This is a genomic window from Phyllobacterium trifolii, from assembly GCF_014192095.1.
GTDB lineage: Bacteria > Pseudomonadota > Alphaproteobacteria > Rhizobiales > Rhizobiaceae > Phyllobacterium > Phyllobacterium trifolii.
Genome location: NZ_JACHXN010000009.1, coordinates 170341 through 228011, shown reverse-complemented (window position 1 = coordinate 228011; position 57671 = coordinate 170341). Strand labels below are relative to the sequence as shown.

Annotated in this window: 53 protein-coding genes and 2 pseudogenes (2 of these 55 only partly in view); 36 read left to right on the top strand and 19 right to left on the bottom strand. The window is 56.4% G+C overall.

Annotation, left to right across the window (positions count from 1 at the left end):
* Together FHS21_RS30720 and FHS21_RS15770 are read right to left on the bottom strand one after the other, a co-directional pair.
* Positions 1–192, bottom strand: partial view of a four-helix bundle copper-binding protein gene (locus FHS21_RS30720; protein ID WP_246411063.1) — the 5' portion only. It extends 141 nt beyond the left edge of the window; 192 of the gene's 333 nt are visible here — the first part of the coding sequence; the start codon lies at positions 190–192; the stop codon falls past the left edge of the window.
* Positions 193–516: 324 nt separating this feature from the next.
* A complete protein-coding gene (locus tag FHS21_RS15770; protein WP_183662701.1) occupies positions 517–2019 on the bottom strand; it encodes a hypothetical protein in 1503 nt (500 codons plus the stop codon).
* Between the two features lie 1523 nt (positions 2020–3542).
* Here FHS21_RS15770 and FHS21_RS15765 point away from each other — a divergent pair.
* Complete coding sequence (locus tag FHS21_RS15765) at positions 3543–4073, top strand: Hsp20/alpha crystallin family protein (protein ID WP_183662700.1); 531 nt, start codon at positions 3543–3545, stop codon at positions 4071–4073.
* 315 nt (positions 4074–4388) lie between these two features.
* Here FHS21_RS15765 and FHS21_RS15760 read toward each other — a convergent pair whose 3' ends face one another.
* From FHS21_RS15760 to FHS21_RS15750, 3 genes are all read right to left on the bottom strand, one after another.
* Positions 4389–5372: a zinc-dependent alcohol dehydrogenase family protein gene (locus FHS21_RS15760; protein WP_183662787.1), complete on the bottom strand. Its 984-nt coding sequence runs from the start codon at positions 5370–5372 to the stop codon at positions 4389–4391.
* 66 nt (positions 5373–5438) lie between these two features.
* Positions 5439–6089, bottom strand: a complete 651-nt coding sequence (locus FHS21_RS15755; protein WP_183662698.1) for a BON domain-containing protein — start codon at positions 6087–6089, stop codon at positions 5439–5441.
* A 98-nt stretch (positions 6090–6187) separates the two neighbouring features.
* A complete protein-coding gene (locus tag FHS21_RS15750; protein ID WP_183662696.1) occupies positions 6188–7024 on the bottom strand; it encodes a universal stress protein in 837 nt (278 codons plus the stop codon).
* A gap of 194 nt (positions 7025–7218) precedes the next feature.
* Here FHS21_RS15750 and FHS21_RS15745 point away from each other — a divergent pair, with 194 nt between their 5' ends.
* Positions 7219–8784: a bifunctional aminoglycoside phosphotransferase/ATP-binding protein gene (locus FHS21_RS15745; RefSeq protein ID WP_183662693.1), complete on the top strand. Its 1566-nt coding sequence runs from the start codon at positions 7219–7221 to the stop codon at positions 8782–8784.
* Positions 8785–8787: 3 nt separating this feature from the next.
* Positions 8788–9180 carry a c-type cytochrome gene (locus FHS21_RS15740; protein WP_183662691.1) on the top strand — a complete coding sequence of 131 codons (393 nt, stop codon included), beginning with the start codon at positions 8788–8790 and terminating at the stop codon, positions 9178–9180.
* 41 nt (positions 9181–9221) lie between these two features.
* Here the strand turns inward: FHS21_RS15740 and FHS21_RS15735 are convergent, their stop codons facing one another.
* The 4 genes from FHS21_RS15735 to FHS21_RS15720 form a co-directional block, all read right to left on the bottom strand.
* Entirely contained in the window at positions 9222–10463 is a 1242-nt protein-coding gene (locus FHS21_RS15735) for an MgtC/SapB family protein (protein ID WP_183662690.1), read from the bottom strand.
* Positions 10464–10524: 61 nt separating this feature from the next.
* Positions 10525–11643 (bottom strand): ABC transporter permease, encoded by a 1119-nt coding sequence (locus FHS21_RS15730; RefSeq protein ID WP_183662689.1) that lies wholly within the window; start codon positions 11641–11643, stop codon positions 10525–10527.
* Positions 11644–11645: 2 nt separating this feature from the next.
* Positions 11646–14357, bottom strand: a complete 2712-nt coding sequence (gene rbbA / locus FHS21_RS15725) for a ribosome-associated ATPase/putative transporter RbbA (RefSeq protein ID WP_246411062.1) — start codon at positions 14355–14357, stop codon at positions 11646–11648.
* On the bottom strand, positions 14357–15391 hold the full coding sequence (locus FHS21_RS15720) for an HlyD family secretion protein (RefSeq protein WP_376772118.1): 1035 nt from the start codon (positions 15389–15391) through the stop codon (positions 14357–14359). The genes rbbA and FHS21_RS15720 overlap by 1 nt, the downstream gene beginning before the upstream one ends.
* A 248-nt stretch (positions 15392–15639) precedes the next feature.
* Between FHS21_RS15720 and arcD the strand changes: the two genes are divergently transcribed.
* From arcD to FHS21_RS15695, 5 genes are all read left to right on the top strand, one after another.
* Positions 15640–17106: an arginine-ornithine antiporter gene (gene arcD, locus FHS21_RS15715; RefSeq protein WP_183662688.1), complete on the top strand. Its 1467-nt coding sequence runs from the start codon at positions 15640–15642 to the stop codon at positions 17104–17106.
* 11 nt (positions 17107–17117) lie between these two features.
* Positions 17118–18335, top strand: coding sequence for an arginine deiminase (locus tag FHS21_RS15710; RefSeq protein WP_183662687.1), 1218 nt, complete (start codon positions 17118–17120; stop codon positions 18333–18335).
* 13 nt (positions 18336–18348) lie between these two features.
* Complete coding sequence (argF, locus tag FHS21_RS15705) at positions 18349–19350, top strand: ornithine carbamoyltransferase (RefSeq protein ID WP_183662686.1); 1002 nt, start codon at positions 18349–18351, stop codon at positions 19348–19350.
* A gap of 2 nt (positions 19351–19352) precedes the next feature.
* On the top strand, positions 19353–20276 hold the full coding sequence (gene arcC, locus FHS21_RS15700; RefSeq protein WP_183662684.1) for a carbamate kinase: 924 nt from the start codon (positions 19353–19355) through the stop codon (positions 20274–20276).
* Positions 20277–20579: 303 nt separating this feature from the next.
* Positions 20580–21416: a universal stress protein gene (locus FHS21_RS15695; RefSeq protein ID WP_246411055.1), complete on the top strand. Its 837-nt coding sequence runs from the start codon at positions 20580–20582 to the stop codon at positions 21414–21416.
* Positions 21417–21566: 150 nt separating this feature from the next.
* Here the strand turns inward: FHS21_RS15695 and FHS21_RS15690 are convergent, their stop codons facing one another.
* The 3 genes from FHS21_RS15690 to FHS21_RS15680 form a co-directional block, all read right to left on the bottom strand.
* Positions 21567–22808 carry an acetate/propionate family kinase gene (locus FHS21_RS15690; RefSeq protein WP_312879886.1) on the bottom strand — a complete coding sequence of 414 codons (1242 nt, stop codon included), beginning with the start codon at positions 22806–22808 and terminating at the stop codon, positions 21567–21569.
* A gap of 18 nt (positions 22809–22826) precedes the next feature.
* Entirely contained in the window at positions 22827–25259 is a 2433-nt protein-coding gene (locus FHS21_RS15685) for a phosphoketolase family protein (RefSeq protein ID WP_183662682.1), read from the bottom strand.
* Between the two features lie 68 nt (positions 25260–25327).
* Positions 25328–25639, bottom strand: coding sequence for a phasin family protein (locus tag FHS21_RS15680; RefSeq protein WP_112531995.1), 312 nt, complete (start codon positions 25637–25639; stop codon positions 25328–25330).
* A 369-nt stretch (positions 25640–26008) separates the two neighbouring features.
* Here FHS21_RS15680 and FHS21_RS15675 point away from each other — a divergent pair, with 369 nt between their 5' ends.
* From FHS21_RS15675 to FHS21_RS15665, 3 genes are read left to right on the top strand one after another with little or no spacing between them, the layout of a single operon-like run.
* Positions 26009–26242, top strand: coding sequence for a hypothetical protein (locus FHS21_RS15675; RefSeq protein ID WP_112531994.1), 234 nt, complete (start codon positions 26009–26011; stop codon positions 26240–26242).
* Positions 26243–26282: 40 nt separating this feature from the next.
* Positions 26283–26747 carry a YeeE/YedE family protein gene (locus FHS21_RS15670; RefSeq protein ID WP_376772123.1) on the top strand — a complete coding sequence of 155 codons (465 nt, stop codon included), beginning with the start codon at positions 26283–26285 and terminating at the stop codon, positions 26745–26747.
* Positions 26744–27193: a YeeE/YedE family protein gene (locus FHS21_RS15665; RefSeq protein WP_183662680.1), complete on the top strand. Its 450-nt coding sequence runs from the start codon at positions 26744–26746 to the stop codon at positions 27191–27193. The genes FHS21_RS15670 and FHS21_RS15665 overlap by 4 nt, the downstream gene beginning before the upstream one ends.
* A 41-nt stretch (positions 27194–27234) precedes the next feature.
* Here FHS21_RS15665 and FHS21_RS15660 read toward each other — a convergent pair whose 3' ends face one another.
* Together FHS21_RS15660 and FHS21_RS15655 are read right to left on the bottom strand one after the other, a co-directional pair.
* Positions 27235–27681: a pyridoxamine 5'-phosphate oxidase family protein gene (locus FHS21_RS15660; RefSeq protein ID WP_183662678.1), complete on the bottom strand. Its 447-nt coding sequence runs from the start codon at positions 27679–27681 to the stop codon at positions 27235–27237.
* Positions 27682–27721: 40 nt separating this feature from the next.
* Entirely contained in the window at positions 27722–28558 is an 837-nt protein-coding gene (locus tag FHS21_RS15655) for a universal stress protein (protein WP_183662677.1), read from the bottom strand.
* Between the two features lie 169 nt (positions 28559–28727).
* On the opposite strand from FHS21_RS15655, the gene FHS21_RS15650 reads away from it, so the two are divergent.
* The gene (locus FHS21_RS15650; RefSeq protein ID WP_112531990.1) at positions 28728–29015 is read left to right on the top strand and encodes a hypothetical protein; all 288 of its coding nucleotides are present in this window, start codon (positions 28728–28730) and stop codon (positions 29013–29015) included.
* Here FHS21_RS15650 and FHS21_RS30715 read toward each other — a convergent pair.
* Positions 28906–29791 (bottom strand): annotated as a pseudogene (locus tag FHS21_RS30715) (HlyD family secretion protein); the annotation flags it as partial. The gene FHS21_RS15650 and the pseudogene FHS21_RS30715 sit on opposite strands and share 110 nt — an antisense overlap.
* Before the next feature lie 178 nt (positions 29792–29969).
* On the opposite strand from FHS21_RS30715, the gene FHS21_RS15640 reads away from it, so the two are divergent.
* Both FHS21_RS15640 and FHS21_RS15635 read left to right on the top strand, forming a co-directional pair.
* Entirely contained in the window at positions 29970–30551 is a 582-nt protein-coding gene (locus FHS21_RS15640) for a flavodoxin domain-containing protein (RefSeq protein ID WP_183662673.1), read from the top strand.
* Positions 30552–30556: 5 nt separating this feature from the next.
* The gene (locus FHS21_RS15635) at positions 30557–30742 is read left to right on the top strand and encodes a hypothetical protein (RefSeq protein WP_106717882.1); all 186 of its coding nucleotides are present in this window, start codon (positions 30557–30559) and stop codon (positions 30740–30742) included.
* A gap of 52 nt (positions 30743–30794) precedes the next feature.
* Here the strand turns inward: FHS21_RS15635 and FHS21_RS15630 are convergent, their stop codons facing one another.
* Together FHS21_RS15630 and FHS21_RS15625 are read right to left on the bottom strand one after the other, a co-directional pair.
* A complete protein-coding gene (locus FHS21_RS15630) occupies positions 30795–33353 on the bottom strand; it encodes a cation-translocating P-type ATPase (protein ID WP_246411054.1) in 2559 nt (852 codons plus the stop codon).
* Positions 33354–33381: 28 nt separating this feature from the next.
* The gene (locus FHS21_RS15625) at positions 33382–34212 is read right to left on the bottom strand and encodes a universal stress protein (protein WP_183662671.1); all 831 of its coding nucleotides are present in this window, start codon (positions 34210–34212) and stop codon (positions 33382–33384) included.
* Positions 34213–34342: 130 nt separating this feature from the next.
* On the opposite strand from FHS21_RS15625, the gene FHS21_RS15620 reads away from it, so the two are divergent.
* Together FHS21_RS15620 and FHS21_RS15615 are read left to right on the top strand one after the other, a co-directional pair.
* Positions 34343–34732: a hypothetical protein gene (locus FHS21_RS15620; RefSeq protein WP_312879885.1), complete on the top strand. Its 390-nt coding sequence runs from the start codon at positions 34343–34345 to the stop codon at positions 34730–34732.
* Between the two features lie 45 nt (positions 34733–34777).
* Complete coding sequence (locus tag FHS21_RS15615) at positions 34778–35596, top strand: universal stress protein (protein WP_183662670.1); 819 nt, start codon at positions 34778–34780, stop codon at positions 35594–35596.
* Positions 35597–35611: 15 nt separating this feature from the next.
* On the opposite strand, the gene FHS21_RS15610 is transcribed toward FHS21_RS15615, so the two are convergent.
* Positions 35612–38299, bottom strand: coding sequence for a bifunctional acetate--CoA ligase family protein/GNAT family N-acetyltransferase (locus FHS21_RS15610; RefSeq protein WP_183662668.1), 2688 nt, complete (start codon positions 38297–38299; stop codon positions 35612–35614).
* A 187-nt stretch (positions 38300–38486) separates the two neighbouring features.
* Between FHS21_RS15610 and mgtA the strand changes: the two genes are divergently transcribed.
* The 16 genes and pseudogenes from mgtA (at position 38487) to FHS21_RS15530 (ending at position 54926) form a co-directional block, all read left to right on the top strand.
* Complete coding sequence (gene mgtA, locus FHS21_RS15605) at positions 38487–41141, top strand: magnesium-translocating P-type ATPase (protein WP_183662666.1); 2655 nt, start codon at positions 38487–38489, stop codon at positions 41139–41141.
* Between the two features lie 170 nt (positions 41142–41311).
* On the top strand, positions 41312–42970 hold the full coding sequence (gene ccoN / locus FHS21_RS15600; protein WP_183662665.1) for a cytochrome-c oxidase, cbb3-type subunit I: 1659 nt from the start codon (positions 41312–41314) through the stop codon (positions 42968–42970).
* Positions 42971–42973: 3 nt separating this feature from the next.
* Positions 42974–43705 (top strand): cytochrome-c oxidase, cbb3-type subunit II, encoded by a 732-nt coding sequence (gene ccoO, locus FHS21_RS15595; protein WP_183662664.1) that lies wholly within the window; start codon positions 42974–42976, stop codon positions 43703–43705.
* A gap of 1 nt (position 43706) precedes the next feature.
* The gene (locus FHS21_RS15590) at positions 43707–43880 is read left to right on the top strand and encodes a cbb3-type cytochrome c oxidase subunit 3 (RefSeq protein WP_112531981.1); all 174 of its coding nucleotides are present in this window, start codon (positions 43707–43709) and stop codon (positions 43878–43880) included.
* Positions 43871–44776, top strand: a complete 906-nt coding sequence (ccoP, locus tag FHS21_RS15585; RefSeq protein ID WP_183662663.1) for a cytochrome-c oxidase, cbb3-type subunit III — start codon at positions 43871–43873, stop codon at positions 44774–44776. Before FHS21_RS15590 ends, ccoP begins: the two co-directional genes overlap by 10 nt.
* Entirely contained in the window at positions 44773–44961 is a 189-nt protein-coding gene (locus tag FHS21_RS15580; protein WP_183662662.1) for a hypothetical protein, read from the top strand. Before ccoP ends, FHS21_RS15580 begins: the two co-directional genes overlap by 4 nt.
* 41 nt (positions 44962–45002) lie before the next feature.
* A complete protein-coding gene (locus tag FHS21_RS15575; RefSeq protein WP_183662659.1) occupies positions 45003–45791 on the top strand; it encodes a DUF2189 domain-containing protein in 789 nt (262 codons plus the stop codon).
* A gap of 4 nt (positions 45792–45795) precedes the next feature.
* Positions 45796–48069, top strand: a complete 2274-nt coding sequence (locus FHS21_RS15570) for a cation-translocating P-type ATPase (RefSeq protein ID WP_183662657.1) — start codon at positions 45796–45798, stop codon at positions 48067–48069.
* Complete coding sequence (gene ccoS / locus FHS21_RS15565) at positions 48066–48218, top strand: cbb3-type cytochrome oxidase assembly protein CcoS (protein ID WP_112531976.1); 153 nt, start codon at positions 48066–48068, stop codon at positions 48216–48218. Before FHS21_RS15570 ends, ccoS begins: the two co-directional genes overlap by 4 nt.
* A 238-nt stretch (positions 48219–48456) precedes the next feature.
* Positions 48457–48840 (top strand): SPW repeat protein, encoded by a 384-nt coding sequence (locus FHS21_RS15560; RefSeq protein WP_183662655.1) that lies wholly within the window; start codon positions 48457–48459, stop codon positions 48838–48840.
* Between the two features lie 224 nt (positions 48841–49064).
* Positions 49065–50582, top strand: a complete 1518-nt coding sequence (locus FHS21_RS15555) for a PAS domain-containing sensor histidine kinase (protein WP_183662765.1) — start codon at positions 49065–49067, stop codon at positions 50580–50582.
* On the top strand, positions 50578–51192 hold the full coding sequence (fixJ, locus tag FHS21_RS15550; protein ID WP_183662768.1) for a response regulator FixJ: 615 nt from the start codon (positions 50578–50580) through the stop codon (positions 51190–51192). The genes FHS21_RS15555 and fixJ overlap by 5 nt, the downstream gene beginning before the upstream one ends.
* Before the next feature lie 124 nt (positions 51193–51316).
* Entirely contained in the window at positions 51317–51655 is a 339-nt protein-coding gene (locus tag FHS21_RS15545) for a response regulator (RefSeq protein WP_183662653.1), read from the top strand.
* 107 nt (positions 51656–51762) lie between these two features.
* The gene (locus FHS21_RS15540; RefSeq protein WP_183662651.1) at positions 51763–52416 is read left to right on the top strand and encodes a helix-turn-helix domain-containing protein; all 654 of its coding nucleotides are present in this window, start codon (positions 51763–51765) and stop codon (positions 52414–52416) included.
* 24 nt (positions 52417–52440) lie between these two features.
* Positions 52441–53175: pseudogene (locus FHS21_RS15535) on the top strand (YoaK family protein); the annotation flags it as partial.
* A 128-nt stretch (positions 53176–53303) separates the two neighbouring features.
* Positions 53304–54926: an MBL fold metallo-hydrolase RNA specificity domain-containing protein gene (locus FHS21_RS15530; protein ID WP_183662649.1), complete on the top strand. Its 1623-nt coding sequence runs from the start codon at positions 53304–53306 to the stop codon at positions 54924–54926.
* A gap of 33 nt (positions 54927–54959) precedes the next feature.
* Here the strand turns inward: FHS21_RS15530 and FHS21_RS15525 are convergent, their stop codons facing one another.
* Positions 54960–55610: a BON domain-containing protein gene (locus FHS21_RS15525; RefSeq protein ID WP_183662647.1), complete on the bottom strand. Its 651-nt coding sequence runs from the start codon at positions 55608–55610 to the stop codon at positions 54960–54962.
* 246 nt (positions 55611–55856) lie between these two features.
* On the opposite strand from FHS21_RS15525, the gene FHS21_RS15520 reads away from it, so the two are divergent.
* The 4 genes in view from FHS21_RS15520 to FHS21_RS15505 are tightly spaced (at most 6 nt apart) and all read left to right on the top strand, a layout consistent with a single transcriptional unit that may run on beyond the window.
* Positions 55857–56129 (top strand): PepSY domain-containing protein, encoded by a 273-nt coding sequence (locus FHS21_RS15520; protein WP_183662645.1) that lies wholly within the window; start codon positions 55857–55859, stop codon positions 56127–56129.
* A gap of 6 nt (positions 56130–56135) precedes the next feature.
* Positions 56136–56696: a cytochrome b/b6 domain-containing protein gene (locus FHS21_RS15515; RefSeq protein ID WP_183662643.1), complete on the top strand. Its 561-nt coding sequence runs from the start codon at positions 56136–56138 to the stop codon at positions 56694–56696.
* A 6-nt stretch (positions 56697–56702) separates the two neighbouring features.
* Positions 56703–57380 (top strand): response regulator transcription factor, encoded by a 678-nt coding sequence (locus tag FHS21_RS15510; protein ID WP_183662641.1) that lies wholly within the window; start codon positions 56703–56705, stop codon positions 57378–57380.
* Positions 57380–57671 carry the beginning of a sensor histidine kinase gene (locus tag FHS21_RS15505; protein WP_183662638.1) on the top strand. 1049 nt of this gene lie beyond the right edge of the window, so the window shows 292 of its 1341 coding nt (coding positions 1–292); its start codon is at positions 57380–57382; the stop codon falls past the right edge of the window. Before FHS21_RS15510 ends, FHS21_RS15505 begins: the two co-directional genes overlap by 1 nt.

Genomic DNA, 57671 nt, shown 5'->3' with positions numbered 1-57671 from the left:
TGTACCGAGCAGCATGAAATGCGCCGAAGTGCGGCAGATCTCGGCGCAGGCGAGCATCAACGTAAAATGCTTCTTCTCTGTGTGCTTGCCTCCCAATTCGAGGCAATGACCCGTCGCCATCGAAAGGCAAGTTGCGTAGCATGCCAGGCATTCATCGATACAGGCTTTCATTTCGGCATCAGTGTGGTGCATCATGAGTTTCTCCTTCATTCAACGTCACTTGGCTTGCTTGTCCAACCAGGCGGTCATGTCGGCGATTTCCTTGGTCTGAGCGTCGATGACATTCTGGGTCATGTTTTCGCCCATTTGTCGTTACCGTTCTTGAGTTCGGCATTGGCCATGTCGATCGCCTATTGATGGTGGACGATCATGCCGCATACGAATGCGACGTCAGGGTCTTTTGTCATCGCGGAACTAGTTTATAAGCGCATTGTCTAATTTAGTACTTTCCGATGTCGATCGGCGAACGTTGGTGGGCAAGGTGGGACGGCTGCTAACCGTCCTTTGAAAGTGAGCCTATGCTACGCGATTGATCCGATACGTGATGTCGTAGCGCGTGTCCTCATCATGATCAACGTAATCATGCCGCACCCTATATTGGAGCGGTATCTTGTCGACAAATTGCGGATTGACAGTGATCTTGCCTGCGGTGACGTAGCTTGAAGTGGATGGGGCGGGATAATTCTCGCTCGTTAAAGCCGTCAGATCGCCTGTCGAGTACCCCAAGCTGTCCTCGATGATCAGATCGGCGGGAGCCCACAGCGCAATGATCAGATCGATGCCCGCTGTGACCAATGCTCCTATTCCGATGGCGATCCATGCATACGGTCCGAGCTTGGCAATAGCCGCAATTCCCCCCGCGGCTGAAAGACCGGCGGTGATGTACTTCCATTGATCCTTGACCAGATCGACGAAGATGTCCTTCCAGTCGGTGATCATGTTGTCATAAGCATCTTGGCCGTCGACCTCATGTCCGAGCGCCGTGACGACGATCGCGGCGATCGGTTGTTGCTGTTCGAAGAGCACGCGGTTCAATGTGCGGTTTTCCGCGGAATCGACATCTCCAAATATCGGAAACTTGTTGGTAACGGCTTCGCTCATGGTAAGATCAGGGAAAAGCGCGATCGTCAGGAACGTCAGTCCGACCTCGTCAGAACCGGCCCATGTGGGCGACGATTCCTTCCGGCATCCAAGGCGTTCTGCGGTTATCTCAAACCTCGCCGTCGATGCTGGCAATACGTTGATGAACTCGGTATTGGAAATCATCGACGGTCCCAACGAAGCGATGCCAGTGATATTCGGGACAACGACCTGTATCTCGTAAATCGCTGGCGGCAAGTCGTCAGGGAGCCGGAATGTAATTCTGTCATCGACGCGGCAATCATTGATCAGCACTGAGTCGCCGTTTGCATTGGTTTCCCTGACTGGCGTTGTGATGTCTCCAAAAACATGCGCATCTACTTCGCGGACGACTGTCGCCGGGGGGCGTGAGGTCAATCTGACCTTCGCCTCGGTGCTGAAGTAGTTCACACCCCGCAGAACTACTGAGTTGCCCGCCTCGATATCGAGAACGCGCAAACAGACTTCCTCATTGAAACGGTGACCGGGACAATCGTCAGTTCGAACCTGACAAACGACTTGTACCGCGCCGTCGACAATTTGGGACGAACAATCGTGTTGCACTTCGTCGGGAAGAAGGTCTCCCGGAGTAAGCGTAGGAATGTAACTTGCGGTACGCAGGTCATTGATCCGGCAGATTCGGACCTGGGTGAAGAAATCTTCTCCGACAGGTTCGTAGACGCGGATTTGTCCCGGCCGTTCCTGTTCGGACCCTTCTGGATCATTAAAAATCACCAGGCTCGTGCGCCTGCTAAGCTCCTGCAGCACTGCAGTCGACAGCGTGTCGGCATCTATCGGCTGATCCTCACCCAAAGCCAACGATGTGTCGAAAAGCTTCTTCCGTTCCTCTTTCGGCAGTCTGTCGTAGGAGGACACCGCACAGGACATCACTTCACGCATCTGAGGCGTCATTCTGGACAAGATAGAAAACGACGAACTCTCCAAAGCATTCGCTGGCGGTTTGTTGAGAAGGTATCGCCGAATGGTGTGAAGCGTGCTTGCCGCCAACGCACTTGGCACAGGTGTCCCCTGGCTCCACTTGCTCAGCCTTTGCTCGCGGCTGAGCTTGTGTTTTCGTCCGGCTGGTACGGCAAGACAAGAACCGGCAGGTTTAGCAGGTCCGCAGTCTTTTGGGCCGCCGCCTTTGGGTTCGCAGGGCGTGGAGCAATTGTAGATGTTTATGGTGCCGGTGCTTTTGATATGGATGTTTATGTTGCAGCTGGCGGCGGCATTCGGCGAGCACGGTTCCCTGTCCGGTTTCATATCGGGCTCATTGCAGGTCCCGCCCGTTGCTCGAGGCTCCTCGACGTCTTTCTTCGATCCGTCTGTTTTCACGTCGGATTTACTCATGGTCCCCTTCCCTTCACGACTTCAATATGTCGAGCATTCACCGCATGTCGTCGTTGATACCGAGGGTGATTTCCAACGTCCCAGCGAAAATCGACCCCCTGACCACTCTGGACTTCCCGCAAAGCGGCTGATGCGCATTGCCACTCCTGTAACGGTGTGGCCCAATTCATTTCTGATCAATCGACCATTGCACCCGAAGTCGCGAAGCGGATGCAAAGCAATTCGGAAAATCCGTGCTGCTTGATGCCTGATGAAACACTCGATCAGGTGCTGTGCCCGGACGACACACTGAAGGCTGATGCGATGATATAACCGGAGCTGGGTAATTCTAAGTACGTAACAGTTACAAACGAGGCCGCAAGCCGGCTCTATGATGGAATCCGCACCTGGCTACAGTTGCTTGCGCTGTCGTCCGAGCCGAGTATGTCTGCCACCGAGAAACTCGATCTATCTCTTTGAAAGTGAATTCCCTGTCCCAATGCCTCTTGCGTGATACGCCGCGCCATTTGCGGCCTCGCACGCGACGTCATGTTCAGTACTACTGCGCTGCCTCGCAGGACGGCGCAGGGTATTGATCATTAATGTCACTAGAGCACGATTCGTAATGGCTGCGTCTCCCCAAGAGTGCCAGCAAACCTTCCTTTGAAAAGTCCGATAATGGGCGCTTCCACCTCAAATCCCCCGTGACATTGGCTGGCGCCATGCCGCTCCACAGATCAGGTTCTGGAAGCGACGGGGTGACCGTTTCGCCATCTCCTGCCCTTTGCTGCAATTGCTGGTGGGATCTCCTTTCCTTGTTCGATCGCTTCGCTTCAGCCCGCTTTCACTGACAGCTCGGGCTCGTAAGCTGTGCCGACCGAGAGCATGGCCCACACGATCCGCGCATTGATCCGAATCAATGCTGCGGGATCGAGATCTTGGTTTGATGCATTCATTGTCTGCGTGGCGCTGAGCTTTCTGGCGAGTACCGCGAGTTCCGCACATCGGCGAGTTGTCTGTGTTTGGAGCATCGTGTCCAAACGTGGGCAGCAACAATCTTCCTGCAATAGTAGAGAAGAAACAGGAGAAAGAATATGACCGATACAACGACCAAACTTCCCATCAAATCCGACAAGAAAACGAGCGTCACTTCAAGTTCGCCTCGATCAACATTCGAGAACTTGCGGCATGAAATCGACCGGATTTTCGATGACTTCAGTCCTTCCGCGTGGCGCTTGCCGTTCGGCCGCTCCATCTTCGGGTTTGAGGTTCCTCATCCAGCTGCGTGGCAGATAGCGCCAGCGACCGATATGGTCGAGAAGGACAAGGAATACGAGATTTCGGCAGAACTTCCAGGAATGGATGAAAAGAATATCGAGATCAAACTTTCAAACCATACCTTGTCCATCAAGGGCGAAAAAAGCGAGGAGAAGGAAGAGCGCGAAAAGGATTATTATCTTTCTGAACGACGCTATGGATCCTTTCACCGCGTCTTCCAGCTGCCTGAAGGGGTGGATGCGGACAAGATCGAGGCAAGTTTTTCCAAAGGCGTGCTCAAGCTAAAGCTGCCCAAAACCGCTCAGGCGCAGAAAACCAACAAGAAGATTGCCATCAAGGCAGCATGAACTGCGCTTGCGCACCAAGTGTGCCCTGACGTCGAGTGATTCAATAAGGGAAGGCCATGAATGAATCTTCGAATGTAGAAATGCGCCGTTGTCGTGCGGAACGCTGTCTGAAGCCTTGGCCTCAGACAGCGCTTGCAACATTGGTCGATTTGGGCATGAGCGACGATAAGATCGCAAGATATCTCGCCGTCGATGAGACTTCCGTCAGTCGATTGCGCGAACGATACGGAATCCGAATGTTGGAAGGATGACTGTCGTGAACTGCACGCGTGTCCGCCCTCGCAGGTTGGGCCATTATGATACCTGCCGACTTCCTCAAGGGATAATTACTGCCGCTCCGCTCAAGTGTCCGGATCGTAGATCCTCTAACGCGGTATTCGCGTCTTCCAACTTATAGCCGACTGTAGTTGTCAACACTCCGGCTTTTTCAGCGACAGGAAAGAAATCTTTGGCATCCTGGCGGGTCAGGTTCGCGACTGAGACGAGTTTGCGTTCACCCCAGATTGTCGCATATGGCATGCTCGGAATGTCGGTCATATGAATACCGCCGCAGACAACACAGCCACCCTTGCGCACAGCCCGTAAGGCCGATGGTACAAGATCGCCTATCGGCGCGAAAATGATCGCCGCATCAAGTTCCTCTGGCGGTTTTTCGTCCGAAGCGCCCGACCATGTGGCACCCAATTGCTTAGCAAAGCTCTGTGCTTGCAAGTCTCCTTTACGGGTAAACGCATAGACCTCCCGCCCTTGCCACTTGCACATTTGCGCGATGATGTGCGCCGCGGCACCGAAACCGTAAAGTCCGATTTTCCTGGCGTCGCCGGCCTTCTTGAGTGAACGCCAACCGATCAAGCCGGCACATAACAGCGGTGCTAGAGAAACGGCGTTCGCGTCCGGATCAAGCTCAATGGAGAAATTGTCGTCGGCAATTGCGTGCGTAGCGAACCCGCCGTCACGGGTGTAACCAGTGAATATGGGCTCGTCGCAAAGGTTCTCAGCCCCTCTCCTGCAATAATCGCATCGCCCGCACGTGTGTCCCAGCCACGGGACGCCGACACGTTGCCCGAGACGCGTTGCAACAACACCCTCTCCAACTGCAATGACCTTCCCGACGATTTCATGTCCGGGTATGAGCGGCAGCCGTGCATCTTTGAGATCGCCGTCGACCACATGAAGGTCTGTACGGCACACGGCGCAGGCCTCGACTTCGATCAGCAGTTCGCCCTTGCCCGGCTGCGGAATTTCGCGTTTTTCAAGGACCAGTGGTTCTCCAGTTTTATGGAGAACCATTGCATGCATTTCCATTCTCATGGCCGTTTCCAACATGAGTGAAACGCGTGTCCGAATTCCGCGTCCCACGGACCATCATACAACGACGATGCGGTCGTCCACAATTTTCACGCCGGGCGCTGACCAGGCTGCACGCTCGACAGCCTTGCGTTCCGACCACGCTTTCACGCTTCCCTCGAGTTTCACCTTCCCAAAGCCGTCAACATCCACAATGATGCTCTTCGCTTCGACTTCCGCTGCCCTTTTCAGCGCATCCTCAATCCGCTGCTTGACATCATAGGCAGTGGCCCGTGGTTGCACCTCGATGTGGTTGAATACGTCGATTACACCACTCAGGCCGCGAACGGCTTCGGCAGCGGCAATCTTCTGATAGTTCCACTCTACCTTGCCCGTCAGCGTCACCAGGCCATTTTGCACTTTGACCAGAACAGCTCCTTCAGGAATAACTGTGTTCCAGCGGATCACGCTCAATGCCCGCTTGGCGATTTCATCGTCGGCGGTACGATGTTCCCCACGTGGACGAACCTCGATTTCCTGGGCGATTCCGCGAACGCCTTTTACCCTGCAAACCACGTCGGCAACCTTGTTCTTCTCAGCATACGTTTTGACGTGACCTGAAAGTGTGACCACACCATTTTCGGCAGTGACGCCGATATGTGCACCATCTATGCTCGGTTCGAATTCAAGTTCATCAATGACGTTCTGTCTTAAAATAATATCGCTCATGGTGGGTGTCCTTTCTTTTCGAAGCAGACGGAACCGCCGCTCCTTCCAACGATCGATTATGGTTTTGTGACGGTGTTTCGGCATTGACGCGGATCAACTCAGCGCGCCATGAGGATGGGAAATTTCGGAGCGTCAATCATTGATTTGGTCACACCGCCGAACACGCGTTCACGCAGACGCGAATGCCCATAACCGCCCATCACCATCAAGTCGGCGGCAATGTCGACGGCGTGCTGATTAAGAACATCCGCTACCGGGTTGCCGCCGCTCGGCAGCCTGTCCACAAACACCTTCACCCCATGGCGGGCCAAGTAAGCGCCAACATCGGCTCCGGGTTCCGGTCCATTCATCGCCGAGCTCGCGTCGGGATCGACAAGTGTCAGGTGAACGTCGTCGGCCTTGATGAGCATATCCAGCGCCTCCCGGGCCGCGCGGGCAGCTTCCACACGCGAATCCCATGCCAGGAGCACATGCTTTGGAGTTAGCGTCGGTGTTGTTCCGGAAGGCGCAATCAGAGCGGGCTTGCCGGATTCGAACAAGGCACCCTCCACCACCTTGGATTTGAGTACCTCGGATTTCAGGACTTCGGGGCCAACAAAAGTCAGATCCGAATAACGGGCATGGCGCCCGATCTCCCCGGCTACGGAGACGAACTCGGCATATTCACTGCTGACCGAGGCGGAAATGCCGGCTTCATTCAGAAACATCTTGATTTTCTTGGTTCTTTTTTCCAGCTGCTGAAGATCTTGTTGCCGCTCCTCCAGCCAGGCATCCGAAATTGTGGATGCGTAGTCTCCGATCGGAGGCGGCGAAGCCAATGAGATGACCAGAACCGAAAGGTGGGCATTGTTCTCAGCACAGAGGTCAACGGCCGATTTGAGATCGGTATCGCCCACCTTCATGCCGACGATGCACAGTATCGTTTTGAAAGACATTGGCTTTCCCCTGAATGCTGCTGCGCCCAAGTTTGGACGTTTGAAGTCACAGGATATGCAGTCCTGCGCACGAATGCCTTGATCCAGATCAACTCACACAAGCGTCGCCATGGTAGAGTTGCGCGAAATTCGGAATATTGAATGCGTTCGCGTGGTGGTGGGTGCACGAGAGCAACTGCTGGAAAGCCGACACAATGTGTCATGATCAAAACGAGACGATCGAGTTCTTAAAACGTCCTGAAAGCTACGGCCTGGATGGCACGGTCGAGCTGATTGAAACGCACATATCGCTGGTTTTCCTCATAGCAAACAGAGCGTTCAAACTTAAGCGCGCTGTCAAATTTCCATATGCCGATTTCTCGACGCCGGCACTGCGGCTTGCCTGTTGTGTGAAGGAGGTCGAGCTCAACAGCAAGACAGCACCGGAACTCTATCTGGGCGTTCGTCGGATTACGCGCGGTGCTAATGGCAAGCTGTGTTTTGATGGCACAAATGAAACGATCGATGCTGTCGTTGAAATGCGGCGGTTTTCCCAAGAACATTTGTTCGACAAGATGGCTGGAGCGGGCCAACTTACGCCTACGCTGATGGACACTACCGCGCTGGAGATCGCGAAATTCCATCGGACAATTGCTGCTGTCCACGCCAATAGCGGTTCGTCCAATATCGAAGCGGTGCTCGACATCAACGAGCGCGGTTTTGCAACAAGTCACGTGTTTTCCGAGTCCGAAGTTGAGGCGGTGAGCGGAGCATTCCGGACAGCAGTCGAAGCGCATCGCAAACAGCTCGACCGCCGCGAAATTGCGGGGATGATCAGGCGCTGCCACGGAGATCTTCATCTGCGAAATATCTATCTGACCGAGGATGGACCCAGACTTTTCGATTGCATCGAATTCAACGACCAGATTGCGACTGTCGATGTCCTCTATGATCTTGCATTTCTCTTGATGGACCTTTGGCATCGTGACCTGCGCGAACACGCAAATCTGGTCATGAACCATTATCTCGACTTAGCGGGTGACGACGAGGGCATTGCAATCCTTCCTTTCTTCATGGCTTTGCGTGCTGCGGTTCGAGCCCACGTCACCGCGACCCAGGTGGAATTGGGCACGGAAAAGTCCCCCAGGCTCCGACAGGAGGCTCGATCATACTTCAATCTTGCGATTGCTCTGCTGGTTCCGCCCTCACCGCTTCTGATCGCGATCGGCGGGTTGAGCGGATCCGGCAAGTCAACCATCGCAGAGGCACTGGCCCCGTATATCGGATGCGCGCCAGGCGCGCGAATTTTTGAAAGCGACCGCATACGCAAGGCTATGTTCGGAGTGAGAGCGACCGAAAGACTTCCCGCTGAGGCTTATCGACCGGAGATTTCAGAACGCGTCTACAAAACCCTGTGCGATAAAGCAGGAGCCGCACTGACCTGCCGGGGTTCTGTCATTGTCGATGCCGTTTTTGACAAGTCCTGCAATCGGATTTTGATCGAACGTGTTGGGAAGGCACTTGGAGCCCCGTTCGTGGGAATTTGGCTCAAGGCGGATCATTCAACATTAACCTCACGGATAGAAGCGCGGAGGAACAGTGCGTCAGATGCAACCGTAGAGGTACTGGAGATGCAGGAGGCCAATGATGCCGGTACCGTCCGTTGGCGGCACATTGACGCCAGCCAATCGGTTGATACCATTGTCCAGCTGGTCCTCGAGGAGATTGAGACGGCATGCAGTCAGGTTACTTTGCCTGCACGAACATGCGTGGGGTGTTAGGCCATGTGCGCTATCAAGCGGCTGCTGCTGACAAGGCATGGCGAGAGGCGGATTGCCTCGAATGGTACCTATGTCGTACTCATCTCGTTGCTCGTTTTCCTGGTGTCGAGCCTAACGCCAGCAAACGCGACCAACCAACGATCGGCAGTGGCCGGCGGCAAATCTTTGGTGGAGAGATACTGTTCCGGCTGCCATGCAGTCGGGCGGAGCGGCAAAAGCAGGCATCCCGACGCTCCTGCATTTCGCACCCTTTCAAAACGCTATCCGCTGATCAATCTTGAGGAGTCATTGGCCGAAGGCATATCCACTGGTCATCCTGATATGCCGGAGTTTCAGGTTGGACCGAAAGAGATCTCAAGCATCATCCGCTACCTCGATACGATCCAAGAAAAATGATCGAGAGGCGAACCCAAAGGCGTCCGTGATACCCGGGCTCGTCAACAATAGATCAAGAGCGATGCCGCGCCGAATCCAAGTGCCAGCAAGGTGATCCCCATCAGCGGCAATGCATAGTTCGGACCACCTGTAGCTGCGGCCAAGATTACGCGCGCGCCGCCGTTGGTGGCCAGTGCAATCAAAATAGCATTGCCAAGGACCCTTTGATTACTCGGATCTGTATTTAGCCGCAGCGCGCTCAGGACAGCGATGTCCACATCGGCAATAGCTGCCAAGGTCGACGTCAACAGAATACTCTCAATACCGAAGTGCTGCACGAGTCCTGCGCTCAAAGTCGAGATCACCGCGAAAGCCGCCGCAAAAATCAAAAGTGATACAAGGTCGAAAGGGTTTCGAGGTTGATGCTCTGGAACAGCAGCTTGCGCGCGAAACGACAAGACCCCACCGCTCATACCAAAAACCATCGCAGCCACGAACAATGGTAAAAGGATGATGGTGATAAGTGCAGGCTTGATCAATATTGTCAGCAGACCAACCCGAATGATGGAAATCATACCGGCAAAACTCGCACCGGCCGCCAGCAGGGAAACGGGTTCTCCAGATCCGGCCCGCCGTCCGAGAGCGGCGGTGACCGCCATTGACGAGACAACCGCACCAAGTAAACTCGCCAGAATTATCCCCTTAGGACCAAGGATCCGGACCGCGATGTAGCCGACGTAGGAAATCGCACCGCTCAGCACGGTCAAGAGCCATATATCGAATGGGTTGAACCCTCCCCACGGATCGATAGAATGGTTAGGGAGTAGCGGTAATCCAATTGCGGTCATGGCTGCAAGAGTCAGCGTTGACCTGAGCTCGTTCCACGACAATCGCTTAAGTAGACCGTGCAGGACTTCCCGGCCAGCCAGAATACATGCAATGGCTGCCCCTCCTGCAGCTGCTGCCCGAAAATCGCCGGCGACCGCCAATCCTCCTAGAGCAGCGGCTGACATTGCCGCGATGGTGCTCGTCACCGAAAAGACATTGTCTCTTTGTGTCTCGCGATACTCGAACACGGCAAAGATTGCCGAAAAACCAACAAAGCCTCCGATAAAAACGGAAGGAGCCGCGAAGGCCGAGGCTACAGCAGCCAGTATTCCACCAAAAAGTCCCGCCAGGCCAAAGGTTCGAATACCTGCAGTCCTGCTTCCACCAGGTGCATCCCGTTCGCGCCAGCCTCGTTCGAGGCCGATCAACGTGCCGATTGCCAGTGCAAGGCCCATTCGTAGGATCAGCTCATCCATCGTCGGGTCGTCCTGCGGAGTGATCGCCATTCGTAGTGAAATGCCATTTGCGCCTCCAAGGCTATCGGTCGTTCAATAGTGACTTGCGGAAGCGCAGAGCGGCTATCAAAAAGAACAGACTGGCAATTCCGGACAGCATGACCATCTCTGGCCAGACAATCCGGATATCAGCACCGCGGTAGAGTATTGCCTGCGACAACGCAACAAAATGGGTGGACGGGGACATCTGCATCATGTTCTGCAGCCAACCTGGCATGCTTTCCATGGGGGTTGTGCTTCCCGAAAGCAGGTTCATCATGACGAGCATCGGCATGACCAGCAAACCGAATTGCGCCATCGACGTGGAGAAGGTCGCCACAAGGATACCGAGAGCCGTCACCGAAAACTGGTAGAGTACCGTCGCGGCGACAAACAACGCAAGCGATCCCGCGACTGGGACCCCGAGGAGACGCTCGACGACCACGATGAGCGAAAGGGTGGCCGCCGCGACGATAACCAGGCCGTTCGCCCAGATTTTTGCCAGCATGATTTCGATCGGGGTCACCGGCATGACGAGCAAATGTTCGATGGTACCGTGTTCGCGTTCCCGGATAAGCGCCGCACCACTCAAAATGACCGCCAGCATGGTGACGTTGTTGATCACCTGCATCACCGCAGTGAACCAAGCGGAGCGCAAATTGGGATTGAACTTGGCCCGAACCACAAGGCTCAATGGCTGTGCGCTGGAGGAGTCCGGAAACGCGATGGCAACCTCTTGCGTGATGATGTTCTGAATGTACGAAGCTCCGTTTCCTGCCTGTGACATGGCCGTCGCGTCGACGTCGATCTGCACCGTTGGGCGACGTCCGGCGATCAGGTCTCGCTCGAATTTCGGTGGGATCTCGATGACGAAGACGAACCGGCCAGCATCCATCACCTCGTCGATTTCATTCGCATTGACCAAGACCGGCCTTTTGAAGAAGGGCTCGATCAAAGCGTCACGCAACCGCGCAGAGATCATCGAACGATCCTCGTCGACGACCGCCACCGCTGCGTTCTCAACTTCGAAGTTCGCCCCCGTCGCGACGGCATAGATGGCGAAGGTGAAGGTGTAGACGATGAGTACGATCAGTACGGGGTCCGCCCAGAGGCTACGTAGCTCCTTGACCCCGAGCAGAAAGATTTTAAAGAGGCGGTCCAACGTCACGCCCCCTGCTTGCGCAGGGTGACTGCGGCCGCGGCAATGAACGCCACGCCGAAGGCTCCGAGAACAGCAAGGTTGAACCAAAGTTCGGCAAAGCCAAGCCCCTTGGCAAACACCCCCACACTGATCGGCTGATACCATGCCGCGGGGAACGACAGCCCCATCAATCGCCCGCCGCCCGACAAAGAGGACACGGGGACGAGGAGGCCGGAAAAGTTCACCGCGGGAATCATCGCTATGATTGCCGTGGCAAAGATTGCCGCGACCTGGCTGCGGACAAAACTCGACACGAGCAGTCCGAAGCCGGTCGTGGCCACGACATAGACAAGCGAAGCTGCGGCAAGCATCGCAAACGAACCTTTGAGAGGAACGTCAAAGACGACACGCGCCAGCATCACAAGCGTCAGAAAGCTTGCGAACGCAATGCCGACATAGGGCAACTGCTTGCCAAGGAGAAACTCCAGTTTCCGGACTGGTGTTGATTGGAAGTTGGAGATCGAGCCCGTCTCTTTTTCTTTGACGATGCCGATCGCCGTCATGATGGCAGGGATCAAAACAAGCATCAGCACGATCACGCTGGGCACGATGGCGTTTACGCTCCTGAATGCCTGATTGTACCGGAAACGCTCTTCGATGCCGAAGGGGTATGCTGGACTGTCGCGGCCGCTCTTTCGCATGGCCGCGTCGTTGAGATATCCCAGGGCAAGTCCGGAGATGTACCCTCGAGCCGTCTCAGCTCGAAAGGGCATCGCGCCGTCAAGCCACACTGCAACTTCCGGCTTCATCCCCCGCAGCAAGTCTTTGCCGAAACCCGACGGCACCTCGATCGCGATTTTCAATTCACCCTCCTTGAGCCGTCTTTCCATTTCATCTGCAGAAGCGATGGCCGATTGTTCGGTGAAGTATCGCGAGCCCTGGAAGCTTTCGATGAGTTGCCTGCTCTGGGCTGACTGGTCCTGATCGAATACGGCAAAGGGGAGATGCTCGACGTCGAACGAGATTCCATAACCGAAGGTCAGGAGCAGTAGAACTGGCCCCAGAAACGCGAAAGCCAGTCTTGCTGGATCGCGGATGATTTCGAGCGTTTCGCGCCATGAGTAGGCCCACATCCGACGTGCATCGACGGAACGTGAGGCGGATCGCGCCGAAGCGGGAACGGACATCGGTTCGGCATCGGCTTGACGGCGCGCTCCCGCCCCCTCGAGCACATCGATGAAAACTTCCTCCAAAGTGCTCTTCCCGCGTTTGGTCTTGAGTTCTGCGGGACTGCCTATTGCCAGCACCCTGCCGTCATGCATGAGGGAAACGCGATCACACCGTTCCGCTTCGTTCATGAAATGTGTTGAAAGAAAAATCGTGACGCCATCGGCACGCGACAGTTCAATCAGAAGCCGCCAGAAGCGGTCGCGCGCGATCGGATCGACGCCGGAGGTCGGTTCGTCAAGGATGAGAATGTCCGGCCGATGGAGAACCGCCACCGCCAACTGGAGCCGTTGACGTATTCCGAGAGGTAAGCTTTCCGGCAACTCGTCCGCGACAGCGGCCAGATCAAACCTGTCGATCGTTTCCCTGATGCGTGCCTCAAGTCTTTCGCTGGGTATTGCGAACAATTGCCCGTGCAGCAAGAGGTTCTGCCGTACCGTGAGTTCACCATATAAGGAAAAGGACTGGGACATGTATCCGACGCGTTTGCGTGTCTCGATGTCCCGCGCATCCAGCGGCCGCCCGAACAGCTGCACCTCACCGTCGCTGGCCGGCAGCAAGCCAGTCAGCATTTTCATGGTCGTGGTCTTGCCGCTGCCGTTGGACCCAAGAAAACCGAATATCTCACCCTTGGCGATACTGAAACTGACATGATCAACAGCTGTAAATGAGCCGAAACGGCGGGTCAGGCCGTGAGCTTCTATCGCGGGTTTGCTTTCGGAAACCACGCGTTGCGGGGGCGGCACAACCTGGCCACGTTCGGATTCTGCGCTCGGCATCAAGGCGGTGAACGCGCCTTCAAGACTCTGTTGTCCGGAGCTGCGTATCAACTCGGCCGGAGACCCCGTGGCGATCACCCGGCCCCCATGCATTGCCGCGATCCAATCAAATTGCTCGGCTTCCTCCATGTATGCCGTGGCGACGACGACACTCATCGCCGGTCGCCGGCGGCGCATACGGGCGATCAGCTCCCAAAATTGCCGCCGCGACAGCGGGTCGATGCCGGTGGTCGGCTCATCGAGAATGAGGAGGTCCGGATCGTGAATCAGAGCCGCACAAATCCCGAGCTTCTGTTTCATCCCGCCCGACAGCTTGCCGACTGGCCGGCCGGAGAAATCTGAGAGCCCTGTCGCTTCCAGAAGTTCGTCGATCCTCGCCTTTCGTTCCGCACTGCTCTGGCCGAAAAGCATCCCAAAAAAATGGAGGTTCTCGGCAACGCTTAAGGTCGGATAGAGGTTCCGGCCAAGCCCCTGGGGCATGTACGCCACCAGCGCGCAGACCGTTCGACGTACCGATGGGTCGGCTATGTCGCCAGCTAGGGCTGTGACCTCACCCTGCTGGATAGCTGTCACTCCTGCCGCAAGCCCAAGCAGTGTAGACTTGCCAACGCCGTCCGGACCAATCAATCCCGCCATGCAGCCTGGCGGAATAGCAAGATCAATCCCATCCAGGGCAGCGGTTCTGCCGTATCTGTGTACGACGCCCTCAAAACGGATTGCGGCATCCATCAGTTTGGCAGCTTTACTGTAAGATTGTTTGGCCACTTGGCCTTTTGGCTGGTCCGGACATAGCCGACGCCACGCACCCCGGCCTTCACCCTGGTCTCGTATTGTCTGAGCAGACTGGGCGCGATCCGCAGCTTCACCCTGAACATCAGCTTTTCGCGTTCGTCCGTTGTTTCTACAGTCTTTGGTGTGAACTGCGCCTCCGTTGCGATGAAGGATATAGTCGCAGGAACAACATAATCGGGCGCGGGATCGAGTATGATCCGGGCGTCATCGCCCAATGCAACGCGTCCTGCCGCGTGGGCGGGCAAGAAGATTGTCATATAGACGTCTGAAAGATCCAAAAGCGTAACCACTGGAGCACCAGCTGCGACAACCTCTCCCGATTGCACGAGCTTGTACTCCACTCTGCCACGTCGGGGAGCCTTCAGCACAGAGTCCTCAAGCAGTGAACGAATACGGGCGACGTCGGCACTAGCGGCATCCGTTGATGCATATGCGGCGTCGAGATTGGCGACTGCCGCCGCACGCGACGCCTGGGCCACATTGAGCTGGCTGCGCCTCAAATCCAGGGCCTGCGTCGTGCCAAACCCTCCCTCACGCAGAGCTGAAGCCCGTTCAAGCTCCTGTCGGGCGAGAACAAGCTCACTCTCGCGCTGCTCTATTGCCGCTTTGGCTTCGGTCGCTGCTTTATCGGCACGCCGCACTTGCGCTTGCGCACCGGCAAGCTGTGCCTCGAGATCAGAGACATCCATCCTCGCTATGACCGTTCCCGCGTCGACGGTTTGCCCTTCGTCTACGAGAACTTCGCTGACCCGACCAGCAAATTTCGCCGATATAAGAACCTGCTCGGCTTCCACACGCCCGTTCGATGAGCTGATGCCGGTCGGAATTGTTTTTCCCGTGACATCGTTCCAAAAGGTCTGGATGCGATTGCCCAGAGCCGAGGCACCGCTTTCGGCGATTGCGTTGTTTGCCAATATTGTCGAAAGCGCCAAAACCGCGGGCAGCAACGATAAGGTATGAAGACGGCGCACGAGTTTGCTCCAGGGAAAGATTTCAGTGCCGCGGCAAGCGATGAATCATCTCCGCGCAAACCTCATAACGTTTCAGCGCCGCAAGCTCCTTGATCTAGATCATTTCCAGAATGGGCAAGGTCATTCGCCGCCGCAGACATGCGGCGCATTCCTGACAATGAACGATCACCTTTGACCAGGATCAAAGCCGGTCGGCGTGATTTCGGCTCTATTGCCGCAACTCAGATTTCAAACCCGGGGAGGAAGCAATGGCTTCGACCGAAATCCGACTTGCCACCGCAATTGCGCCCGACGCAGCGAGCGGCAAACTTCGCATTGGAGCCCTGACGGCCCTGGTCATCGGCTCGATGGTTGGTTCGGGCGTATTCAGCCTGCCGCAGAACATGGCTGCTGGCGCAGGTCCGCTGGCTATCATGATCGGCTGGGGAATCACGGCCATCGGCATGCTGGCGCTGGTCTTCGTCTACCAATCGCTTGCCGTGCGCAAACCAGACCTCGAAGCCGGACCCTACGCCTATGCGAAGGCCGGGTTTGGACCATTCGTCGGGTTCAACAGCGCCTGGGGATACTGGATAAGCGCATGGGTCGGCAATGTCTCCTATGCGGTGATCGTGTTCAGCGCTTTATCCTACTTCTTTCCATCATTCGGCGACGGCAATACCTGGCAAGCCGTTCTGGGGGCGTCGATACTCTTGTGGCTGCTTCACGCTCTGATCCTCGGCGGTATCCGCCAGGCGGCCATCGTCAACCTCATCGTCACTGTGGCGAAGATCGCCCCGATAATCCTCTTCATCGGCGTCGCGGTTGTCGCGTTCAAAATCGATGTGTTCTCGCTTGATTTTACCTCTCTGGGAAATGCCGGCCTTGGTTCCATTACCGCCCAGGTGAAGAGCACCATGCTGGTGACGCTCTGGGTGTTTATCGGCATCGAGGGAGCAAGCGTCTTCTCCGCGCGGGCGGAACGCCGCCGCGACATCGCCATGGCGACAGTGCTCGGCTTCTTCACCTGTCTTGCGCTTTACGCACTCGTTTCCCTTCTTTCCCTCGGAATTCTCAGTCAACCTGAGCTTGCGGCCCTGAAAAATCCCTCCATGGCAGGCGTGCTTGAAGCGGTGGTTGGACCATGGGGAGCCATCCTTATCAACGTTGCCCTGATCGTTTCAGTGGTCGGCGCATTTCTCAGCTGGACGTTGTTGGCGGCGGAAATTCCGTTCGCTGCGGCCAAGGACGGGACAATGCCGAAGTTTCTTGCGCGTGAAAGCAGCCGGGGGGTGCCATCGGCGTCGCTTTTGCTCACCAATCTGCTGGTGCAGGCTTTTCTTTTGATCACGCTCTTCGCACACAGCACCTACCAGGCGCTCTTCTCAATCGCCTCCGCGGCCATCCTGGTGCCCTACATCTTCTCGGGTGCCTACGCCGCAAAGCTGGCAATAACCGGCGAAAGCTATCGGGTCGGCGAACAGCGAACCGGCCCGCTTTTCGCCGGCCTGCTGGCGACAGTCTACGGACTGTGGCTGGTTTACGCCGCCGGCCCATCCTACCTGTTCATGTGCGCCATCCTCTACGCACCGGGAATTCTGTTCTACGCCTTGGCCCGCCGCGAAACTGGCCAAAAGGCCTTTCATCCCATCGAGGCTTTTCTTGCCATCGCCCTCGTCCTGGTCGGCATCATCGCCGCCTACGAGATGTGGACCGGTACCATAAGCCCCCTGTGAAAGGATCAATCATGAATGTTCTCGGAGTCCATTCCGAAACCGGCCGCCTGCGCGAAGTGATGGTGCATCGTCCCGATCTCAGCCTGCGCCGGCTGACACCGGAAAATTGTAGAGGCCTGCTTTTCGACGACGTTCTATGGGTCAAGCGTGCCCGCCAGGAACACGACGTTTTTGTCGATGCCCTGCGCGAACGCAACGTCATCGTCCGCTCGTTCGGCGAACTCCTCGCCGAGACGATGGAATTGCCGGAAGCCCGGCGCTGGCTTCTCGATCGCCGCGTGGTTCCCTCCACGGTCGGCCTCGACATGGTCGGCGAACTGCGTGGATGGCTCGATGAAATGCCATCCGAACAATTGTCATCGCTTCTGGTAGGAGGCATAGCCCGTGCCGAACTGCCGTTTCAACCATTGGGGCTGACTGGGCGAACCCTTCTTCCCGAGGACTTCGTTCTTCCTCCGCTCCCCAACCAGCTTTTCACACGGGACAGTTCATGCTGGATCTACGGGGCCGTCTCCGTCAACTCGATGTACTGGCCGGCCCGGCGGCCCGAGGCGGCAAATGTTGAATCGGTGTATCGTTTTCATCCCCGTTTCCGGGACGCCGATTTCACATTTGTTTCGCCAGAAGAACCAAATTCAGGAACCAGCCTGGAGGGGGGAGATGTCATGCCGATCGGTGACGGCGTGGTCCTGATCGGCATGGGGGAACGCTCAACACCGCAAGCGGTTGGTGCCCTTGCCCGCCGCCTATTTGCCAACGGGATCGCGACGCTTGTGATCGCCGCACTAATGCCGCGCGACCGCAGCTTCATGCATCTCGACACCGTTTTCACGTTTTGCGATCGAGATCTCGTGACGCTCTATCCGCCGGTGGTCGACCGTCTGCGGACGTTTTCGCTACGCCCCGGCGGTACAGGCGACGATATTCTCGTCGCAGAAGAGGCCAACCCGTTCGTTGATGTGGTTGCTGAAGCCATGGGGCTAAAGTCCCTGCGCGTCGTGGCCACGGGAGGAGACCGATATGAAGCCGAACGCGAACAGTGGGACGATGGCAACAACGTCATCGCCGTCGAGCCCGGCGTTGTCATCGGTTATGACCGCAACGTCTACACCAACACGCTGCTGCGGCGCGCCGGTGTGGAAGTCATCACGATCGACGGGGCTGAACTCAGCCGCGGCCGCGGTGGTGGTCATTGCATGACCTGCCCCCTCGTCCGTGATGCAGGTTGAAAAGGAAATCACCATGCCAAACAATCTTCATCGCCGTAGCGTACTGACACTCGACGACTTCACGCCGGATGAAATCCGCTTTCTGCTGAAGTTCGCTGCGGATCTTAAATCGGCCAAGCTGGCCGGAACGGAAGTACAGCGGCTTGCGCGCAAGAACATCGCTTTGATCTTCGAGAAGGATTCGACGCGCACCCGGTCCGGTTTCGAGGTGGCGGCCTACGATCAGGGTGCCCATGTCACCTATCTCGGCCCCTCGGGAAGCCACATAGGACACAAGGAGTCGATGAAAGACACGGCGCGGGTGCTCGGACGGATGTACGACGCCATTGAGTACCGTGGTTTTTCCCAGAAATCTGCGGAGGAACTGGCCAGGTACGCCGGGGTCCCGGTCTACAACGGCCTCACCGACGAAGCGCACCCAACGCAAATTCTGGCAGATTTCATGACGATGCGGGAGTTCACCCACAAGCATCTCTCGGACATGTCAGTGGCGTTTGTCGGTGACGGACGCGACAACGTCGCCCTGTCGCTCGCGATCGGAGCGGCCAAGGTCGGAATGGATTTCCGTATCGTCTCGCCGAGGGAACTCTGGCCGGACTCGTCGTTCGTCGAGCACGTGAAGTCCCTTGCCATATCCAACGGAGGTCAGTTGACGCTGCACGAAGACGTAAGTTCCGGCGTGTCAGCGGCTGATTTCATCTATACCGACGTCTGGCTTTCCATGGGAGAGGACGAAATGGCTTGGGCAGAGCGCATAACGCTTCTTGAAGCTTATCGCGTAACAACAGCAGTAATGGAGGCGACCAACAACCCCTACGCAAAATTCATGCACTGCCTTCCCGCGTTCCACGACACCAACACGGAGGTCGGTGCGCGCATTTCGAAGGAATACGGAATCGACTGCATGGAAGTCACTGATGAGGTTTTTGAGTCGAAGGCTTCAATCGTCTTCGATCAAGCCGAGAACCGCATGCACTCGATCAAGGCGATTCTCGTCGCCACAATTGGTACCTGACTATGTTGATCGTGGTTGCGCTCGGCGGGAACGCGCTGATGAAACGTGGAGAACCGATGACGGCCGCAAACCAGCGTGCCAACATTCGGGGTGCCGCGCTTGCCTTGGCAGACATCATTGCCGAAGGACATATGCTTGTGATCACGCATGGTAATGGTCCGCAAGTCGGACTGCTCGCCCTGCAGGCAGCCGCTGCGCCGGAGGAAGGTCAATTTCCCCTCGACGTGCTGGACGCCGAGAGTGCAGGGATGATCGGCTATGTAATTGAGCAGGAACTCGGCAATATTCTGAAAGACAGACAGTTTGCTACCCTGCTTACCCAGGTGACGGTCGATTGCAACGATCCGGCGTTCTTTACGCCGACCAAACCCATCGGACCAATGTACGATGAAGCGGCTGCGAGGGCGCTGGTTGCAACCCGCCATTGGAGGATCGCGGCGGACGGTTCAGGCTGGCGGCGCGTGGTTCCGTCCCCAAAACCTCTGATCATCCTGGGAACCGACGTGATCAGGATCCTCGTCGAACATAACGTCATTGTCATCTGCACAGGTGGAGGCGGTATTCCTGTGGTTAAAAAGCCCGATGGCAGTCTGGTGGGCGTGGACGCGGTAATTGATAAGGACCTGGCCAGTGCTTTGTTGGCCCGGCAACTTCACGCAGACGCTTTGCTGATGTTGACGGATGTCGATGCGGTTTACGCCGACTATGGAACAGCCCATGCTCGCAAGCTTGAAACCATTCATCCCATGTCAGTGAGAGCCGCAGATTTCGCGTCCGGATCAATGGGTCCCAAAATCGCCGCCGCCGCCGAATTCGCCCATACCACCGGAAAATCCGCATACATTGGTTCTCTTGAAGACGCCGTCGCCATCCTGCAAGGTGTGGAAGGCACGCGCATCGGCGTGGGAGCAAACAGCAAACCTTGAGATAAGCGGCCGGCCTCAACAGAATGCGTATTGGAAATAGGTAAACGTTCAAGGGCGGTGCAATGACCAACTGGACGCTTTCCCCTGCAACTGATTTGCCTGAGATTCTGTTTTGCTATTTGGCCATGAGCGTGGGCTAAAGAGATCTCTCTTCGCACATCCACAAATGAGCTTGTTAGCTCTCGGCTTGCGATGGATCAAAGCACAGGCCAACGGCATGTCATAAGCTCACACCCATAAGTAAACGACTGATACTGTGCAGGAGCATTGCGGCATTCAGTCGTCCAAACGAATCGGAGAAAGATGATGCGTACTTTGGGATTCTTGCCGTTATTGACTTACCCCGACGCGAGTTCAGAGAAACTCGTCATCAACGCCATCGCAGTCGCGAAACACCTCGATCTGGACATACGCGCTGAATGTATTTACGTGGACATCCCTGACGTCTCCACTGCGCTCTCCGGAATTTTATTGAACGTTCCGCAGATGATCCGGGAAGCCGAATACAAGAGCCGGGCTGCGGGGAAAAAATTGTTGGACGCGTTGAGGATCGCGGCTGTCGAAGCAGGTGTGTCGGTAACGACAGATGAAACAAATGCGCCTCCTTCTGGCATCGGCGAAATTGCTGCCTCACAGGCAAGATACGGTGATCTTTCGCTGATGGAATGGGATGCCGCTGACTCCTCAACAAGGTTAGTAGCTGAGGAAGTCCTCTTCGGCTCCGGCCGTCCTGTCGTCCTCCTTCCTTCTTCCATGACTGTTGGTGTTATCGACCATGTAATGATCGCTTGGGACGGGAGCCGGGTCGCCGCGCGGGCGCTCGCCGACGCAGCGCCATTCTTGATGCGCGCGAAGCGAATCTCGATCGCGACGGTGCTGGATGAAAAGCCCGTCGACAAGAAGGTCGGCCAACGACTAGAGCTTGCATTGCAGCGGCGCGGTCTTACTGCTGAGGTTCTCGCTCTCCGCGTCGAGGGCCGCGCGATTGGAGAAGCCCTTCAAGCTCATGCACTGGAATTTGGAGCGCAACTTTTAGTCATGGGCGGGTTTGGTCATTCGCGTATCAGAGATTTCGTCCTGGGTGGCGCGACAGCGGACGTTTTGAATGATGTTCGCCTGCCAATCCTGCTTTCGCACTGAATGGCGGCGGGCGAAATCAGGCACACTGCGCCTGATAGCCAGCTTAACCGCGCCGAAGGCGGATCCGCAATCCGCGTCAGTGATCAACGCCGAGCTCGCGCGTCGCCCAGAGTGACCGATGCGGATGGTGGCCCGCCGTACAGACCTTGGTCACACATTCGCGCGGGAGGCGCTGAGTGTGTCAGACGGCAATTTCGTCAGTTCAACGGCCACGGCCTTTTCTTCATCGGTTGGGATGACGAGCACCTCGACGGCGGAGCGTGCGGCGCTGATCCGTTCATCGCCGCGCCAGTTGCGCTGCGCATCGATCTCCACGCCAAGCCATCGAGCAGCCTCGCCGATCCTTTGGCGGATAAGCGGTGAGTTCTCGCCTATGCCCGCGCAGAAAACCAATGTGTCTAATCCGGACAAAGCGGCGGCCATGGATCCGATCTCCCTGCCTGCTCGATAGACAAAAAGATCGACTGCTTCTTTGGCAGATGGTTCATCGGAATCAATCAGCGCCTGCATGTCTCCCGAGACACCGGACACGCCAAGCATGCCGGCCTCATTGTAAAGCATCTGAACGACCTCTTCGACCGACATGCCGCGCTGCTGCAACAAATGCAAGACAACCCCAGGATCAATAGATCCGCAACGCGTACTCATTATAAGACCATCCAAGGTCGAAAAACCCATCGTCGTTGCAACACTCTTGCCGCCTTTCATGGCGCACAAGCTCGAACCACTGCCGAGATGGGCAACAATGAGCCTTCCTCCCGCCTTCGCGCCGTGTCTCGATTTCAGCTGCGATGCGATATAGGCATAGGAAATCCCGTGGAACCCGTAGGACTTCAAGCCCTCCTGTTCCAATGCGCGTGGAAGCCCGTAGAGTGTGGCCAACCTTGGACGGCCGAAGTGAAACGACGTATCAAAGCATCCGAATTGGATGGCTTTCGGGAAAGCTCTTGCTGCGCCATCGATAATCTCGAGGTTTCGCGGCTGGTGCATAGGTGCCAGCGGCACAAGGCCAAGCAATCTATCGATTACCGAAGCATCCAGCACCGTGGGCCGGGTAAATTCCGAACCTCCGTGGACGATCCGATGTCCGACCGCCTTGATGGCGGGAGCGAGGCTGCGGTTGGAAATTTCGTCAACGGCAAGCTCCATCGCACCCTTGATGTCGCTCGATTCCATATCCAGGGGAACGTGCTTCGCTTGCGTGCTGTCACCGACCATGATTTTCATCTGCGGGTTCTTGTCCAAGGACGAAATGTTGCCGCGCAGAAGCGGCGGCAACCCATTCTTGTGTTGGAACACCGCGAATTTCAGACTTGAGGACCCGGCATTGAGAACGAGGATCGCATTGGCCATGATCTCAGCAGTATCGGAAATATTGCGGTTTGTCCTCAAAGCACCAGCCCGACGCTTTCAATGCGCATTGGAGGACGGTGGTCCAGGCACCGCTTGGTCGACTTGTGTGTTCCATTTCCAGTTCAGGATTTCCGGCATGTCCTGACCGTGCTCGCGGATATAGTCATGATGGGCCAACAATTTTGCTTGCATGAGCTGTTTCAGTTCCGCCGCTTGAGGGTCCAATGAAGCAACCTGTTCGATAACGCTCAGAACAAGGCTGAACCTGTCGAGGCCGTTCAATACCGTCATGTCGAACGGCGTCGTCGTCGTGCCCTCTTCGTTGTAACCGCGCACATGAAAGTTGTCGTGGTTGGTCCTGCGGTAGGTCAGACGATGGATCGTCCATGGATAGCCGTGATAGGAGAAAATGACGGGCCTGTCCTTTGTGAACATCGCATCGAACTCTGCATCGGCGAGCCCATGCGGATGGCGTTCCTTTGGTTGCAGCGCCATCAGGTCAACCACATTGACCACCCGAATACGAAGCTCGGGCATGAACTCCCGCAAGATGCTGACGGCCGCAAGCGTTTCAAGCGTCGGCACATCGCCAGCGCATGCCAAGACAACGTCCGGCTCAAGGCCACCCTCGGTCGACGCCCAATGCCAGATCCCCAGGCCTGCCGTGCAGTGGACCCGCGCCTCCTCCAGCGACAGCCACTGCCACAGAGGCGGTTTTCCGGCGACGATGATGTTAATCCTGTCCCACGTGCGTAAGACGTGATCAGTCATGCACAGCAACGTGTTGGCATCCGGGGGAAGATAGACGCGCACAACATCGGCCTTCTTGTTGAGCGCGACGTCGATGAAACCCGGGTCCTGGTGACTGAAGCCATTATGCTCCTGGTGCCAGACATGGCTTGTGAGGAGATAGTTGAGGGAGGAGATCGGTTGACGCCAGGGAATGTCCCGGGCCGCGTCCAACCATTTGGCGTGCTGGTTGAACATTGAGTCGACGATGTGGATGAAGGCTTCGTAACACGAGAAGAAACCGTGCCTGCCCGTGAGAAGATAACCCTCAAGCCATCCCTGGCAGGTGTGCTCAGACAGGATTTCCATCACCCTCCCATTGGGACCAAGGTTGGTGTCCTCCGGCAATACGCTAGCCATCCAGGTGCGGTCTGTGACTTCGAAGACGTTCTGAAGGCGGTTCGACGCAGTTTCGTCGGGCCCCACAATCCGAAAGTTTCTTGATGTGACGTTCGCCTGCATCACGTCGCGCAAAAACGCGCCCATCACTTTGGTGCCTTCCGCCTTCACAGCGCCTGGCTCCGATAAGGACACCGCATGGATTTCGAGGTCGGGCATTTCAAGCGACTTGCGCAACATTCCGCCGTTGGCATGTGCGTTGCAGCCCATCCTGCGGCTACCGCTAGGGGTCGTTTCAATAATCTCGGCAATTGGCGCTCCCCTGGCATCAAAGAGTTCTTCCGGCCGATAGCTAAGGAGCCATTCCTCGAGAAGTTTGAGGTGTTCGGGGTTGTCGGCGAGACCGGAAAGCGGGACCTGGTGGGAACGCCAGAATCCTTCGGTTTTCAAGCCGTCGACCTCCTTTGGTCCCGTCCACCCCTTCGGGCTGCGCAGGACGATCATCGGCCAACGCGGACGGTTCGCATGCGCATCGTAGTCCTGCCTGGAAGCCGTCTGGATGGACTGAATTCTCGTCATGGCCTCGTCTAATGCCGCCGCCATCATTTGATGCATCGACGCGGGATCGTCTCCCTCGACGAAAATCGGATCATAGCCATATCCGACAAAAAGCGAGCGTAGTTCTTCGTGCGGAATTCTGGCCAGTACCGTCGGGTTTGCGATTTTGTAGCCATTGAGATGCAAAATAGGCAGAACGGCACCGTCCCGCTGCGGATTGAGAAATTTGTTGGAGTGCCACGCTGCGGCGAGCGCCCCGGTTTCAGCTTCGCCGTCCCCGACGACGCACGCGACAACAAGGTCCGGATTGTCGAAAGCTGCGCCGAAGGCGTGAGACAGTGAATATCCCAGCTCGCCGCCTTCATTAATGGATCCCGGAACGTCCGGTGCAGCGTGGCTTGGAATGCCCCCCGGAAATGAAAACTGCCGGAAGAGCTTGCCCATGCCTTTTTCATTGCGGGTGACGTCCGGATAACGGGCGGTGTAGCTTCCTTCCAGATAGGTGTTCGCAACCATTGCGGGGCCGCCGTGCCCCGGCCCGCATATGTAAATTATGTTCGCGTCCTGTTCTCGGATGATCCGGTTCAGGTGAGCGTATATGAAACTCAATCCCGGGGACGTTCCCCAATGACCGAGCAGCCGCGGCCTTACATGCTCAAGTTTCAGCGGCTTCCGGAGCAAAGGGTTGTCGAGAAGGTAGATTTGCCCCACCGTCAGATAGTTGGCGGCCCGCCAATACAGATCGATCTGTTCCACCTCCTGGCCGGAGAGACGCTTTGCGGTACCTGCTGCATCGTCGGACATATCGGTCTCCTGTGGGTGCTATAATAATGCCAGTGCGAAGAAAGGGTTCAGTCAGACGCCGAATTAGCTCAAGGTACGATGGTTCGCGCGGTCACGTCTTCGAAAACGCTGTCGACTTCGCCATTCGCAAATTTGGCCGAATCGGCGACGATCCGGGAGCCGACGGACATCAGCTTGCGGGTTTCGTTGGCGTAAGCCGAAGCCGCGTCGCGGCAAAATTCTCCGTAGACTCCAAACGTGTTGTGATACTTCTCGGACGTGATCAGATCGTCGATTAGCTTCACGTCCTGCTGGCAACGGCTTTGCACGAACGCCAGCGACTCGATTTGTAGACGGATCAAGGCTTTTAACGCGTGAGCCTGTATATGCACAGCTGCCATAGCCAGTGTCCGGCTGGTCTGGGCAAAGGGAACCGAGTTAAACAGGGATGCGGATGGCTGAGATGCAAACGTGTACGACATTTGGGATCCTTCGAATCGAAGCCTGAAAACGAAATGCAATCAGATTACTGACCGTCGCACGCAGATCGCGGCACTTCATTGACATAGGTCAAACTCAACACCCACAAACAGATGGACTTGCCAGAGCCTGTATCGGGCTAGGCTGGATTTGGTTCAAAGCGCGGACTCCGGCTTCTTTGACCGAGATCAAAGTGCAACTTTTCGACCAGGCTAACATAGACCATCACCTTCTCCTTGATCCGGCAACATGAGAAGCCGCAAGGACTGTACGGCGTGAAAGGATATCTGATGATCGCGAGACCGCAACGCTGCCTGAACGATCCCAAGCGCGCGGAGGAGTGCGAACTGGCCATCCAATTGCGGTTGATGGAACTGCTCAGTGACGCTTTCGCGGCGGGATGGGGAAAGCTGGAGGTGCTAGCCGCCATGAACAGAATTGCTGACCAGGCAGCTCTCAAACTAGACGCCAAAGTTCAGGTCGACGTCGCGAGTTACTTGGGAAAATTCAGCAGGAAGAGTTGATACCGTTTTCGCAGGAGTGCTGCCAAACCGCCGCCGCGCATTGCAGCGTGACACACGCCAGAATACGGGCCTCGGCCAAGGATCGAGAATGGAAATGTACCGTTATTTGCCGGCCCTGATCGGCGGTATGCTGATTGGATTGTCCGCAACGATGTTCCTCCTGTTCAACGGCCGTGTTGCCGGCATCAGCGGAATTGTCGGGCGGTTGGCGCAGGGCGTGAACACAGGTCTCAACGCTGCGTTTGTCGCGGGACTGATGTTGGGCCCTATCCTGTTCCATGGTTTGGCCGGTCGTTGGCCGGTCGTTGCGGTCACTTCATCTTGGCCGCTGATGATTTGCGCGGGATTTCTGGTTGGATTCGGGACACGGATGGGATCCGGCTGCACCAGCGGCCATGGTGTGCTCGGCCTCGCCCGATTTTCGCGCCGCTCCATGGCAGCAGTCGTCACTTTCCTGTCCACAGGCGTCGCCGCTGTGACGATCCTGAGGATTGCCGGGCTATGAAACATCCATACGCACAACTAGCCGTAGCCCTGGTTTCGGGATCGGTGTTCGGCTTTGGACTATCCCTTTCCGGAATGCTGAATCCGCAACGTGTGCAAGGTTTCTTGGATATCTTTGGCGCATGGGACCCCAGCCTCGTTTTCGTTCTCGGCGGAGCGGTCGCCGTGGCGATGCTCGGAATCCAGATCATGCGGATATCCAGTCACCCGATCCTGGAACCGGTATATCACGTTCCGACGAACAAGAAGGTCGACTCGACGCTCATCCTTGGGTCAGCTATCTTTGGGATCGGGTGGGGCCTTGGAGGATTGTGCCCAGGCCCAGCAGTGGCATTGTTGTCCATGGGGTTGGTTAAGCCGACGGTTTTCGTCGTCTGCATGGTTGTCGGTATGCAGGTACACGACCGTTTGCTTAGGACGCGGCGAGGCACGGCAACGGCCAATTGACTTCGACTGCGCCGCTAGGAAGTGATGTTACGATGAAGCTGTCACATCATCGCCTTATGCCCTGTCTTTTCGGTGATCAGGATGCGGAAATAGACGGGCTGCAGCGGGCGCACATGATCGCGGATCACTGTTTTCACATAGGCTGGTTCCCACCATTCAGCTCGTTTGCTCAGAAGTCCATAGGCTTCGCTGCGTGCTTCGTTGGTGTCCTGACCATGCGTCAGTTCTTCATATTGCCCCATGACGATGACGCTCTGCCAATCGTTGGTTGCAGAGACGTTGTCGAATTCCACGCAAACATTCGGATTGCTCCGCATCCATTCGACCTTGCGCCCGAATGTTGTGAATGCGTAGAGCGCGCCAAAATGATGGGCAAAATTCAGCGGGACAATGTAGGGCTGGCCGTCACGTGCACAGCCCAGCCGTCCCACGGTCGCGTTCTCGATTACTTGCATGATTTCGAATTGGTTCATCTCGGTAATTTGCATGGTGAACTACTCCCTGTTCGCGCTGTCACGATTTCCTTCTTCAACGTGCCATGAGGATGGGCAGGCCGGGATCCTCGATCATGGATCTGGTCACACCACCAAAGATCCACTCCCGCGTGCGCGAATGTCCGTATCCGCCCATGACGATGAGATCTGCAGAGATATCCGTTGCATGTTGTTTGAGAACATCGGCGATCGGTTCGCCTCCGCTCGGAAGACGGTCCACGTCAACCTTGATTCCGTGATGGGCGAGATAGGCGGCGATGTCAGCACCCGGTTCTGGACCATTGGCGATCGAACTGGTGTCGGGATCAACTATGGTCACGTGCACCGCTTCAGCAGATGCCATGATGTCAAGGGCTTCGCGAGCTGCCCTTGCGCATTCTATGCCAGAATCCCAGGCAAGTAAGACACGTTTCGGACGCAGCGTCGGCTTGGTGTCATGCGGAACTAGAAAGATCGGTCGACCGGACTCAAACAAGGCTCCGTCGACAACTTTACCTTTCAATGTTTCATGGGCTAATAGATCGGGACCAAGAACCGTCGCATCTGCATAGCGAGCGTGTCTACCAGCGATGTGCCCAAGTCGTGCGGGTTCGGGATATTCGTCTGTTATGGTAGCGGAAATGCCGGCATCCCTGACAAGCATTTCCATGTCCTCGACCCTGCCTTTCAGAGCCGCGAGATCACGATGACGTTCCTTCACCCATAAATCGGCGGTCCCAATGGGGTAGTCACCAATTGGCGGCAAAGACGCGACAGCGAAAACCATCACCGATAGTTGGGCGTTAGTTTCCGAACAGAGATCAATTGCAATCTTTAAGTCGTTGTCGGTTTGATTGACCTCAACGATGCTCAGCAGGCTCTTGAAGCGCATTTTAAACCCTCCGAATGAAACAGCGATTTCGTGACCAAGCAATAGAGGCAAACCCGCAAGTCTGCATTGCGCTAGATCAATGTGTGAGACAGGTTTGGCGCTATATTCTGGGCTGGGATTGACCGAAACATTATCCGGGAATTCAACGCACTATGATATGGAGGAGAAAATGGATTTGCACGATTTGAGAGGTCGACTCGCCAAGGTAAATGAAGACGCCGAAGCGCTTGTTAAAGATATTCAAGAAATGCTTGCTTTGCGTAAAATGCCGGATAGTCGAGCATGGACGGCGATGTGCAACGGGATGATGATGCGCTATCAGGATACCATCGAAGCCAACGAAGAAGTCATGTCCAAGATCGATAAACATTTGATATCGGCCGGAGACTGCCGCCCAGTACGAGGGTCTGGACAGGCAGCATTATCGCCTGCATCCGAAGGACCATCGCGTGGATGATCGCGATCGTGTCCACGACGTGCAGGAACACCCATCTCCCCGTGCCGATATCCTTCGCTGCAAGCGCATCGTGGTTGTGGTATAGGTGGCGGCGATGCAGCTGCTGCCTGGCGGAAGTCCTTTCAGCTGGCCCGGGAAAGCGGTTCGAGGAAGATCGTAAGCGAGCCTCCTTGCGCGATCTGTCCCACATCGAGAAGCTGGTCCGATGCTCGCAGTTGCCCGACCGCAATGCGTAAAAGGCTTTCCGACACACGTGGCCTCGGCAATCATGCCTGCTTTCATCACCTGCGCCTCGATCTGACCGAAGCCTGCAACCAGCCTTGCCCGTCCGGCTCCTTCGGGGACAAGGATTGCCGCCGGTCGTACCATCGTGTTGACCACGTCGCCGCGCCGAAGCGTGGGCTATTGGACCTTTCCCGCGACTCCGGCGCGAACCAGTGTCTTGTCGAGCTCGACCTTTGCTTGCGCAAGCGCGGCTTCCGCACTGGTTTTCTGGGCGGGCAGAAGGGAGGAAAGCTTTGTCTCGATGGTCTGCTTGTTGGCGACAGCGGCATTGAGCGTGCCCTTCCGGCGTCGGCGGTGATTTGCAATCGCTCCACCGCTTGAATCGAGACGTCTGCTTTGCGCCGCAAGACCTCTGGTCTGGTTGCAAGTTCGTCGAGAGCCTGTTGGTACGCGCCTTGTGCCTGCTGATTGGGCCCGTCCAGTGGGGCCATGGCGGCGGTAGCAGCACAGTCCTTCGCGGTGGAACGTTCACTCCAGCGTTTTGTTGGCTCCGAGCCTGAAACATTCAAGGAACCGGGCGAGACGGTCGACTGGGCATTGCGACAAACCTCTTTCACGCCGCGCAACGACAGCGCTATGTTCCGACCACGTTTCACTCGAGTTTGATGCGTATCAATGCGGGCGGCTCGTATATCACCGAGGCTTGCAATACCCGGAAAACAAATCCGGATGATCAACGTCGGAGGACTCGGCATGAATTTCCTGGTGCTTTATTCCACGATTGAGGGGCAGACCCGCAAGATCGCCGAAGCGGTTGCCAGCCACCTGGAGACGCAAGGCCACATGGTCATGCTGACCGATGCAAACCAGGTCGGATTTGCGGACCCGGGCACAAGCGATGGCGCGATCCTGTGCGCGCCTGTTCATATTGGTCGCTATCCGTCTCCATTTGTCCACTATGTCCATGATTGGGGTACGGTTCTCAACGACATGCCGTCAGCCTTCATTTCCGTGTCGCTCTCTATTGCAAGTGCTGATGAGGAGGAAAAGACTGAGGCGAGAGATTACCCGGTCAGGCTTGCGGATGAGACGGGATGGAAACCTCGATTTGTCCTGCACTGTGCCGGCGCGCTTAAGTATACGGAGTACGACTTTTTCAAGCGCTGGATGCTCAAGCGCATCGCATCGGCCGAGGGCGGACCGATTGACACAAAACACGATCACGAGCTGACCAATTGGACCGAGATCAAGCGCTTTGTCGATGACATCTTGCGAGCTCTCGTCAAAGAACGCAATTTGGCGGGCGAGTAACACAGATGTTTGGCTGGTTCGTTCGCGTGCTGTTGATTGTCGCCGGGGTGATCACCGGATGGTTCGTGGCGCGCGATGCTACAAACTTTGGGGTCCTGCAGATGTTTGTGATGCTGGCCCTGATCACGATCTGCGTCGCAGCATTGGCCTTCTGGCCCACGCTCTTGTCGTGGTTCAGAGGCCAACGGTAAAGTTTCGAACAAGAAAGTTTCCCATCATCGGCTGCAACAGCCAATGTTCCGCCTAGCCGATAATTTGTCGGACACCAGGTAGAAACTTCACCACGTCGAACGGCAACACCGCAACCAGTCCGGCACCTGCTGCGAGCGCGGCCTGTCCGATTTCGGGCCTGGTGAATCCGAATAGTCCGGCCAGATTGGGTTGGACAATGCAAATTGAAACAACCGACACTGCGATCGCCGCGGCGATCCAGAATGTCATTCGACCGCGTTCAAACATGTGCACAATGACCGCCTCGCGGCTGCTGTTTACCAAGGCCAGCGACAAGTTCCCGACCGTTACGGCAATGAAAGCCGCAGTTCGGGCCGTTTCGACCGTTGCTTCCTGCAACAACAGTCCATGGTAAAGCGCAAGGCAAACGATGAGGAGCACGCTGCCCTGGAGAAGGCCAAAGATAATCTGAGGAATGCCTGCAAGCGGATCTTCGACTGACCGCGGCGGCCGCATCATAATATCTCGCTCAGCCGGCGTGCGTTCAAAGACAATCGAGCACATCGGGTCGATGATCATCTCGATCACCACCACATGCGCCGGAAAGAAAAGCGGCGGCATGCCTGCAATCAGCGGTACAAGCGCCAACCCGGCGATCGGGACATGGATCGCGGAAATGTAAATCATCACCTTTCGCAGATTGTCGAAGATGCGTCTTCCCATCTTGACTGCACTGACGATGCTTCCAAAATCTTCGTCGAGCAGCACTATCCCCGCCGCTTCGCGGGCGACGTCTGTGCCACGCTTTCCCATTGCAATGCCGATATGTGCCGCCTTGAGTGCTGGCGCATCGTTAACGCCATCGCCAGTCATGGCAACGATCTCACCCTGGCGTTTGAGAGCTTCGACAATTCGCAGCTTTTGCTCGGGCATGATGCGGGCAAAGACATTTGCGCAGGAAACCAGCCGCTTCATCTCTGCATCGTCCGCACGTTCGAGTTCGTCGCCAGTGACAGCGCCATCTTTAGTGTCAATGCCGGCAGCAAAGGCGATCGCCAATGCCGTTGCAGGATAATCACCTGTGATCATTTTGACCGAGATTCCCGCGCGGAATGCTTCTCTCACCGCCACAGGCACAGTTGGCCGCAAAGGATCCTCAAAGCCAACCAGCCCGGCAAAGGTAAAATCGAAGTCGTGTTGTGAATCAGGCAAATCATCCCGCGTGGTCGTCCCGATGCCGACGCAGAGGACACGCAAGCCCTTTTCGGCCATGGCCTCGACATGTTCCATGATCCTCGCTGCTTTTTCATCTGTGAGATGACATAGATCGATGATGGCCTCCGGTGCGCCCTTGCAGGCGACCGCAAAATGCCCGGCGGGATCCTTCCAAGCGATAGACATTGCCAACAGTTCCGGCTTGAGGCCGTACTCGCGAACCATGGGCCAATCCATCGTTTGATATTCTCCGGCCCGCGATGCCAGTCCTGCAACCGCCCTGTCCATGGGATCGATCGATGCGTGCCGAGTCGCAAGCCAAGCGGCATTTACGAGCGGTCGGAAGGCGTGCGGCACGTCACGTAAGTCTGGCTCAACTTCGAGTTGGTCAGTCAAGGTGTCGAGGTGCCGGATACGCATGCGGTTTTCGGTGAGCGTCCCGGTCTTGTCCACGCAAAGAACGGTCGCGGCTCCAAGGGTTTCGATGACGGCGGGCCGGCGGGCCAATACCTTGATACGTGCCAGCCGCCATGCGCCGATGGCCAGAAAGATTGTCAGAACGACCGGGAATTCTTCCGGCAGCATGCCCATGGCAAGCGCGATGCCTGAGAGGACGCCCTGCAGCCAGTCCTCGCGATAGACACCGTAGAAGACGACCAAAGCGCAGCACACGATCGCGGCCAGTCCTGCGAAAAGCCGAACGATACGGTTCACCGAGATCTGGAGCCGGGTCCTTTCCACGACGATCGAAGCCAACGAGACGCCGATCCGTCCCGCACGGGTTCGTGGTCCGGTATCCAACACAGTCGCCGCTCCATGGCCCTTTACCACAAGGGTTCCGGAATAGACGAACGGCTGGTCGTCGCCTCCAGGCACAGCAGCCAACTGGCCGCCATCGCCTGCACGCTTGCGAACGGGAACACTCTCTCCCGTCAAGAGTGATTCATCGACAACCAACCCTGAGTTGCTTATCAACATGCCGTCGGCTGGAACACGTTCCCCTTCATCGAGCAGCATCAGGTCTCCGGCCACGACTTCGTTCGCTCCAATGGTGCATGCCTTGCCGTCGCGGATGACCCGCGCCGTGGGTGCGCCCAGCATCCGTAGCGCGGCAAGCGCGTTTTCGCTTCGCTGCTGCTGATAAAAGATGAGCCCGATGGTGAGGACAGCAAAGCCAGCCAGCAGGAGACCTTCCGCAAGATCGCCAATCAAGAGATAAAGCGTTGCCGCCACAACGAGGAGCAACAACATCGGTTCGGTCAAAATTTCTCTCGCGATAGCCAATACCGACCTGCTGGCGTCTTCCGGGATAATGTTGGGGCCATATTTTTCAAGTTGACGCTTCGCCTCGGCACTGGTCAGCCCCGCATGCATTGGGCTCGAAGCTATCGCTGAGCGGGCAATCGGTTGCGGCATGTTCATCTCGTCACCTCGGTGGGAACTGTCAGCGCATCATGAAAACGGGGATTGGCGATGTTTCGATCATCGTCCTGGTTACGCCCCCAAAGAGCCGCTCGCGCAGGCGCGAGTGTCCGTATGCCCCCATGACGATCATGTCGGCGGAGATTTCGCTCGCATGCTGTTTCAAAAGGTCCGCGACTGACATGCCGCATGTGTGCAACCGATCAACCTTCACCTTTATGCCATGTCTGGCCAGGTAGGCGGCAATGTTTGCTCGTGGACTGCCATCTGACACGTCGTTTGAATCGCTATCGACTATCGCGACGTGGACATCCACGGCGGTTGCCATGACATTGACGGCTTCACGCGCCGCGCGCACAGCCTCGATCCGCCCGTCCCAGGCAAGCATGACGTTGTGCGGACGCAAGGTGGCACGCGCGCCTGTCGGCACTACCAAGATCGGCCTTCCGGAATGGAACAGAGCTCCGGTTAATGCAGGCGTTTTCAGCGCAGGCTGGTGCAGAAGATCTGGACCGATAATGGTGACGTCCGAAAATCGCGCACGCTGCCCGATGATTTCCTCCGCCCATTCCCTTTCGCAATAGTAACTGTCAACGTCAGCCTTGAGACCAGCAGTCTGGACAAGCGATATGATTTGCTTTTCGCGCTTCTTCATCGCAGCAATATCTGCCTCGCGCTCCAGCAACCATGCTCCGGAAACCACAACCCCATAACCACCGATCGGAGTAGGTGCAAGCGACACAATGAGGACGCTCAGATGTGCGTCCTGCTCCTTGCAAAGGTGGATGGCATTCAAAATATCGCGGTCACACTGATCTATCCCGATGACACTAAACACGCTCCTGCACGACATGGCAGCTATCCTTGTTTGAGAACCATAGGTCCAAGTCTTGAGCGTAGGCCGGAGCATTGCAGGGCTCCTTGCGCTGGATCAAAGCGCGCCGAAAATTTGTTCGATAGATTCCACACCAACAAGGAGATTTATGATGGTCAAATTGACAGAACTGACTTCCAAATTCCGTCATGTGCGGCTGGTGCTCGCACGCGGGAAAGGTCATCCCGAGGGCGATTCCCACGAAGGCTATGATTTGCTGGTGCCTCTTGACGAGCACGGACAGCTTGACGCTGTGGAATGGAAAGAAAACCAGAGCCTGTGCCGCGTCCGCCGCTTTCGCCCCAAGGGCGAGGACTTGATTGGCAGGCTGCGAAGGAAACCAGGCGGCCAATGGTATTTCGACTACGCACAAGGCGTCTCCGACGACGAACTTGCCTTTCATCTGAGTGACGAACGCTTTGTCCAAGGGGAATACATCTCGATCGGCAATGGCAGCGCCATGCGTCCCTACCGGATCACCTTGGTGGAAAAGCCATAGGTCATCCGGCGCTGCAAGAACCCGTATTTTTGAAAGGTGACAGCGATGTCCTACAGAACCATACTCGTCAATCTCAACATCGACGGCCCGGTTGCGCCGCTCATGGATTTTTCCATCGACTTGGCAACACGCTTCAACTCGCACCTGGTTGGCTTTTCGGCAGCCGATATTGTCCTTCCGATAACGGAGCCCGAAGCAATGATAGGTGGTGAGGCAATGCGTCTTCAACGGGAGGAAATTGAACAGCGCATTAAGAAAATGCGTCACGAGTTCGAGAGCCATGCGGGGACCAACGTCTCGCGCGAATGGCGCGATGGTGTTGCCAATCCAACCCGGCTTATTATTGAAATGTCGAGGCTGGCTGACCTGGTCGTCACGGGGTGCGAAGACGATTTCACCCTTGGTAACCCCGAGCGCTGCATCAATTTGGGCAATCTCATATTGCAGGCTGGTCGGCCCGTCCTCGTGGCCGCAAAGGGCGCGAGGCGCATCTTCACCAACACCGCCGTGATCGCTTGGAAGGATACCCGCGAAGCGCGCCGCGCTGTTGTCGATGCCCTTCCGTTGTTGTGCCAAGCCAGCGAGGTGATGGTCGTGACGGTCGACCGGGGCGCGGACATCCTCACTCAAGAGAGCATCGACGACGTTTGCGCATTCCTTCGCCGTCATGGGGTGACCGCACAAAGCGAGATCATCAAGGACAGACACGAAGGTGAAAGCCTTCTTCGTTTCGCCAAGCAAATGGGTGCGGAACTTGTCGTCTCAGGCGCGTACGGCCACAGCAGGGTACGGGAATTGGTTTTTGGCGGCGTCACCCGTTCCCTCCTCGCAGAAGACAGTTTCAGTCGATTCTTGTCGAGCTGAACGTCGACGGTGTCGTCATCCTGGCTTCAGATTGAGCGTTGCCAGCATGAGACCTGGATCTGACGGATAGTGTGCAATTGAAAATCCGAATTCTCGGCACAATGTCAGCATCTTCTTGTTCTCACTGAGTATGAGCCCTTCAATCTGTTTCACTCCGTCCGCTCTTGCAAAATTGATCAATTGACGGAGCAATTCCCAACCAAGGCCCTGCCCCTGCAAGTCGGTTCTGACAAGGACTGCGTATTCTGCGATTTCGTGATCCGGATCGGAGTTGAGTCGAGCTATCCCTGCCAGTTCCCCACTAGGTTTGTTCAAGGCCACGAAAGCCATGTCGCGGTCATAATCAAGCTGCGTGAGACGACAAAGACTATCATCGGAAAACGTCCGGCGCGGAGCAAGAAAGCGCAAGCGAAGGTCGTGCGCCGATACCTTCGACAGGAAAGGCGGATACAAAGCCACATCATCCGGTCGAATTGGCCTCAAGTGGTACGTTGTTCCCTCGAGCGTCACGTCTCGCGCCCAATTCGACGGATAAGGCCGGATGGCGAGACCGGGATTGGGACCGGATCGCTTCAATCCACCCGGATCAATTTCAATCCGGGCATCAAGTGCAACGACCCCGTCAGCGTCGGCGAGAAGCGGATTGATATCCATGGAAATGAGGCATGGAAAATCGACGATCATCTGTGAGACGGCACCGATCGCATCGACTATGCTCGCCCTGTCCGCGGCCGGGCGGTCGCGAAATCCTGCCAGCAGACGGCCGATGCGTGTTTTGTCGATCAGATCGCCTGCGAGGACGTCATCGAGCGGCGGTAGGCTGACGGCTGTATCATCAACAAGTTCCACCCCTGTGCCGCCGGCTCCGAATAAGATCACCGGGCCGAAAACAGGATCGTGGCTCATACCGAGGATCAATTCCTGCGCGTTTTTGCGCATGACCATCGGTTGTACTGCAAAACCGTCGCCGTCTGCATCGGGCCTGAGGGCCTTGACGCGCGCGCCGACTGCGACCGCCGCCTCACGCGCCGCTGTCGGCGTTGCAATGTCCAGCACCACGCCGCCGACATCTGATTTGTGGGTGAGCGACTTGGAGAGCAGTTTCACGACAACTTTGCCGCCTGCTGACAGCAATTCGCCGGCAGCATGCTCCACCTCATCAACCGTCCGCGCCGCAAGAGTCCGGGGAACTGCAATTCCGTACGCTGCAATTGCCGCCTTGGCTTCCGGTTCGCTCAGCATGCGGCGGCCTTCAGCCGCTGCCCGGTGAAAGAGACGGTAGACCGCCTCCCGATCAAAGCGCTTATCATCATGCCGACTGTCGGGAACCCGCATCAACGCCTGTTGTGCATGTGACCAGTCGGAAAGATAGGATATCGCATTGGCAGCTGCCGCCGGCGTTTCGTAGCTTGCGATCCCGGCGTCGACGAGCACACGGCGACCTTCACGGGCCACACGCTCACCGAGCCAGCAGGCAAAAACGGGTTTGCCGGCAATCATTCCGGAACTTGCCAACGAAGCAACAGCGGTGGCGGCGGCAATGGGCGACGCCAGTCCGGTCGGACAATTGAGCACCAAAATGGCATCGGTCCCGGAATCGGCAGCAACAGCCTCTACCGCAGCCTTGAACCGTTCGGGCGGCGCGTCTCCGACGATGTCCACCGGATTGGCATGTGACCAATTTTGCGGCAGACACTGATCAAGGCGCTCCAGTGTGATCGCCGAAAGCTCTGCCAGCTCGCCCTTGTTGTCCATTAACTGGTCGACCGCGAGAACGCCCGCGCCGCCACCATTGGTGACGATACCCACCCGCACCCGCTCCAGCACCGCAAATCTTGACAGGGTTTCCGTGGCGTCGAACAGTTCTGCTAGACCGCCAACGCGCAACACCCCGGCTCGCCGCAACGCGGCGTCGACCACCCGGTCGGCGCCCGACAATGCACCCGTATGTGTTGCGGCGGCCTTCGCGGCCTGGCTGTGCCGTCCCGGCTTGATGGCAATGACGGGTTTGAGGCGGGCAGCGGCCCGGGCGGCGGACATGAATTTGCGCGGATGCGGAATCGATTCCAGATACATGACGATCGCCTTGGTCCCGGCATCGCCCGCCAGCAAGTCGAGGCAATCGGCGACGTCAACATCCGCCATGTCTCCAAGCGACACGATTTGGGAAAAGCCGATCTGATTGTCGGCAGCCCAATCGACAAGCGACGTTGCGATCGCGCCCGATTGCGACAGCAGCGCAATCTTACCGGGCTGCGCACTCATGTGGGCGAAACTGGCATTTAGTTTGATTGGCGGGAGCAGCAGACCTACTGTATTGGGCCCGATGATGCGTAAAAGAAAGGGCTTCGCAGCATCGAGCATTTCCTGCCGCAGTCCGTTCACGCCATTGAGGCCGGCGGTAATGACGACGGCCGCGCGGGTACCCTTTTCCCCCAAATCGCGGATGAGACCAGGGACCGACCGTGGGGGCGTGACAATTATGGCCAAATCCGGGACGCCCGGAATGTCTTCCACTTTGTGATAGCAAGTCCGACCATCGACCATTTGGTGCTTTGGATTGACTGTCCAGATTTCGCCTTCGAAGCCACCGCTCACAATGTTGCGCATGACGATGCTGCCAACTGATCCTACTTTGTCCGACGCACCGATGAGCGCAACGGATTTCGGGTGAAAGGCGTGTTCCAGATTTCGAACGCTCATGCGTAACTTCCTTATGACTTGCGCTGGATCATGCACATTAACTCATCTTCATCTTTGATCGGCATCAAAGGACGGTGGTCCTTGCAAACTTGATACGGATCAATGCCGCCGTCGGCGGAAAGACTATCGGTAAGAGCTCCGACTAAGGGAACGAATTCCCTCTTTGAACGTGAAAGCTGTGCGGCGAATGCTATTCCGATCGGCACCGGATTTTAAAATTTTTGGAGATACCGCCCTCGACGATGCATATTGGTCTCGCCCTGCAGGTGAGTTGATGAGTGAACTCACCACGACAGCAGAGGGCCTTTCTTCAATAGAAGCAAAGAAAAGACTGGCCGCGGTCGGGCGCAATTCTTTCAGCGAAGCCTCTGGAACATCCGCAATTGCCACGCTGGCGCGTCAGTTTCGCAGCCCTCTCGTGCTTATCCTTGTCTTTGCCGCTGGCGCGTCGGCCGCCGTTGGTGAAGGGCATGAGTCAATCATCATCACCGCCATCGTCCTGGCAAGTTGCCTGCTGAGCTTTACACAGGAATACGGTGCCTCGAAAGCAGTACAAGCCTTAAGAGAGGTAGTTGCGCACAAGGCCACGGTCATGCGCGATGGGGAAGAAATCAGCGTCTCAGCGAGCGAAATCGTACCGGGGGACGTCCTCCATCTTTCGGCCGGAAATCTTATTCCGGCAGACGGCATCATTCTGGAAGCCCGCGACTTCAACGTGAGCGAGTCGGCGCTTACGGGCGAGACCTTTCCGGCAGTGAAATCACCGGGCATATCAGACGTAGCCGCAGGCCTTGCGGCCCGCAGTAACAGCGTCTTTACAGGTACATCGGTTCGCAGCGGGACCGCGACTGTTCTCGTTGTCAGGACGGGAAGACGAACCGAGTTCGCCAGCATCGCGGCTGTCATTGAGCGACGAATTCCGGAAACCGAATTTGCAAGAGGCATCCGTCGCTTCGGTTATCTCATGACCGAGATCATGCTGGCGATCGTCATTCTGGTGCTTGTCGCGAACCTTCTTCTGCATCGCCCGCTGATCGATTCCCTCCTCTTCTCGCTGGCGTTAGCCGTGGGTCTCACGCCCGAACTTCTGCCCGCAATCATAAGTGTCACATTGGCGCGAGGCGCACGTGCAATGGCCAAGGCCGGCGTGGTGGTCCGGAGGCTCGATGCGATCGAGAACCTCGGCAGCATGGATCTGCTTTGCACTGACAAGACAGGCACTCTCACGGAAGGCGTCATACATCTGGACGGGTGTCTCGATGCGGAGGGAAAAGCATCACAGCAGGTCGCAGTCTGGGCCCGGCTGAATGCAACTTTGCAGACGGGGCTAAAAAACCCTCTTGATGAGTCTATCGCCAGCGCCGAAGACGCAACAGATTGTCTCGCGCATTATGTCAAGGTCGACGAAATCCCTTACGATTTCATACGAAAGCGTCTTTCCGTCATTGTCAGGGAGTCCGAAACCAGCGGAAATCTGGTCGTCTGCAAGGGCGCGGTCCAAAATGTCTTGGAAGTATGCACATCTATTCTGGTTAGCAACAGCTCCCAATCGATCGACGCCCGCATCCGTGCAGACATTGAGACAAGATTCAAGACGTGGAGCGGTCAAGGCTATCGTGTGCTCGGCCTTGCAATCCGCCGGCTCAGTCCGGATCGAGCGTGCACACGGCAAGACGAGACAGATCTTTGTTTTGCTGGCTTTCTGCTTTTCCTCGATCCGCCGAAGCAAGGTATGGCCGAAACGCTTGCCTCGCTGGCCAGTCGTGGCATCGGCATCAAGGTCATCACGGGCGATAACCGTTACGTGGCTGCGCATCTCGCCGAGTCGATCGGTCTTGCCAAGAAGCGCGTCATTACAGGTCAGCAACTGGCGCGCATGACCAAGAATGCTTTGTTTGCAGTTGCCTCGAAAACAGACCTCTTTGTCGAAATCGACCCCAATCAGAAGGAGCGGATTGTCGAGGCGCTGCAAAGCCGGGGCCACGTGGTCGGATATCTTGGCGACGGTATCAACGATGCACCCGCTCTGCACGCTGCCGACGTCGGCATTTCCGTCAACAGCGCAGTTGATGTTGCGCGCGAGGCGGCCGACATCATTCTGCTCGAACGCGATCTCGGCGTGCTCGGGCGTGGCGTCGATGATGGAAGGAAGACCTTCGCCAACACGATGAAATATATTTCGATCACCACCAGCGCCAATTTTGGCAACATGGTGAGCATGGCGCTGGCCTCCTTGTTTTTGCCATTCCTCCCTCTGCTCGCCAAACAAATACTCCTAAACAATTTCCTATCGGACTTGCCGTCGCTGGCGATCTCGACCGACAATGTCGATGAAGATCAGACCAGGATGCCAAGACATTGGGACATTGCCTTTATCCGGCGCTTCATGCTGACCTTTGGCCTCGTCAGCAGCTTCTTTGATTTCATGACATTCGGCTTCTTGATTTTTGTTGCCCACGCGACGGCGCAGACTTTCCAGACTGCCTGGTTCATCGAGTCCCTTATCACCGAGCTGGCGATCGTTCTCGTCGTTCGCACCAGAAAGGCCTTTTGGCAAAGTCGGCCGAGTGCCCTCCTCGTCTGGCTGACGGCCGGAACTTTCCTGGTGGCTGTCGCGACACCTATATTGCCGTACGCGGCTTGGTTCGGTTTTGTGCCATTGCCACTGCCGATAATGGCCGGGCTCGTTGCCATTACCATCATGTATCTCATCGCATCCGAGGCCACCAAGCATTTGGTTCTTCTCTGGCACACACGTTTCCTCCACGCGAGACGCGGCAAGAGCACACATCAGTTGAGCACAAGGCCCGAAACAGGCTATCGCACCGTTTGCTGCGCGTAAGGCCCCGGTGGCCGACAACAATAAGTCCGGGCATCTTTGACATGGATCAAAGAAGAGATGTGGCGGCACGTTAGGTTGCTCCCAAAAGGATTCAAAAATGGGACGCACGCGGATTGGACTGATCACAGCCAAACCAATGCGACGACCTTCATGATCGCGGGGCAATCGAAGTGATTTCACAATTGACTGGCAATGAGCGTGTTCTTGCAGCGTTTACGTTCCTCATCCTTCTTTGTGTTGGCGTGGCGATGGCCGCTGCGGGGCGCGATGATCTCATCGGGACGCACGGCTGGATCATAGCAGTCAGCGCAATAGCAGGTGCCGTGGCGCTGCTGCGCGCCTACGACGCGCCCGCGCCTTCGGCAACGCGGCTCTCCGAGTATTACGACGACCCCAGCAAGGTCGGTATCATCCTGACGTTAATCTGGGGGGTGATCGGCATGCTCGTCGGCGTATGGGTCGCGGCCCTGCTTGCCTGGCCCGAACTGACAATTGACGCCGCGTGGGCAAGCTTCGGTCGTCTGCGCCCGGTACACACCAGTGGCGTGATTTTCGGTTTCGGCGGCAACGCCCTGATCGCGACATCCTTTCACGTTTTGCAAAGAACAACCCGCGCACGCCTGCCGGATCAGTTCAGTCCATGGTTTGTGCTGTTCGGCTATAACCTGTTTTGCGTGCTGGCGGCGAGCGGCTATCTCATGGGCATAACCCAATCGAAGGAATATGCCGAGCCGGAATGGTATGCGGACATCTGGCTGGTCGTGGTGTGGGTCGTCTATTTCTCGATCTACATTCGCACTCTTCTGCGCCGCAAGGAACCGCATATATACGTTGCCAATTGGTACTACATGGCCTTCATCCTGGTCGTCGCCCTCCTGCACATCATCAACAACCTCGCCGTTCCCCTATCCTTCGGACACGCCAAAAGCTATTCGCTGTTCTCCGGCGTGCAGGATGCCATGACGCAGTGGTGGTACGGCCACAACGCCGTGGCCTTCTTCCTGACGGCGGGTTTCCTCGGGATGATGTATTACTACCTCCCCAAGCGTGCGGGCCGTCCGATCTATTCCTACAGAACTTCGATCATCAGCTTCTGGGGCATCACCTTCATGTATATGTGGGCGGGTTCGCACCACCTCCATTACACGGCCCTCCCCCATTGGGTTCAGAGCCTTGGCATGGCGTTCTCCGTGGTCCTGCTCGTTCCATCCTGGGCATCGGCCGGAAACGCGCTGCTGACGCTCAACGGAGCTTGGCACAAGGTGCGCGACGATGCCGTCCTTCGTTTCATGATGCTGGCTGCGATCTTCTACGGCCTTGCCACGTTCGAAGGCTCCTTCATGGCGATCCGCGCCGTCAATTCCCTATCCCATTATACCGACTGGACCATCGGCCACGTCCATGCCGGCGCTTTAGGTTGGGTGGCTATGATCACCTACGGCTCGCTCTATGCTCTTACCCCCTGGTTATGGAAGCGCCCCGCACTTTATTCGGCGAAGCTGGTCGAATGGCACTTCTGGCTCGCCCTGTCCGGAACGGTCGTCTATGTCTTCGCGATGTGGAACTCCGGCGTGATCCAAGGTCTCATGTGGCGGACCTACAACGACAGCGGCACCTTGAGCTATTCCTTTGTCGACTCGCTTGTCGCCATGCACCCCTACTACATCGCGCGCGCATTGGGTGGTCTGCTGTTCCTGGCTGGCGCGGTGATCGCTCTCTACAACATCGTCATGACGATCCGGTCGCCTGTAGCTGTCGCATCGGAATCTGCCTCGGACATTCCTTTGGGCCTAGAGCCCTCGGCACCAATCGCCCAGGCCGGAGAATAAGCCATGTTCAATTTTCACTATCGGCTTGAGCGCAATGCGATCGGCTTTGTCCTTGCCATCATTGTCGTCGCCAGCATCGGCGGCTTCATCGAAATCGCCCCGCTGTTCACGATCGACGAGACCGTCGAAAAAGCGCCTGACATGCGCGTCTACACGCCGCTCGAGGTCGCCGGCCGCAACATCTACATCCGGGAAGGTTGTTATGCCTGCCATTCCCAGATGATCCGCACATTGCGCGACGAGGTGGAGAGATACGGTCCGTATTCACTGGCGGTAGAGTCGAAATATGATCATCCCATGCTGTGGGGCTCGAAGCGGACGGGACCAGATCTCGCCCGCGTGGGGGGGAAATATTCCAACGACTGGATGACTGCACACCTCAACAACCCGCGTGATGTGGTTCCGGAATCCAACATGCCGGCCTATCGCTGGCTGCTGCGCAACCAGTTGGAGACGGGTGACCTTGGCGAACACCTCGCTGCATTGCGGGCGGTGGGTGTGCCCTACAGCGACGAGATGATCGCCAACGCACCGAACGATGCCATCGGCCAAGCCAATCCGGACACAGATTTGGCCGCGGGTGTCACCGAGCGATACGGCGACAAGACGGATGTAAGCCTGTTTGACGGCAACCAGGGCTCCGTCACCGAAATGGATGCGCTGGTTGCCTACCTTCAGGTGCTCGGACACCTGACAGACGCCGCCCATACCACGCCGCAAAACGAGGTGGAGTGAAATGACAATCGATCATGAAATGCTGACGGGCTTTTCCAAATCATTCGGACTGTTCTACCTCATCGCCATGTCCATCGGGGTGCTGGTCTACACCTACTGGCCGTCGAATAAGAAACCCTTTGAAAATGCTGCGAAAGCGGTGGTATCCGACGAAGAGGATAGGCCATGTCTATAGGCGAACGTGACCCATTCACTGGCCATCAAACGACCGGGCATGAATGGAATGGCATCAAGGAACTAAACACGCCAGTTCCGAGACCTGTGTACTTTTTTCTCATTACCATGGGCGTCTTCGCGCTGGGCTGGACCCTTCTGATGCCGAGCTGGCCGTATGGGACCGGGTATTTCAAAGGGCTGCTCGGCGTTGACCAGAAGCAGGAGGTCGCCAAATCCATCGAAGAAGCCACTGCAGAACGCGCGAACTGGATGACCCGGATCGAGAAGGCAGATCTTGCACAGATCCAGTCCGACGGCGACCTAATGCGCACTGTCCGCGAGGACGGGCGCACGCTGTTCGGCGACAACTGTGCGGCCTGCCATGGGGCGAACGCAAGGGGCAACAAGGGTTTCCCCAACATCGCAGAGTCGCCCATGCTGTGGGGCGACGATCCCCAAACGGTGTTGCAGACTGTGACGGCCGGAATCAATGGTGCCGATCCCAACACACGGGTTTCGCAAATGCTTGCCTTTGGCCGCGATGGGATGTTGACGCAGGAACAGGTTTCGCTGCTGGCTGGCTTTGTCACGTCGCTTTCCGACCCCGCCATGGTCACCGACAAAAACAAGGAAGATATTACAAAGGGAAAAGACCTCTTCGTCACCAATTGCGTCGCCTGTCACGGCAAAGACGCCAAAGGCCTGGTCGAGAGCGGTGCTCCCAACCTTACCGACCAATATTGGATTTACGGAGGAAGCCGCGGCGACATCTACCAAACCATCTTTTCCGGTCGCCAGGGCCACATGCCGAGCTGGGGTGCACGTCTCACGCCTGCGCAGATCAAGATCATCACGCTTTATCTTCTCGATTTAAGGAAAAACGGGGCCGAGACGACGGCGGGAGGCGCGTCATGAACATCATCATCGCACGGCCAAAGCGCTGGATATTTCTCGTCGTTGCTTTGGGATTGAGTGTGGTCATCCTGGCGAACATTCATCTGGTTTACGTTGCATTTCAGTCGCGTCCCGACTGCATCGACCACTTGAAGGTCAAAAGCCAGCAGGACGGCACGTACCGCGCAGCGGATTCAGCATGTTGAGTAAAGTCCGCTCCGCCAAGCGACACAGGGAAAGGCTTCCGATGAGAATTCCAGAAACTGTTCCGCCTCTTCCAAAGGCAGTCGACCGCAACAGACATCTTTCACCGAGCGAAGCGTTCACCTGGTTTGCGCAAGGCTGGCACGATCTGTGGACGCTCCCGCTTCCCAGTCTTGTCTATGGCGCGGGCGTAGCCATCATTTCGCTCGCCATCGCAGCGGGGATTCTCTTCTACAGGCTGGACTTTGCGCTCTTTCCGGCGCTAGCGGGCTTCCTGGTGGTCGGCCCAGCGCTCGCCACAGGCCTCTATGTCAAAAGCCGACGCCTGTCCAAGGGGTCGCCCGTCACGCTGGCCTCAATGCTTATTCCTGAGCGCGGCACCAGTCAGCACGTCCTGTTCGTCGGGGCGGTGCTATTGGGACTGATGCTGCTGTGGATGCGCGCCGCCGTGCTTCTGTATGCGCTGTTCTTTGGTTGGAAGCCATTCCCGGGCATGGATCATATCCTCCCCATGCTATTCGGCACGCCGATCGGTGTGGCGATGCTGGTGATCGGCATAGTCATCGGCGGCATTTTCGCCGCGTTCGCCTTTGCCATCAGCGTTTTCTCCATCCCCATGGTGCTGGACAAGAAATTCGACGCGTTTACTGCCATGGGAACGAGTATGTCGATCGTCTGGAACAATTTGCCAGTGATGTTGCTGTGGGGCGCAATTGTGCTGAGTCTTACCGTGATCGCCTTGGTTTCAGGAATGATCGGCTTCGTCATTATTTTCCCATTGCTCGGTCATGCGACCTGGCATGCATACGTAACGATGCGTGACCCGGATTAGCGATATGACCTGCTGTACGCCCACAACCGTAATCGTCTCCGCCGATGCCTTTCGCCAGCCAACCCCGTCGGCCGCAGAATTCAGACTGGCAAGCCGGAGCATTGGCGACGGCATCCTGCAGACGGAAATCTCTGTCCCCTCGATCCACTGCGGCGGCTGCATCAACAAGATCGAGCGGGGACTGGCAAAGCTTGACGGCGTGCAGAACGTGCGGGTCAATCTGTCGAGCAAACGTTTGGCGTTGCGCTGGTTGGACCAGGGGACTCCTCCCGATGCGATCGGCGCGCTTAAGCAGCTTGGCTATGATGGGCATCTCTTTGATCCCACCGAAGCCGCCACGCCTGACGGCGAGCTTCCCAGGATGCTCAGGGCCCTGGCAGTTGCTGCATTTGCCTCCATGAACATCATGTCCTTGTCAGTTTCCGTCTGGGCTGGTGCAGAAGGTTCCACCCGAAACATCCTTCATTGGATTTGTGCCAGCATAGCCCTGCCCGCGCTTATCTATTCCGGACGGCTGTTTTACCAATCGGCCTGGCGCGCGCTCCGGTACGGACAAACCAATATGGACGTGCCGATTTCCATCGGGATTGCCGCGGCCTTCGCACTGAGCCTCTACGACACCTATCATGGCTACGAGCACGCCTATTTCGATGCCGCAACGTCATTGGTGTTCTTCCTGCTGATCGGGCGTACGCTGGATTACGTGATGCGCGAGCGGACACGGACGGCAGTAAAAGGACTTGCACAGCTATCGCCTCGGGGTGCGATGACGATCAATGCTGACGGCGAATATGACTATCTTGCGTTGAAACAGATCAGACCGGGGACGCGTCTGTTGATTACAGCCGGCGAACGCGTTCCTGTCGATTGCGCAGTTGAGCGCGGTATCTCCGACATAGACTTCTCGCTCGTGACGGGCGAAAGCGCCCCACGCCCAGTCGAATCGGGTGCAGCCCTGCAGGCCGGAACATTGAATATCACTGGATCGCTGGTGGTTGTTGCCACAGCTGTTGCCGATGATTCATTTCTCGCCGAAATGATACGGCTGATGGAAGCCGCCGAATCCGGCAAGTCGGTTTATCGGCATATTGCCGACCGTGCTTCCCGTCTCTACGCGCCGGCGGTTCACTTGACGTCGCTCCTCAGCTTCGTGGGCTGGATGATTTTTCAAGGCGATGTGCATCAGGCCGCGACAGTCGCCATTGCTGTTTTGATCATCACCTGCCCTTGCGCCCTCGGTCTTGCGGTGCCGATGGTCCAGGTCATGGCTGCGCGCCGGCTCTTCGAAAGCAGGATCATGGTCAAAGACGGATCGGCTATGGAACGCCTCAATGAGATCGACACCGTCGTCTTCGACAAGACGGGGACGCTCACGCTGGGGCAAATGCAGGTCACGAATATCGACGAGATTGATCCCAGGGCCCTCTCCATGGCTGCGGAGCTTGCTTCCCATTCACGCCATCCGAGCGCACGGGCAATTCACGCTGCCGCACCACACGCAGCGGCCCATTCCGGGTCTCACTTTGACCAAGTACAGGAATTTCCCGGCCTCGGACTGGAAGGCATTTCTCAAGGCAAGGTCTATCGGCTCGGGCGTGCGGCGTTCGCCCGTAAGGACGATGGGGTGCAAATTCCGGCCGAAACGGTATTTTCTTGCGATGGGCGAAAGCTCGCGTCGTTCGTTTTGTCCGACAGGCTCCGGCCAGGTGCGCATTCCCTCGTCGAGAAATTGCGTCAGGCCGGAATTGTTATGGAGATAATATCCGGCGACAGCGAACCCGCGGTGCGTGAAATTGCTGATCAGCTCGGCATTCCGAATTACACGGCAGGCATCCTGCCGGGCGGGAAACTTGAACGCATAAGAATGCTGACAAAGCAGGGCCGCAAGGTCCTGATGGTCGGTGACGGCTTAAATGATGCGCCCGCTCTCATGGCAGCGCATGTATCCATGGCCCCGGCAACCGCCGCCGACGTTGGTCGCAACAATGCCGACTTTGTTTTTCTTCAAGACAGCCTCGAAACCGTGTTTCTTGCCTATCGGATCGCACGGGATGCAGGCAAATTGATCCGGCAGAACTTCGTCATCGCCATCGGCTACAACGTCGTGGCGCTGCCTGTCGCAATTCTCGGTCACGCAACTCCCTTTGTCGCGGCGATTGCCATGTCCCTGTCGTCCATAGTGGTTGTGGTCAACGCCCTCAGGCTCAAAGGTGAGCCGATGCAGGGAAAGACAAAGCCGTTGGGCTTCAAGTTGCCGTTGGAGGGAGTGGCAAAATGAGCGATTTCTTTTACTTGATTCCTATATCGCTTGCACTCGGTCTGGCAGGGCTGGTTCTGTTTCTTTGGTCCCTGAAGAACGGACAGTACGAAGACTTGGACGGCGCATCCGAGCGCATTTTATATGACGACGATATGCCTTCCCAATAGCGACCAGAGATCGCCGTAAGTACATGTGGCAATCTGCCTGTGGGCCCAGTAGCAGTCCAAATCCGGCGGTCAAGCTTGATATGACTTGAGTGGCAAGGATAGCCGGGCAGTGGCGAAACCAATCCGTCAATATGTCCTATGAGTGGGAACCCAGTTCGAATTTGATCCAACGCAATGTGATGAATTTCACCATCGCTAATGTGATCGCAATACACTGGCGCTCGTAGGAGAATATAAAATGAGCAGATTCCGCTGGCAAGATTGCTGCGTAGCCATCCTTGGTTTGTGGCTGGTTATCTCCCCTTTCGTCCTTGGTTACGACTTGCCCTCCCCCGGCAAAATTTCCTGGATCTCCTGGAATTTCATATCAAGTGGTACCGCCGTCTTCGCGGTCAGCGTCCTCACGGTGATCAATGATCGCTTGTGGCAAAAGTGGGCTCAGGTCATTATCGGAATCTGGCTCGCAGCGTCTCCGTGGCTTCTTGCATTCGCAGGAATATTCTCCGCCCGAGTTAACGCTTGGACAGCCGGCATCGCCATTGCCGCGCTGGCTCTTTCGGTGATTTCCGATGAACACGAACCGTTTGTTAGAACGCGAAGGCGGGCTCGATATCGGCGGTAACTCAGTTCTGCCAAGAAAGCCGCTTCTTCGGCAAAGCCTTTGCAGCACCTGACTGAAACAAAAGCCGGGAAGTCACAGACAGGTCCGCGCACACGAAGTATTCTGGAGAAACGGTCGCCGCCCAACTGACAGGTAATGTTTGTGATTGAAACCTTTGAATTTTTATTGCTGTGTGTTGGTAGAAAATTTTGAACACGAACTCCATCTGGAACCGCGACACAGCCATGCCCGCACGTGACATACCCGGCGTTCGGGGACGGTTCCTCCAAGCCGTCCTCTCCTCCCGTTTTGAGGGGGTGAAAGGTTATATCCTGGCGGCTGCAGCAGTCTTGGCCGCTTTGCTGTTCCGATTGGCAATGCAGGATCTTCTTCAGGATCGCGCTATTTTTATTCTGTTCATTCCTTCAATTCTCATAGCGTCTATCGCCGGAGGAATTGGACCAGGGTTGGCAGCCGTCTGTTTCTCCTTGATCTCGTCGCTGTACTTGGGCGGAGTGCAGTTTAGTCATTCGCAAAACGTGATGGAATTTGGCATTCTGATTGTCATCGGCCTGGTGATCGCCTGGATGGGAGGACTGCTTCATCACGCGCGGCGGGTCACCGACAAGACGGTAAGCGACCTTGACGCTCGGGAAGCGCATCTCCGGTCGATCCTGGATACAGTGCTCGATGCGACGGTCGTCATTGAAAAGGATGGAACAATCAGGTCATTCAACGCGGCAGCCGTTCGGCAGTTCGGCTACACCGAGGCCGAGGTTGTCGGCCGGAATGTCCGGATCTTGATGCCAGAGCCGTACCAGCAGGAGCACGACGGTTACATAAGCAGGTATTTGAAAACCGGCGAAAAACGCATCATAGGCATCGATCGCGTCGTCGTCGGCAAACGCAAGGATGGTTCGACCTTTCCGATGAAACTTGCAGTCGGAGAGATAAAGACCAGAGACAAGGTCTTCTTCACCGGATTTATTCGGGACCTAACGGAGCGCGAAGAATCCGCAGCGCGGCTGCAGGAAATCCAGGGCGAGCTGGCGCGGCTGGCGCGACTTAACGAGCTGGGGGAAATGGCTTCGACGCTGGCCCATGAACTCAACCAGCCGCTATCTGCCATAGCCAACTATGCCCAGGGGTGCACACGACTGTTGCGCGACATGGACGATGCCCTCGCATCGAAAATGCGCGAGGCATTGGAAGAGACCTCGAGGCAAGCCTTACATGCGGGCCAAATTATCAGGCATCTAAGGGAATTCGTGACACGCGGCGAAACTGACAAGGCCCAGGAAGACATCCGCAAGCTGGTCGAGGAAGCTGGCGCTCTGGCGCTCGTGGGGTCGCGCGAACGCGGTGTGAGGTCCGTGTTCGAGTTTGGCCCCGACGCCAAGTTTGTCATGGTTGACGGCGTGCAAATCCAACAGGTCTTGATCAACCTGATGCGCAATGCCATGGAAGCGATGCGAGACACTGAAAAACGTGAACTGCTTGTGCAAACGAGTTTGGACGAGAATAGGTGGGTCGTGGTCGACGTTGCCGATACTGGAGCCGGCATTCCCGATGAGATCGCCGCGCAATTATTCAAGCCCTTCATGACCACCAAACCTGGCGGCATGGGGGTCGGGTTGTCGATTTCCAAGCGGATTGTCGAGTCACATGGCGGTGGCATAACGGTAAAGAAGAACGAGAGCGGGGGTACCACATTCCGCTTCACGCTTCCGGCAATTGAGGATAAGCACCCAAATGGCGATTGACGACTACACTGTCCACATTGTGGACGATGAAGAGGCGGTCAGAAAGTCTCTCGCGTTCTTGCTGACCATGTCCGGCTTCACCGTTCGCGTGCACGAGTCGGCGACAGGATTTCTTGCCACCGCACCGACAATCCGCAATGGCTGCCTGGTGACAGATTTGCGAATGCCAGACATGAGTGGCGTGGAATTGTTGCGCAACTTGAAAACGGCCGACCTTCGTATTCCCTCTATCGTTATAACGGGGCATGGAGACGTGCCGATGGCCGTAGAAGCCATGAAGGCCGGGGCTTTGGACTTCATAGAAAAGCCATTTGAAGACGAAGTTTTGATTGAAGCGATAAAGCGGGCGGCGGCACAATTAACGGACACTGCCGATGAATTGGAAGACGCTTCGGCCATCCAGGCGCGGTTGGAGGAGTTGACCGAACGCGAAAGGCAAGTCCTTTCAGGCGTGGTGGCAGGTCTTGCCAACAAAACCATCGCCTATGATCTGAATATCAGTCCACGTACGGTTGAGGTCCATCGTGCCAACGTAATGGCAAAAATGAACGCAAGGAGCTTACCGGAACTTGTGCGAATGGCGCTCAATGCGAAGCTCGACATCGGCTGACTATTCAATGCGGTCCATCCGCTGATTTGACCTAGCGCAATGCGCACTCTTGAAAACACAATCAAGCTATCTAGGCTATTTTGCCGCCCACCGATCGTTCGGTCACGCTTAGAGGAAATGCTGATTGTCCAATTCATTCCAAGTCGTTGTTGTTGTCCCCGACTATGGGTTGCGACGGTCGCTTGAGTTTGCGCTCGAGGTTGAAAGCTTTGCGGTTGTCTCGTTCGACGGCGTGAACGCTGCCCTTGCATCGCCGAGTACCGCCGCGGCGAGTTGCGTCGTCTTAGACGAAGAAGCACTTTTTAACGACCCACTAGCGATGACCGTGGTGCGAGGATTCCACAAGCCCGTCTTACTGCTGGTGGACCACTCTCGAGGCATACCCGATGCGCTCGGCGTCAAGGTGCTTCGAAAGCCCCTCTTGGGCAACGCGTTAATAAGGGCGATCCGATTGATCGGCTAGCAAAGGGCCAAGCTCCATCTACGTAGGAACACGTAGGTACATAAACGAATTTCGGAGCATGATGATATCAGCCAGTGTTGTCCCACCAAATCGAATGGGAGATCGTCATGCTGGCCTACACCACTATCCAAATGTCACCGCGACTCGGATCAGATGGGATCGATCAACCCGTTCCGGCGCCGTTCGGTCAAGCTCATCCGCAACAGATTTCGTTCTTTGCTCCGGGCTCCGAGATTTACGCCCAAGGCGAAAAGGCGCGCAACATCTACCAGGTGGAGTTTGGTGCTGTCCGTGTCTATCGGTTACTCGCCGACGGTCGGAGGCAGATCAGCGCATTTTATCTGTCCGGCGAAGTCTTCGGTCTCGAAGCCGATGCAAACCACCATTTCTTTGCAGAAGCGATAACCGGCACAAGCCTCCGGTTATTTCCGCGCTCGAAGTTCGGCGACATCTCCCAGGAACTGTTCGCATTGACATTGCGCAGTCTTACGCGTGCACAGGAGCATTTGCTCGTGCTCGGCCGTCAGACGGCGGCCGAGCGTGTGGCTGCTTTCCTCCTCGACCTGGCGGAACGTCAGGGTGGATTGGAACAGGTGGAGCTTCCCATGTCACGCATGGACATAGGCGACTATCTTGGTCTAACCATCGAAACTGTGTCCCGGGTATTTTCAAAGTTGAAAGACAAGGGAATCATCGCCCTTCCAACGTTGCGAAGCGCCGAGATCAAAAAGTGGAACGCGCTGCAGGCAATGAGCGAGTAGCGCATCCTTAGAGCTCGCGGCCAAATCATGAGAAATTATCTGCGAGGGCTGACGGGACGGGTAAGAAGCGACCCTGCCGACCGCCACTTGGCCTACATTTTGACTTTTGTCGCGGGTGCGGCGAATGCCGGAGGTTTTCTGGCAGTACAACAGTACACCTCACACATGTCGGGCATCGTGTCGTCGATGGCCGATAGCTTTGCGTTGGGTGATGTCAAATTTGCACTCTCCGGATTGGCCGCGTTTGCCTCGTTCGTCGCAGGCGCGGCCGTTTCGGCTATCCTCGTCAATTGGTGCCGGCGACAATCACTGCAAAGCGAATACGCTTTTCCGATCATGATCGAGGCCTTTCTGCTGCTTTGCTTTGGCCTGATGGGCAGCAACCTTTCCCGGCGTGAATGGCTGTTTGTTCCCGCGACCGTCATGCTCCTATGCTTCATCATGGGCCTGCAAAACGCCGTGATCACCAAACTTTCCAACGCTCGAATTCGGACGACCCACGTTACGGGCATGACGACAGATATGGGAATTGAATTGGGGAAGCTTTTCTATTGGAATATAGCGCGCGACGACACTGCCGGACCCATGGTCCGCGCAGACCGCGCGAAACTGAAGGTCCACGCATCGCTGGTATTCCTGTTCTTTGCCGGGGGCATCGTTGGCGCAGTGGGGTTCAGATTTGCCGGCTTTGGCGCAACAATATTTCTAGCCCTTGTCCTCCTGGTCGCTGCGGCTGTGCCATTCTGCGACGATGTGAAAACAACGCTGAGTAAAACTATGGCGCGGTGAATGTCGTGTCCATCTCGGTTTGACCCGGATCAATGCGCTTCAGGGTTACTGGATAGAAAGTCTCACCAATTCAGGGCTCGATTTTTCTCCCAACCCAGATGGAAGCTAACGCAATGCTATATCCCAGACTGTACTTCCATGGAGCGGCACACGGAGTGACAGGCTCCTGTTTTGAAATTGAAACAGAAGAAACGCGTATCCTGGTCGACTGCGGGATGTTTCAAGGTTCGAAATCGGAGCGCGCGCTCAACTATGAGCCATTCCCTTTTGAACCCACGTCAATAGACGCCGTCATTGTTACACATGCTCACATAGACCACAGTGGCCTGTTGCCGAAGCTCGTCAAGCAGGGCTTCATAGGACATATTTTCGCAACGGTGGCGACGGTCGATCTATGTTCAGTGATGTTGCCGGATTCTGCGCATATTCAGGAAATGGAAGTCGAGCAGTTGAACCGTCGCAATGTACGGCGCGGCAGGGAAATGGTTGCTCCGATCTACACGCAGGAAGATGCGGCAGCCTGCATGCTATTGTTTCGACCGGAACAATATCTGCTATGGTTTCCGGTTGCCGATGGCATTAAAGCTCGCTTCTGGAACGCCGGCCATCTTTTGGGATCCGCTTCCGTCGAGATCGAAATCGAACGAGGCGAAAGCAGTGCACTCCGTCTTCTTTTTTCCGGAGACATCGGGCCGCACCATAAGCTCCTGCAGTTCGAACCAGAGGGGCCCGTCGACCTGGATTACCTTATATGCGAATCCACCTATGGCGACCGGGACCGCGGTGATGTTTCAGAGAAGCAACGCCGACAAAGTTTGCACGACGAGGTGCTGCGTGCAGCCGAGGCTGGGGGGCCGCTCATCATCCCCTCCTTCGCGGTGGAACGCACCCAGGAATTGCTTGTGGACTTGTCCTTGTTAATGAAAGACGGAAGCGTCCCGACGACGTCGATTTTCGTCGACTCGCCCCTGGCGACACGGGCGTCCGAAATTTTTGAGCGCCATGCGGCGGAGATCGAGAACGGCGAAGTTCTCCTGCAGGCCCTTTCTGCTGCCAATGTTCATTTCACGGAGACAGTGGAACAGAGCAAGGCAATCAATAAGATAAGCGGCAATTTCATCGTCATAGCGGCAAGTGGCATGTGTGATGCGGGGCGCATCCGCCATCACCTCAAGGCCAACGTGTGGCGTAGGGAAGCTACGTTGCTGCTTGTCGGCTTCCAGGCCCAGGGCACGTTGGGACGGATACTGCTTGACGGAGCCAATCGTGTAAGAATTCAAGGCGAGGAGATAGAGGTCAAGGCACAAATTCGTCAGCTCGATCTCTATTCGGGCCATGCGGACGCGCGGGAACTCCAAAGCTGGGTGCACAAACGCTTTCCAATAAGGCATGAGATTTTTCTCACGCATGGTGAAGAAAGTGGGCTCAACGCATTGAAAAAACGTCTCTCTACGCTCTCGCCCACGACGGGGATCATAGATCCCATTCTGGACGAAGCATTTGAATTGACAAAGGACGGAGCCCGTCGTGTCGAAACGGGCCGCCTACGCCGTTTGATGCCGACGGACGTAGCGCATCTCGACTGGCACAACGAACTTTCGCGCTTGTTGCTGGACATCAATCAAGCTGTCGGCAACCAGGCGGACGAGCAAGGAAGGGCCACCGTAATTCGTCGCCTTAGGCGTGCGCTGGACCCTGTTCCCGAAGGTGAAAGAGTGTAGCTGGAGGCCGTGCTGGCCGCTTAACCTCCATAATTAGGTGACGGTGAGCAAGTTCTCGACCGCTTTGACGCCGGGTGCCGACCATGCCGCCCGCTCTGCAACGCTGCGTTCCGCCCAAACCTTAACATGCCCTTCGAGAACTACCTTGCCAGAGTCGTCGACCGTCACACGAATGCCTGACGGTTCGACCTGCGCGCTTCTCTTCAACGCGTCCTCGATCCGTCTCCTGACATCAAACGACGAAACGTGGGGTTTGACCTCGATATTATTGGCGACGTCGAACACACCCGCCAGCGCTCGCACGGCTTCTGTGGCGGCAATTTTCTGATAGTTCCAATCAACGATGCCTGAGAGCACCACCCACCCATTGTCAACTTGCACTTGGACAGTTCCGTCGGGAATGGCGGTGCTCCAACTTAGGATATTCAGTGCGCGCTTCGCGATCTCATCGTCTGCTGTGCGATGGCTGCCGACAGGACGCACTTCCATATCCTGCGCGATCCCGCGAACTCCCTTGACGCGGCAGACAACGTCGGCGGCGGTGTTCTTTTCGATGTAGGTGGGAACATGCCCCGTCAAAGTGACGACTCCACTTTCGACTGAGACGCCGATGTTTGCAGCCTTGAGGCTTGGTTCGAATTCAAGTTCGTCAAGGATGTTCTGTCGCAAAACCATGTCGTTCATCGTCGTGATCCTTTGAGCAAACGGCCAATGCCGAGGTTACTATTCTCACCTCGCGTAACAACAGAGGCATTGATCAAGGTCAAAGCGTAACTGCAGCGTTACCACTAATGGTCCTGGTTATCCGAGATCGGCTATTTGGGAAAGTTGGCGGATGGAAATCATTCTCTCGACAGCTAACGGACAGCTTGTTCGAACTAAGAACGGATCACCGCTCCACTCCCGGACGCGGCGACAAAGGAAATAACTATGAAACTTCAGACTGTCGCAGCACTCTCAATCCTTCTGTTATCCCCCGCCGTTGCCTTGGCAAGCCCTGCATGCACCAAGGAGCCAAAGGCCAAGTGGATGTCCGAGACGGCCATGCAGAAAAAGATCGCCGATCTCGGCTACAAGGTGAAGACCTTCGAAACGACGGGAAGCTGCTATGAGATTTATGGTTGGAATAAGAACGGCAAGAAAGCCGAGGTCTATTTCAATCCGATGACTGGCGACATTGTTAAATCCGAAATCGACGGATAACGCATCATGGACCACTTCTCGGTTGACGTGGAGGGGGCTCGCCCCTCCTCAGGAGCAACGCTCAAGGTATGGGATCCTATTGTTCGGCTCTTCCACTGGATTGTTGTGTGTGGTGTTATCCTCAATCTTTGGATTCTTGAGGAGGGGAAGTATTGGCATCGGGTGACGGGATATGTCATTGCGGCGGTATTGACCGTCCGTCTCGTTTGGGGCGTTGTTGGAACACGCTACGCGCGTTTCTCGGAGTTTTTCCCGACTCCAAACAAGATTGTCGGGCATCTGGGTGAATTAAAGCAGGGCCGGGCCAACCGTCACATCGGCCATTCCCCGCTGGGAGCAGTCATGATGCTTGCGCTCATGGGGTTGCTTGCCTTTAGCTGTTTGACTGGCTGGCTGATGGAAACGGACGTTTTTTGGGGAAACAAGCTGATCAAATCCCTACATGCGCTCTTGGGCAACATGATCATGGTTTTGGCGTTGTTGCACGCAGCATCCGCAATCGTTGAAAGCTGGCGGCTCAGGGAAAATCTGGTTTGGTCGATGGTCACGGGCAAAAAGCGACGGTGAGGCACTATGCGGGTCCTGCTGATAGAAGATAGCCTGCGCCTGCGCCAGCTGATCAGCGAGACTCTGCGGGATGTGCATTGGCAGGTGGATGCATTTGCAACGGGCGAGGACGCGCGCCATGCCATGTCGGGAGCCGACTATGATATTGTACTGCTCGATCTCGGATTGCCCGATGAAGACGGTATCGAAACGCTCGGATCCTTGCGTAAGCTGGGACACCAAATTCCTGTTTTGATACTGACAGCGAGAAGTACGATCGATGAGCGGATCGTCGGTCTCGACGCAGGTGCCGACGATTACCTCGTCAAACCTTTCAACAATGGTGAACTTCTGGCCCGGATGAGAGCCCTGCTGCGTCGCCCTCCCCGGTCGGTGATGCCGGAGCTCGCATTCGGAAGGCTCACACTCAACCTCGCAACGTCATTGGTCAATTGCGGCAACGAACCAATATCCCTTGCCCCGCGGGAATGCGCAGTGCTCGAACATCTGATGCGCAATGCGGGCCGTGTCCTTCCCAAAAGAAAACTGGAAAGCGCGTTTTCTGAATTCGGCGACGAGCGGACGTCGAACGCAGTGGAACTGGCGATATCCAGGCTGAGGAAGAAACTGGAATACGTCGACACAGGTCTTGTCGTCGAAACAATCAGAGGCGTGGGATATATGTTGCGTGAAAGCAATCCTTGATGCGGCGGTCCCAACCTCTCGGGCAGATTGTGGCCCGACGTATCGTACTTTTTGCTATTCTGGCAATGCTCGCGCAGTTGCTGATCGTCCTTGCCGATTACTATTGGAACGATGAGGAACTTGGCAGGTTGCTGCTCGAACAAGAGGTATCTGAACTTGCCAAAGGTATTGAAACGTTTGGTGCGTCCCCGACGTTTGAACTTCCGCCAGAACTGTCTGATCGATATGGTAGTCAGACAACGGGATATTTTGCCCAAATTCGCGACGGCTCAGGACGGATCTTGTTTTCAA

What these genes read in the sequence shown, in the direction of transcription:
- FHS21_RS15765 (WP_183662700.1), top strand. Translation starts at nt 3,543, where the DNA reads ATGACCGATACAACGACCAAACTTCCCATCAAATCCGACAAGAAAACG.
- FHS21_RS15770 (WP_183662701.1), bottom strand. Translation starts at nt 2,019, where the DNA reads ATGCGTGAAGTGATGTCCTGTGCGGTGTCCTCCTACGACAGACTGCCG.
- FHS21_RS15680 (WP_112531995.1), bottom strand. Translation starts at nt 25,639, where the DNA reads ATGGCAGCTGTGCATATACAGGCTCACGCGTTAAAAGCCTTGATCCGT.
- rbbA (WP_246411062.1), bottom strand. Translation starts at nt 14,357, where the DNA reads ATGGATGCCGCAATCCGTTTTGAGGGCGTCGTACACAGATACGGCAGA.
- FHS21_RS15640 (WP_183662673.1), top strand. Translation starts at nt 29,970, where the DNA reads ATGATCAACGTCGGAGGACTCGGCATGAATTTCCTGGTGCTTTATTCC.
- FHS21_RS15635 (WP_106717882.1), top strand. Translation starts at nt 30,557, where the DNA reads ATGTTTGGCTGGTTCGTTCGCGTGCTGTTGATTGTCGCCGGGGTGATC.
- FHS21_RS15615 (WP_183662670.1), top strand. Translation starts at nt 34,778, where the DNA reads ATGTCCTACAGAACCATACTCGTCAATCTCAACATCGACGGCCCGGTT.
- FHS21_RS15525 (WP_183662647.1), bottom strand. Translation starts at nt 55,610, where the DNA reads ATGAACGACATGGTTTTGCGACAGAACATCCTTGACGAACTTGAATTC.
- FHS21_RS15655 (WP_183662677.1), bottom strand. Translation starts at nt 28,558, where the DNA reads ATGCGCTTCAAGAGCCTGCTGAGCATCGTTGAGGTCAATCAAACCGAC.
- FHS21_RS15695 (WP_246411055.1), top strand. Translation starts at nt 20,580, where the DNA reads ATGATGCGTACTTTGGGATTCTTGCCGTTATTGACTTACCCCGACGCG.
- FHS21_RS15580 (WP_183662662.1), top strand. Translation starts at nt 44,773, where the DNA reads ATGAACATCATCATCGCACGGCCAAAGCGCTGGATATTTCTCGTCGTT.
- FHS21_RS15745 (WP_183662693.1), top strand. Translation starts at nt 7,219, where the DNA reads ATGTGTCATGATCAAAACGAGACGATCGAGTTCTTAAAACGTCCTGAA.
- FHS21_RS15570 (WP_183662657.1), top strand. Translation starts at nt 45,796, where the DNA reads ATGACCTGCTGTACGCCCACAACCGTAATCGTCTCCGCCGATGCCTTT.
- FHS21_RS15555 (WP_183662765.1), top strand. Translation starts at nt 49,065, where the DNA reads ATGCCCGCACGTGACATACCCGGCGTTCGGGGACGGTTCCTCCAAGCC.
- FHS21_RS15735 (WP_183662690.1), bottom strand. Translation starts at nt 10,463, where the DNA reads ATGGATGAGCTGATCCTACGAATGGGCCTTGCACTGGCAATCGGCACG.
- mgtA (WP_183662666.1), top strand. Translation starts at nt 38,487, where the DNA reads ATGCTATTCCGATCGGCACCGGATTTTAAAATTTTTGGAGATACCGCC.
- FHS21_RS15575 (WP_183662659.1), top strand. Translation starts at nt 45,003, where the DNA reads ATGAGAATTCCAGAAACTGTTCCGCCTCTTCCAAAGGCAGTCGACCGC.
- FHS21_RS15520 (WP_183662645.1), top strand. Translation starts at nt 55,857, where the DNA reads ATGAAACTTCAGACTGTCGCAGCACTCTCAATCCTTCTGTTATCCCCC.
- FHS21_RS15515 (WP_183662643.1), top strand. Translation starts at nt 56,136, where the DNA reads ATGGACCACTTCTCGGTTGACGTGGAGGGGGCTCGCCCCTCCTCAGGA.
- FHS21_RS15685 (WP_183662682.1), bottom strand. Translation starts at nt 25,259, where the DNA reads ATGTCCGACGATGCAGCAGGTACCGCAAAGCGTCTCTCCGGCCAGGAG.
- arcD (WP_183662688.1), top strand. Translation starts at nt 15,640, where the DNA reads ATGGCTTCGACCGAAATCCGACTTGCCACCGCAATTGCGCCCGACGCA.
- FHS21_RS15710 (WP_183662687.1), top strand. Translation starts at nt 17,118, where the DNA reads ATGAATGTTCTCGGAGTCCATTCCGAAACCGGCCGCCTGCGCGAAGTG.
- FHS21_RS15590 (WP_112531981.1), top strand. Translation starts at nt 43,707, where the DNA reads ATGACAATCGATCATGAAATGCTGACGGGCTTTTCCAAATCATTCGGA.
- FHS21_RS15675 (WP_112531994.1), top strand. Translation starts at nt 26,009, where the DNA reads ATGATCGCGAGACCGCAACGCTGCCTGAACGATCCCAAGCGCGCGGAG.
- FHS21_RS15750 (WP_183662696.1), bottom strand. Translation starts at nt 7,024, where the DNA reads ATGTCTTTCAAAACGATACTGTGCATCGTCGGCATGAAGGTGGGCGAT.
- FHS21_RS15755 (WP_183662698.1), bottom strand. Translation starts at nt 6,089, where the DNA reads ATGAGCGATATTATTTTAAGACAGAACGTCATTGATGAACTTGAATTC.
- FHS21_RS15620 (WP_312879885.1), top strand. Translation starts at nt 34,343, where the DNA reads ATGATGGTCAAATTGACAGAACTGACTTCCAAATTCCGTCATGTGCGG.
- argF (WP_183662686.1), top strand. Translation starts at nt 18,349, where the DNA reads ATGCCAAACAATCTTCATCGCCGTAGCGTACTGACACTCGACGACTTC.
- FHS21_RS15530 (WP_183662649.1), top strand. Translation starts at nt 53,304, where the DNA reads ATGGAAGCTAACGCAATGCTATATCCCAGACTGTACTTCCATGGAGCG.
- FHS21_RS15625 (WP_183662671.1), bottom strand. Translation starts at nt 34,212, where the DNA reads ATGTCGTGCAGGAGCGTGTTTAGTGTCATCGGGATAGATCAGTGTGAC.
- ccoP (WP_183662663.1), top strand. Translation starts at nt 43,871, where the DNA reads ATGTCTATAGGCGAACGTGACCCATTCACTGGCCATCAAACGACCGGG.
- FHS21_RS15540 (WP_183662651.1), top strand. Translation starts at nt 51,763, where the DNA reads ATGCTGGCCTACACCACTATCCAAATGTCACCGCGACTCGGATCAGAT.
- FHS21_RS15760 (WP_183662787.1), bottom strand. Translation starts at nt 5,372, where the DNA reads ATGCATGCAATGGTTCTCCATAAAACTGGAGAACCACTGGTCCTTGAA.
- ccoS (WP_112531976.1), top strand. Translation starts at nt 48,066, where the DNA reads ATGAGCGATTTCTTTTACTTGATTCCTATATCGCTTGCACTCGGTCTG.
- FHS21_RS15610 (WP_183662668.1), bottom strand. Translation starts at nt 38,299, where the DNA reads ATGAGCGTTCGAAATCTGGAACACGCCTTTCACCCGAAATCCGTTGCG.
- arcC (WP_183662684.1), top strand. Translation starts at nt 19,353, where the DNA reads ATGTTGATCGTGGTTGCGCTCGGCGGGAACGCGCTGATGAAACGTGGA.
- FHS21_RS15630 (WP_246411054.1), bottom strand. Translation starts at nt 33,353, where the DNA reads ATGCCGCAACCGATTGCCCGCTCAGCGATAGCTTCGAGCCCAATGCAT.
- FHS21_RS15665 (WP_183662680.1), top strand. Translation starts at nt 26,744, where the DNA reads ATGAAACATCCATACGCACAACTAGCCGTAGCCCTGGTTTCGGGATCG.
- FHS21_RS15660 (WP_183662678.1), bottom strand. Translation starts at nt 27,681, where the DNA reads ATGCAAATTACCGAGATGAACCAATTCGAAATCATGCAAGTAATCGAG.
- FHS21_RS15650 (WP_112531990.1), top strand. Translation starts at nt 28,728, where the DNA reads ATGGATTTGCACGATTTGAGAGGTCGACTCGCCAAGGTAAATGAAGAC.
- FHS21_RS15510 (WP_183662641.1), top strand. Translation starts at nt 56,703, where the DNA reads ATGCGGGTCCTGCTGATAGAAGATAGCCTGCGCCTGCGCCAGCTGATC.
- FHS21_RS15560 (WP_183662655.1), top strand. Translation starts at nt 48,457, where the DNA reads ATGAGCAGATTCCGCTGGCAAGATTGCTGCGTAGCCATCCTTGGTTTG.
- ccoO (WP_183662664.1), top strand. Translation starts at nt 42,974, where the DNA reads ATGTTCAATTTTCACTATCGGCTTGAGCGCAATGCGATCGGCTTTGTC.
- FHS21_RS15740 (WP_183662691.1), top strand. Translation starts at nt 8,788, where the DNA reads ATGTGCGCTATCAAGCGGCTGCTGCTGACAAGGCATGGCGAGAGGCGG.